General features: G+C 66.7%; 58 protein-coding genes and 2 pseudogenes (1 of these 60 cut by a window edge). 28 read left to right on the plus strand and 32 right to left on the minus strand.

Annotation, left to right across the window (positions count from 1 at the left end; genetic code table 11):
* Positions 1-252: 252 nt before the first annotated feature.
* The 4 genes from B5Y19_RS19950 to B5Y19_RS19965 form a co-directional block, all read right to left on the minus strand.
* On the minus strand, positions 253-1,305 hold the full coding sequence (locus B5Y19_RS19950; RefSeq protein ID WP_079590925.1) for an IS110 family RNA-guided transposase: 1,053 nt from the start codon (positions 1,303-1,305) through the stop codon (positions 253-255).
* A gap of 152 nt (positions 1,306-1,457) precedes the next feature.
* On the minus strand, positions 1,458-2,285 hold the full coding sequence (locus B5Y19_RS19955) for an RNA methyltransferase (RefSeq protein WP_055727965.1): 828 nt from the start codon (positions 2,283-2,285) through the stop codon (positions 1,458-1,460).
* Between the two features lie 180 nt (positions 2,286-2,465).
* Positions 2,466-3,605, minus strand: coding sequence for a dipeptidase (locus B5Y19_RS19960; RefSeq protein WP_055727964.1), 1,140 nt, complete (start codon positions 3,603-3,605; stop codon positions 2,466-2,468).
* Between the two features lie 260 nt (positions 3,606-3,865).
* Positions 3,866-5,116: an NAD(P)/FAD-dependent oxidoreductase gene (locus B5Y19_RS19965; RefSeq protein ID WP_079591988.1), complete on the minus strand. Its 1,251-nt coding sequence runs from the start codon at positions 5,114-5,116 to the stop codon at positions 3,866-3,868.
* A gap of 265 nt (positions 5,117-5,381) precedes the next feature.
* On the opposite strand from B5Y19_RS19965, the gene B5Y19_RS19970 reads away from it, so the two are divergent.
* The 8 genes from B5Y19_RS19970 to B5Y19_RS20005 all read left to right on the plus strand — a co-directional run bounded on the left by B5Y19_RS19970 (position 5,382) and on the right by B5Y19_RS20005 (position 12,418).
* Positions 5,382-6,353: a bile acid:sodium symporter family protein gene (locus B5Y19_RS19970; protein WP_055727962.1), complete on the plus strand. Its 972-nt coding sequence runs from the start codon at positions 5,382-5,384 to the stop codon at positions 6,351-6,353.
* A gap of 44 nt (positions 6,354-6,397) precedes the next feature.
* Entirely contained in the window at positions 6,398-7,081 is a 684-nt protein-coding gene (locus tag B5Y19_RS19975; RefSeq protein ID WP_244555658.1) for a glutathione S-transferase family protein, read from the plus strand.
* Positions 7,082-7,117: 36 nt separating this feature from the next.
* Positions 7,118-7,801, plus strand: a complete 684-nt coding sequence (gene rpe, locus B5Y19_RS19980; RefSeq protein ID WP_055727961.1) for a ribulose-phosphate 3-epimerase — start codon at positions 7,118-7,120, stop codon at positions 7,799-7,801.
* A gap of 141 nt (positions 7,802-7,942) precedes the next feature.
* Positions 7,943-9,250 (plus strand): adenylosuccinate lyase, encoded by a 1,308-nt coding sequence (gene purB, locus B5Y19_RS19985; RefSeq protein ID WP_055727960.1) that lies wholly within the window; start codon positions 7,943-7,945, stop codon positions 9,248-9,250.
* Positions 9,251-9,289: 39 nt separating this feature from the next.
* Complete coding sequence (locus B5Y19_RS19990; protein WP_055727959.1) at positions 9,290-9,868, plus strand: RBBP9/YdeN family alpha/beta hydrolase; 579 nt, start codon at positions 9,290-9,292, stop codon at positions 9,866-9,868.
* A 58-nt stretch (positions 9,869-9,926) separates the two neighbouring features.
* The gene (locus B5Y19_RS19995) at positions 9,927-10,598 is read left to right on the plus strand and encodes a class I SAM-dependent methyltransferase (RefSeq protein WP_139384497.1); all 672 of its coding nucleotides are present in this window, start codon (positions 9,927-9,929) and stop codon (positions 10,596-10,598) included.
* Positions 10,599-10,866: 268 nt separating this feature from the next.
* Complete coding sequence (gene mbfA / locus B5Y19_RS20000; protein ID WP_055727957.1) at positions 10,867-11,856, plus strand: iron exporter MbfA; 990 nt, start codon at positions 10,867-10,869, stop codon at positions 11,854-11,856.
* Positions 11,857-11,872: 16 nt separating this feature from the next.
* Positions 11,873-12,418: a cytochrome b gene (locus B5Y19_RS20005; RefSeq protein ID WP_055727956.1), complete on the plus strand. Its 546-nt coding sequence runs from the start codon at positions 11,873-11,875 to the stop codon at positions 12,416-12,418.
* A gap of 169 nt (positions 12,419-12,587) precedes the next feature.
* On the opposite strand, the gene B5Y19_RS20010 is transcribed toward B5Y19_RS20005, so the two are convergent.
* The 8 genes and pseudogenes from B5Y19_RS20010 to B5Y19_RS20045 all read right to left on the minus strand — a co-directional run bounded on the left by B5Y19_RS20010 (position 12,588) and on the right by B5Y19_RS20045 (position 20,931).
* Positions 12,588-13,703 carry a branched-chain amino acid ABC transporter substrate-binding protein gene (locus tag B5Y19_RS20010; RefSeq protein ID WP_055727955.1) on the minus strand — a complete coding sequence of 372 codons (1,116 nt, stop codon included), beginning with the start codon at positions 13,701-13,703 and terminating at the stop codon, positions 12,588-12,590.
* A gap of 129 nt (positions 13,704-13,832) precedes the next feature.
* The gene (locus B5Y19_RS20015; RefSeq protein WP_055727954.1) at positions 13,833-14,207 is read right to left on the minus strand and encodes a DUF6867 family protein; all 375 of its coding nucleotides are present in this window, start codon (positions 14,205-14,207) and stop codon (positions 13,833-13,835) included.
* A gap of 125 nt (positions 14,208-14,332) precedes the next feature.
* Positions 14,333-15,064 carry an ABC transporter ATP-binding protein gene (locus tag B5Y19_RS20020; protein WP_055727953.1) on the minus strand — a complete coding sequence of 244 codons (732 nt, stop codon included), beginning with the start codon at positions 15,062-15,064 and terminating at the stop codon, positions 14,333-14,335.
* Positions 15,065-15,084: 20 nt separating this feature from the next.
* Positions 15,085-15,915: pseudogene (locus tag B5Y19_RS20025) on the minus strand (ABC transporter ATP-binding protein); the annotation flags it as partial.
* Positions 15,915-17,291, minus strand: coding sequence for a high-affinity branched-chain amino acid ABC transporter permease LivM (gene livM, locus B5Y19_RS20030; protein ID WP_079591989.1), 1,377 nt, complete (start codon positions 17,289-17,291; stop codon positions 15,915-15,917). The pseudogene B5Y19_RS20025 and the gene livM, both read right to left, overlap by 1 nt.
* Positions 17,292-17,295: 4 nt before the next feature.
* A complete protein-coding gene (locus tag B5Y19_RS20035; RefSeq protein ID WP_055727950.1) occupies positions 17,296-18,219 on the minus strand; it encodes an ABC transporter permease subunit in 924 nt (307 codons plus the stop codon).
* 363 nt (positions 18,220-18,582) lie between these two features.
* The gene (locus B5Y19_RS20040) at positions 18,583-19,593 is read right to left on the minus strand and encodes a 4-hydroxyproline epimerase (protein WP_055727949.1); all 1,011 of its coding nucleotides are present in this window, start codon (positions 19,591-19,593) and stop codon (positions 18,583-18,585) included.
* Between the two features lie 105 nt (positions 19,594-19,698).
* Entirely contained in the window at positions 19,699-20,931 is a 1,233-nt protein-coding gene (locus tag B5Y19_RS20045) for an NAD(P)/FAD-dependent oxidoreductase (protein ID WP_055727948.1), read from the minus strand.
* Positions 20,932-21,244: 313 nt separating this feature from the next.
* Here B5Y19_RS20045 and B5Y19_RS20050 point away from each other — a divergent pair, with 313 nt between their 5' ends.
* On the plus strand, positions 21,245-21,958 hold the full coding sequence (locus tag B5Y19_RS20050) for a GntR family transcriptional regulator (RefSeq protein WP_079591990.1): 714 nt from the start codon (positions 21,245-21,247) through the stop codon (positions 21,956-21,958).
* Between the two features lie 118 nt (positions 21,959-22,076).
* Positions 22,077-22,595, plus strand: a complete 519-nt coding sequence (locus B5Y19_RS20055; RefSeq protein ID WP_055727947.1) for a flavin reductase — start codon at positions 22,077-22,079, stop codon at positions 22,593-22,595.
* 22 nt (positions 22,596-22,617) lie between these two features.
* Here B5Y19_RS20055 and B5Y19_RS20060 read toward each other — a convergent pair whose 3' ends face one another.
* Together B5Y19_RS20060 and B5Y19_RS20065 are read right to left on the minus strand one after the other, a co-directional pair.
* The gene (locus B5Y19_RS20060; RefSeq protein ID WP_055727946.1) at positions 22,618-23,028 is read right to left on the minus strand and encodes an aconitase X swivel domain-containing protein; all 411 of its coding nucleotides are present in this window, start codon (positions 23,026-23,028) and stop codon (positions 22,618-22,620) included.
* Positions 23,019-24,278, minus strand: a complete 1,260-nt coding sequence (locus B5Y19_RS20065; RefSeq protein WP_079591991.1) for an aconitase X — start codon at positions 24,276-24,278, stop codon at positions 23,019-23,021. Before B5Y19_RS20065 ends, B5Y19_RS20060 begins: the two co-directional genes overlap by 10 nt.
* A gap of 142 nt (positions 24,279-24,420) precedes the next feature.
* On the opposite strand from B5Y19_RS20065, the gene B5Y19_RS20070 reads away from it, so the two are divergent.
* Positions 24,421-24,873, plus strand: coding sequence for an SRPBCC family protein (locus tag B5Y19_RS20070; protein WP_055727945.1), 453 nt, complete (start codon positions 24,421-24,423; stop codon positions 24,871-24,873).
* A 3-nt stretch (positions 24,874-24,876) separates the two neighbouring features.
* Here B5Y19_RS20070 and B5Y19_RS26625 read toward each other — a convergent pair whose 3' ends face one another.
* The gene (locus B5Y19_RS26625) at positions 24,877-26,220 is read right to left on the minus strand and encodes a methyl-accepting chemotaxis protein (protein ID WP_055727944.1); all 1,344 of its coding nucleotides are present in this window, start codon (positions 26,218-26,220) and stop codon (positions 24,877-24,879) included.
* A gap of 317 nt (positions 26,221-26,537) precedes the next feature.
* Between B5Y19_RS26625 and B5Y19_RS20080 the strand changes: the two genes are divergently transcribed.
* The 3 genes from B5Y19_RS20080 to B5Y19_RS20090 all read left to right on the plus strand — a co-directional run bounded on the left by B5Y19_RS20080 (position 26,538) and on the right by B5Y19_RS20090 (position 30,322).
* Positions 26,538-27,038: a (2Fe-2S)-binding protein gene (locus B5Y19_RS20080; protein ID WP_055727943.1), complete on the plus strand. Its 501-nt coding sequence runs from the start codon at positions 26,538-26,540 to the stop codon at positions 27,036-27,038.
* Positions 27,039-27,131: 93 nt separating this feature from the next.
* Positions 27,132-29,495, plus strand: coding sequence for a xanthine dehydrogenase family protein molybdopterin-binding subunit (locus tag B5Y19_RS20085; protein ID WP_055727942.1), 2,364 nt, complete (start codon positions 27,132-27,134; stop codon positions 29,493-29,495).
* Between the two features lie 17 nt (positions 29,496-29,512).
* A complete protein-coding gene (locus B5Y19_RS20090; RefSeq protein ID WP_055727941.1) occupies positions 29,513-30,322 on the plus strand; it encodes an FAD binding domain-containing protein in 810 nt (269 codons plus the stop codon).
* A 181-nt stretch (positions 30,323-30,503) separates the two neighbouring features.
* Here the strand turns inward: B5Y19_RS20090 and B5Y19_RS20095 are convergent, their stop codons facing one another.
* Positions 30,504-30,857, minus strand: coding sequence for a nuclear transport factor 2 family protein (locus tag B5Y19_RS20095; protein ID WP_055727940.1), 354 nt, complete (start codon positions 30,855-30,857; stop codon positions 30,504-30,506).
* Between the two features lie 118 nt (positions 30,858-30,975).
* Between B5Y19_RS20095 and B5Y19_RS20100 the strand changes: the two genes are divergently transcribed.
* From B5Y19_RS20100 to B5Y19_RS20110, 3 genes are all read left to right on the plus strand, one after another.
* Positions 30,976-31,896 (plus strand): AAA family ATPase, encoded by a 921-nt coding sequence (locus B5Y19_RS20100; RefSeq protein WP_055727939.1) that lies wholly within the window; start codon positions 30,976-30,978, stop codon positions 31,894-31,896.
* A 49-nt stretch (positions 31,897-31,945) separates the two neighbouring features.
* Complete coding sequence (locus B5Y19_RS20105; protein ID WP_079591993.1) at positions 31,946-32,323, plus strand: nuclear transport factor 2 family protein; 378 nt, start codon at positions 31,946-31,948, stop codon at positions 32,321-32,323.
* 148 nt (positions 32,324-32,471) lie between these two features.
* Positions 32,472-33,689 (plus strand): vWA domain-containing protein, encoded by a 1,218-nt coding sequence (locus B5Y19_RS20110; RefSeq protein WP_055727937.1) that lies wholly within the window; start codon positions 32,472-32,474, stop codon positions 33,687-33,689.
* On the opposite strand, the gene B5Y19_RS20115 is transcribed toward B5Y19_RS20110, so the two are convergent.
* Positions 33,679-34,335, minus strand: coding sequence for an alpha/beta fold hydrolase (locus tag B5Y19_RS20115; protein WP_055727936.1), 657 nt, complete (start codon positions 34,333-34,335; stop codon positions 33,679-33,681). The genes B5Y19_RS20110 and B5Y19_RS20115 overlap by 11 nt on opposite strands.
* Positions 34,336-34,497: 162 nt before the next feature.
* On the opposite strand from B5Y19_RS20115, the gene B5Y19_RS20120 reads away from it, so the two are divergent.
* From B5Y19_RS20120 to B5Y19_RS20135, 4 genes are read left to right on the plus strand one after another with little or no spacing between them, the layout of a single operon-like run.
* Positions 34,498-34,821: an XdhC family protein gene (locus tag B5Y19_RS20120; protein ID WP_055727935.1), complete on the plus strand. Its 324-nt coding sequence runs from the start codon at positions 34,498-34,500 to the stop codon at positions 34,819-34,821.
* A 1-nt stretch (position 34,822) separates the two neighbouring features.
* A complete protein-coding gene (locus B5Y19_RS20125; protein WP_055727934.1) occupies positions 34,823-35,452 on the plus strand; it encodes a LysE family translocator in 630 nt (209 codons plus the stop codon).
* 3 nt (positions 35,453-35,455) lie between these two features.
* Positions 35,456-36,148, plus strand: a complete 693-nt coding sequence (locus B5Y19_RS20130; protein WP_055727933.1) for an XdhC family protein — start codon at positions 35,456-35,458, stop codon at positions 36,146-36,148.
* Between the two features lie 10 nt (positions 36,149-36,158).
* Positions 36,159-37,760, plus strand: a complete 1,602-nt coding sequence (locus B5Y19_RS20135; RefSeq protein ID WP_055727932.1) for an NTP transferase domain-containing protein — start codon at positions 36,159-36,161, stop codon at positions 37,758-37,760.
* A 3-nt stretch (positions 37,761-37,763) separates the two neighbouring features.
* Here B5Y19_RS20135 and bcsS read toward each other — a convergent pair whose 3' ends face one another.
* Positions 37,764-38,495: a cellulose biosynthesis protein BcsS gene (gene bcsS, locus B5Y19_RS20140; protein ID WP_055727931.1), complete on the minus strand. Its 732-nt coding sequence runs from the start codon at positions 38,493-38,495 to the stop codon at positions 37,764-37,766.
* A gap of 153 nt (positions 38,496-38,648) precedes the next feature.
* Between bcsS and B5Y19_RS20145 the strand changes: the two genes are divergently transcribed.
* Both B5Y19_RS20145 and B5Y19_RS20150 read left to right on the plus strand, forming a co-directional pair.
* Positions 38,649-38,918 (plus strand): usg protein, encoded by a 270-nt coding sequence (locus B5Y19_RS20145; RefSeq protein ID WP_055727930.1) that lies wholly within the window; start codon positions 38,649-38,651, stop codon positions 38,916-38,918.
* A 143-nt stretch (positions 38,919-39,061) separates the two neighbouring features.
* Positions 39,062-39,661, plus strand: coding sequence for an exopolysaccharide biosynthesis protein (locus B5Y19_RS20150; RefSeq protein ID WP_055727929.1), 600 nt, complete (start codon positions 39,062-39,064; stop codon positions 39,659-39,661).
* Positions 39,662-39,689: 28 nt separating this feature from the next.
* On the opposite strand, the gene B5Y19_RS20155 is transcribed toward B5Y19_RS20150, so the two are convergent.
* The 10 genes and pseudogenes from B5Y19_RS20155 to B5Y19_RS25845 all read right to left on the minus strand — a co-directional run bounded on the left by B5Y19_RS20155 (position 39,690) and on the right by B5Y19_RS25845 (position 49,286).
* Entirely contained in the window at positions 39,690-41,906 is a 2,217-nt protein-coding gene (locus B5Y19_RS20155; protein ID WP_079591994.1) for a putative bifunctional diguanylate cyclase/phosphodiesterase, read from the minus strand.
* 85 nt (positions 41,907-41,991) lie between these two features.
* Entirely contained in the window at positions 41,992-42,741 is a 750-nt protein-coding gene (locus B5Y19_RS20160; protein WP_055727927.1) for a proteasome-type protease, read from the minus strand.
* A 39-nt stretch (positions 42,742-42,780) separates the two neighbouring features.
* Positions 42,781-43,608, minus strand: coding sequence for a transglutaminase family protein (locus B5Y19_RS20165; protein WP_055727926.1), 828 nt, complete (start codon positions 43,606-43,608; stop codon positions 42,781-42,783).
* A 31-nt stretch (positions 43,609-43,639) separates the two neighbouring features.
* On the minus strand, positions 43,640-44,581 hold the full coding sequence (locus B5Y19_RS20170) for an alpha-E domain-containing protein (RefSeq protein WP_055727925.1): 942 nt from the start codon (positions 44,579-44,581) through the stop codon (positions 43,640-43,642).
* 73 nt (positions 44,582-44,654) lie between these two features.
* Positions 44,655-46,070, minus strand: coding sequence for a circularly permuted type 2 ATP-grasp protein (locus B5Y19_RS20175; protein ID WP_055727924.1), 1,416 nt, complete (start codon positions 46,068-46,070; stop codon positions 44,655-44,657).
* A 323-nt stretch (positions 46,071-46,393) separates the two neighbouring features.
* A complete protein-coding gene (locus B5Y19_RS20180; protein ID WP_055727923.1) occupies positions 46,394-46,759 on the minus strand; it encodes a DUF488 domain-containing protein in 366 nt (121 codons plus the stop codon).
* 29 nt (positions 46,760-46,788) lie between these two features.
* Positions 46,789-47,118, minus strand: a pseudogene (locus B5Y19_RS20185) (JAB domain-containing protein); the annotation flags it as partial.
* 50 nt (positions 47,119-47,168) lie between these two features.
* Positions 47,169-48,374, minus strand: coding sequence for a site-specific integrase (locus B5Y19_RS20190; RefSeq protein WP_139384479.1), 1,206 nt, complete (start codon positions 48,372-48,374; stop codon positions 47,169-47,171).
* Positions 48,365-48,616 (minus strand): hypothetical protein, encoded by a 252-nt coding sequence (locus B5Y19_RS20195; RefSeq protein ID WP_079591996.1) that lies wholly within the window; start codon positions 48,614-48,616, stop codon positions 48,365-48,367. The genes B5Y19_RS20190 and B5Y19_RS20195 overlap by 10 nt, the downstream gene beginning before the upstream one ends.
* Before the next feature lie 361 nt (positions 48,617-48,977).
* A complete protein-coding gene (locus tag B5Y19_RS25845; RefSeq protein ID WP_139384480.1) occupies positions 48,978-49,286 on the minus strand; it encodes a hypothetical protein in 309 nt (102 codons plus the stop codon).
* A 109-nt stretch (positions 49,287-49,395) separates the two neighbouring features.
* On the opposite strand from B5Y19_RS25845, the gene B5Y19_RS26630 reads away from it, so the two are divergent.
* The 5 genes from B5Y19_RS26630 to B5Y19_RS20215 all read left to right on the plus strand — a co-directional run bounded on the left by B5Y19_RS26630 (position 49,396) and on the right by B5Y19_RS20215 (position 51,400).
* Positions 49,396-49,602: a helix-turn-helix domain-containing protein gene (locus tag B5Y19_RS26630; protein ID WP_210190122.1), complete on the plus strand. Its 207-nt coding sequence runs from the start codon at positions 49,396-49,398 to the stop codon at positions 49,600-49,602.
* A 158-nt stretch (positions 49,603-49,760) separates the two neighbouring features.
* Positions 49,761-50,027, plus strand: coding sequence for a hypothetical protein (locus B5Y19_RS25850; RefSeq protein ID WP_139384481.1), 267 nt, complete (start codon positions 49,761-49,763; stop codon positions 50,025-50,027).
* Positions 50,024-50,338 (plus strand): helix-turn-helix domain-containing protein, encoded by a 315-nt coding sequence (locus tag B5Y19_RS20205; RefSeq protein WP_079591998.1) that lies wholly within the window; start codon positions 50,024-50,026, stop codon positions 50,336-50,338. Before B5Y19_RS25850 ends, B5Y19_RS20205 begins: the two co-directional genes overlap by 4 nt.
* Positions 50,325-50,705, plus strand: coding sequence for a hypothetical protein (locus B5Y19_RS20210; protein ID WP_139384482.1), 381 nt, complete (start codon positions 50,325-50,327; stop codon positions 50,703-50,705). Before B5Y19_RS20205 ends, B5Y19_RS20210 begins: the two co-directional genes overlap by 14 nt.
* Before the next feature lie 53 nt (positions 50,706-50,758).
* The gene (locus B5Y19_RS20215; protein WP_079592000.1) at positions 50,759-51,400 is read left to right on the plus strand and encodes a type VI secretion system-associated protein TagO; all 642 of its coding nucleotides are present in this window, start codon (positions 50,759-50,761) and stop codon (positions 51,398-51,400) included.
* Positions 51,401-51,406: 6 nt separating this feature from the next.
* Here B5Y19_RS20215 and B5Y19_RS20220 read toward each other — a convergent pair whose 3' ends face one another.
* The 4 genes from B5Y19_RS20220 to B5Y19_RS26635 form a co-directional block, all read right to left on the minus strand.
* On the minus strand, positions 51,407-51,598 hold the full coding sequence (locus B5Y19_RS20220) for a hypothetical protein (protein WP_139384483.1): 192 nt from the start codon (positions 51,596-51,598) through the stop codon (positions 51,407-51,409).
* Between the two features lie 488 nt (positions 51,599-52,086).
* Positions 52,087-52,248 carry a hypothetical protein gene (locus tag B5Y19_RS26190; protein ID WP_176168670.1) on the minus strand — a complete coding sequence of 54 codons (162 nt, stop codon included), beginning with the start codon at positions 52,246-52,248 and terminating at the stop codon, positions 52,087-52,089.
* Positions 52,249-52,405: 157 nt separating this feature from the next.
* A complete protein-coding gene (locus tag B5Y19_RS20230) occupies positions 52,406-52,825 on the minus strand; it encodes a hypothetical protein (RefSeq protein WP_079592003.1) in 420 nt (139 codons plus the stop codon).
* Positions 52,825-53,935: the 3' portion of a collagen-like protein gene (locus tag B5Y19_RS26635; protein WP_079592004.1), read on the minus strand. The gene runs 80 nt beyond the window's last position; only the last 1,111 of its 1,191 coding nucleotides appear in the window; its start codon lies beyond the right edge, outside the window; it ends in the stop codon at positions 52,825-52,827. The genes B5Y19_RS20230 and B5Y19_RS26635 overlap by 1 nt, the downstream gene beginning before the upstream one ends.

Raw genomic sequence — 53,935 nt, forward strand, 5'->3', positions numbered from 1 at the left:
CGAAATGTATGGTCCGCTCCGTCATTGCAAGGCGATTTGGAGGGCTGCTGACGATTGACAGTTTGCGTAAATGTATCCGGCCTCTCGCGAGTGGGCTGCTGTTGCAGCCAGGCCATGATGAGATGCGCGCATGCCGTTCCCACTAAGCTGGTTCGGGCGCGGAGCCCGCTTTCGACCGAAGGGCTTACGGCATGCCGATCGACTGTCTCGTCATCATTCTCCCGAGCCTCGCAATCTGCTTCCCGGGCGCTTCTACGGCATGAACGCAGGATCGCGTCGTTCGTAGAGCGCCCCCGGCTTCTGGATGATCACCCACGCAATGCGAGCGATCTTGTTGGCCAAGGCGACAGTCACCTTGTTGATGTGCATGCGCTGCTCCAGCGCATCGAGCCAGGCCCCGAGGGCGTGGCGTGTCCGATCCAGATGCATCAGACAGGATCGTGCGCCGTGGATCAGCAGGCGTCGGACATAGCCGTTGCCGCGCTTGCTGATCCCCAACAGGGTCTGCTTGCCGCCGGTTGAGTGTTCCCGCGGCACGAGTCCGAGCCAGGCTGCGAGGTCGCGCGCCCTCCTGAACTGGACGCCGCGGCCGACGGCCGCCAGGAGCGCGGAGGCGCCGAGGGGGCCGATGCCGGGAACCGTCATCAACCGCCGGGCGACGTCATCGCGCTGAACCAGCGCTTCGATCTCACGTGTGATCTGGGCGATCCGACCTTCGAGGCGCTCCAGGTCTTCGAACAAGCCTGTCACCAATCGGCGTATCGCCGGCGATAGATCATTCTCCTCATCGGCCACGACTCGCGGCAGATCCAGCTTGAAAACACCGGCGCCTTGCCTGATGGCGACACCATATTCGAGACAGAAGCCACGCATCTGGGTGATCAGGCGCGTGCGCTGCATCACCATCTGGTCCCGCACGCGATGCAAAGACTGGACGTCGATCTGCTCGATTGCCTTGACCTCGACGAACCGCATGGATGGGCGCGTCACCGCCTCCGCAATCGCTTCGGCATCCAGCGTGTCCGACTTGTTCGACTTCAGATATGGCTTCACGAATTGCGCAGGCATGATGCGCACGCGATGGCCGAGACCTTGGAGCTTGCGCGCGAGCCACTGCGAGCCAGGGCAGGCCTCCATGCCGACGAGAGCCGGCGCCGCGCGATCGAAGAACGCCAGCAAGGTCTCGCGCCGGAACTTCATCCGCCGCAGGAGCTGACCGCTCTGATCCACGCCGACGACGTGGAAGATGTTCTTGCCGAGATCCACACCGTAGACGGCGGCATCACAAGACTGATGCTGGCTCATGACTCTTCTCCTCCTGGATCGTCACAGCATGACGGTGGGAGACGGAGCGGACCATCCCATTAGCGGTGTTCAAGACGTGGATGCTCGCCACAGGGGCGAGCATGACGTCTCCGGGCCCCCGCGCGGCGGGGCTTCGCCGCCGGCGATGCCGGTCAGTCTTCGGATTGTTCCGGCTCCCCGGCCTGCCGCGCCAGCAGGCGGGCCTTCTTCGGCCCCTCGACCAGCGACTTGAAGACGCCGCGCAAGGTCCGCGCCTCCTGCTCGGTCATGTCGAGCCGGTGCAGGATGTCCCGCAGATTGGCGGTCATGACCGGCTTCTTGCCGGGCGGGAAGAAACCGCAGAGATCGAGCTCGCTCTCGAGATAGTCGAACATCGACAGGATCATCTCGCGCTTGGCCGGTGGGGAGGGGTTGTTCTCGCGGAAGGGCGGCTCGCCGCCAGTGGTCTTGAACCATTCATAGCCGTTGAGCAGCACGGCCTGGGCGAGGTTCAGCGAGGCGAAGGCAGGGTTGACCGGGAAGGTCAGGATCGCGTCGGCGAGGCTGATCTCCTCATTGGTGAGGCCGATGCGCTCGCGCCCGAACAGGATGCCGACGCGCTCGCCGCCACCGACGCGCCCCGCGACCTCGGGCATCGCCTCGGCCGGGGTGAGCACGCGCTTCATCTGGCCGCGCTCGCGGGCGGTCGTCGCCAGCACATGGTTGAGATCCGCGACGGCCTCGGCCGCGCTGGCAAAGAGGCGGGCGTTCTCGAGGATGTGCGTGGCGCCGGAGGCGGCCGCCGTCGCGCCCTTCTTCAGGCCGCCGCCGCTCGGCCAGCCGTCGCGCGGAGCGACGAGGCGCATCTCGGAGAGGCCGAAATTCGCCATGGCGCGGGCGCACATGCCGATATTCTCGGCCAGCTGCGGCTCGACCAGGATGACGATGGGGGCGGCGGCCTGGACGGCCGGGCGGGTGCGGTCGGTGCCGGAACCGGTCATGGGGAAATCAGGTCTTGTCTTTGCGATGAGGCTTGCGTCAGGCACGGGATGGCCGGGCGCGATGGGCAAGCTCATACGTCATGCTCGCCTTCGTGGCGAGCATCTACGTCTTGGATCCACGCTCGACAAGGAAGACGCGGATGGTCGGGACAAGCCCGACCATGACGAGGTGCGGAGCGTTCAGCCCGCGGCCTTCTCGACCGCGCGGAGCACGCGCAGCATGTTGCCGCCGGCGAGCTTGGCGAGGTTCTCTTCCGACCAGCCGCGGCGGATCAGCTCGGCGATCACCGACGGGAAGGTCGTGGTGTCCTCCAGCCCGTCCGGATTGACCCAGCCGAAGAAGTCCGAGCCGATGCCGACATGGTCGTGGCCGACACGCTTGGCGAGATATTCGACATGGTCGCAATATTCCGGAAGCGTCGCCTTCGGGCGCGGACCGGATTTGGCGGCGATCTCGGCCTCGACCTTCTCGTGGTCGATGCCTTCGGGGCTCTTGCCGTACTGGTCCTTGGCCGGGCGATGCCAGTCGCGCGAGGCCTGGCTGATGAAGTCCGGCACGAAGGTCGCCATGACGACGCCGCCATTGCCGGCGACGCGATCGAGCACGTCGTCGGGGACGTTGCGCGGATGGTCGCAGAGCGTGAAGGCGTTGGAATGCGACCAGACCACGGGCGCGCTGGAAACGTCGAGCGCGTCATGCATCACCTTGGGCGCGACATGGGCGAGATCGATCACCATGCCGAGCTTGTTCATCCGGCGCAGCACGTCCTTGCCGAAGCCGGTGAGGCCGTTATGGCGCGGGGCGTCGGTGGCGGAATCGCACCAGTCGGTGGTGTCGTTGTGGCAGAGCGTCATCAGGCGCACGCCGAGGTCGTAATAGGCGTCGAGCGCGTCGAGCTCGCCATCGACCGCAGAGCCGTTCTCGATGGTCATGAACAGGGCGATGCGCCCCTCGGCCTTGGCCGCCTCGACATCCGCGGCGGAGAGACCGGGACGGAAGGCGCTGGCATGGCGCTTGAGGATGTCGCGCATCAGCGCGATCTGGGCGAGCGCAAAGCCGGCGGGATTGGCCTGCTTCGGCGGGACATAGGCGGCGAAGAACTGCGCCGCCATCTTGCCGGCTTGCATGCGCGGGATGTCGGTGTCGCCCTCTTCATGGACCTTGTCGAGGCCGTAGACGGCGACATCGCCCCTGGCCTTGGCGTCCTTGCGGATGACGTAGGGCAGGTCGTTATGGCCGTCGATCAGCGGCACGCGATCGAGCAGGGCGAGAGCGGCGGCGTAGGCGTTGTCCTGGACGGGCGGTTTGGCGAGGGCCATGGCGGGGTCTCGGTCGGGAATCGGGAGCCGGATCGTGGCAGGGTGTGCGGCGGCAGGCGAGGGGGCGGGACGCAGGTCTGTCATCCCGCATGCGCTGCCGTGGTGTCATCCCGCTCGCGCCGCAGCGTTGCACGCTGCTGCGCAGATGCGGGACCGTCCGCAGAAAGAGGCGCCTTCTTGTCACGCGGTCCCGTGTCTGCGCAGCAGCGTTGCACGCTGCAGTGCGCACGGGATGACAGCGCCCTTCAGCAGGCGGCGCCTCAGACGAAGCGCGACGGCGCAAACGGCGCCGGGTCGACGAAGACCTTCTGGCCCGTGACCATCTCGGCGACCATGCGGCCGGTGACGGCGGCGAGCGTCAGGCCGTGATGGGCGTGGCCGAAGGAGAACCAGAGGCCCTTGTGCTTCGGCGCCGGGCCGATGATCGGCATCATGTCCGGGGTGCAGGGCCGGCGGCCAAGCCAGGGCTCGGCATCGAGGCGCTCGCCGAGCGGGAAGAGCGTCTTGGCGATGGGCTCGGCACGGGCGAGCTGGACCGGGGTCTTCGGCGCGTCGCGATCGGCGAATTCGGCGCCGGTGGTCAGGCGGATACCCTGCTGCATCGGCGCGAGGAAATAGCCGCGCTCGGTGTCGAGCACCGGATGGTTGAGCACCGCGTTGCCCTGCGCCTTGTAATGCATGTGGTAGCCGCGCTTGACCGCCAGCGGCAGGCGATAGCCAAGCTTGTTGGTCAGCACGTCGGCCCAGGGGCCGAGTGCGACGACGACGTCCTTGGCTTCGGCCTTGGTGCCGTCGGCGAGGGTGACGGTCCAGCCGGCGCCGCTCTGCACCAGCGTCGCGGCATCGCCGATGGCGAGCTTGCCGCCATGCTTCTCGAACAGCGCGACATAGGATTTCGACAGCCCGAGCGGATCGATGACGGTGACCGGGTCGGTCCAGTGCAGCCCGCCAATCAGGCTGGCATGGTCGAGATGCGGCTCCTCGGCCTTGAGGGTCGCCATGTCGAGGGCGCGGTAGTTCACGTCGAAATCGCGCTTCCAGCGGGCGGCCTCGGCCAGGCGCTCGTCGCGCTCCTTCTCGGTGCGGAACACCTTCATCCAGCCCTTGCGCCGCAGCAGCTCGGTCGCGCCGGCTTCCTGCGCGAGCACGTCGTGCTCGGTGACGCAGTGCTCGATCAGCTTCGCGTATTTGTGGGCGATGGCCTCGTGCTGCGAGGCGCGCGAATGCATCCAGTAGGAAAACAGGAAGGGCGCCAGCTTCGGGATCGCGCTCCAATGGTAGGAGGCGTCGATCGTGTTGTTCATCGCATAGCGAAAGAGCGCGCCGAAATCATGCGGGAAGCCGTAAGGGTAGACGCCCTCACGCTGGATCAGGCCGGCATTGCCGTAGCTCGTCTCCTCGCCGGGGCCACGCCGGTCGACGAGCAGCGTGGAGCGGCCGGCCTTCTGCAGATGGAGCGCGACCGAAATGCCGACGATGCCGGCGCCGAGAACGATCGTATCCACCTTCATGACCTGCTCCTGACAGCCCCTTTTCCCTGCAAAATAGCGGTTTGCGGCCGATTGTCAGCGCCGCGACCGGATTTTGCGCAGGATCGCCATATCTTTCGCAAGTTCTGCGCCAGGTTCCGCCGGATTGCCATTTTGGCCAGGGTCTCACGCATCCGCGCGCAATTTTATGCCGGCGCAGGACCGCCCCGCGCCAGGGGTAGGTGACGCTCGCTGCCCGATCAGCCAGTGTGCGGGCTGTTTCACGAATGATTCCAGAGCCGTGCCGATGCGTCCAGCCGCCTTCCTCGCCGCCGCGCTCGCATGGCTCGGGCGCTACGGTACGCAGGGCTTTGCGCTCTCGATCTTCCTCGGGCTGGCGCTTCCGCAGTTCTCGGCGGCGGCCCGACCGGTGCTGCCCATCACCATCTTCTGCTTCACCACCGTCGTGTTCATGCGCGTCGATCTCGGCATCACCGCCCGGCTGCTGCGCCGGCCGGCGAAGCTCGCGACGACCTGCCTGTGGCTCGTCGCCGCTCCGGTGCTGCTGATCGGTGGGGCATTGCTCCTCGTCGGCCGCGACAGTCTCGATCCGGGGATCGTGCTGGGCCTCGCGATCATGGGGGCGGCGCCGCCGATCATGTCGTCGCCGGCGGTGGCGATCCTCTACGGCTTCGAGCCGTCGCTGATCATCGCCAGCGTCATCGTCACCACCATCATCAGCCCGATCGTGGCGCCGCTGCTGGTCGAGTTGCTCGCGGGCGCGGCCGTGCCGCTCGATCGCTGGGCGCTGACGCTCAGGCTCCTGATCTTCATCGGCGGCGGCATGGCTGTGGCCTTCGCGCTGCGCGCCTGGCTCGGCATCGGGCGGATCCGGGCGATGAAGGCCAATCTCGACGGTTTCGGCGTGCTGATGTACTTCATCTTCGCCATCGCCGCGATGGACGGCGTCACCCGGGCGGCGCTCGACAATCCGCGGCTGGTGCTCTTCGTGCTGGCCTGTGTCTTCGCGGTTTCGGCGGGCGGGCTGGTCACCGCCTGGTTGGTGCTGCGGAGGCTGCCGGAATCGGAACGCTTCATGATCGGCTACGGCACGGGCCAGCGGAACATGGGGCTCCTCGTCGCGGCTCTCGGCGCCGGCGTCTCGCCGACCACCTTCCTGTTCTTCGCGCTGGCGCAGTTCCCGATCTATTTGCTGCCCTGGCTGCTTGGCGGCATCGCGGGCCGCATCCGGCGCCGGGAGGCTGCTGACGGGCGTTGACGCGGGCCCTTGCGAGGCTTTTCCCGTCGCAGGAGAGCCGCGCCATGATCACCCTCTATTCCGGGCCTCTGAGCCTGTTTTCGCGCAAGGTCGAGATCGCGCTGAACGAGAAGGGGCTCGCCTTCCAGCGCATCATGGTGCCGTTCAACCAGACGACGGGCTACGACCCCCGGCATCCCGAGGTGCTGGCGCTCAACCCGAAGCGGCAGGTGCCGGTGCTGACCGATTGCGGGCTCGTGCTCTACGATTCCACCGTGATCAACGAATATCTCGACGAGGCTTATCCCGAGCCGAAGCTGATGCCGGATACGCCGGTCGAGCGGGCGCGCTGCCGGCTCGACGAGCTCTATGGCGACGAGATCCTGTTCCAGGCCCTGAAGCCGCTGATGCATCGCACGGAGCCGCCCTCGCCGGATCGCGACCGCCGCATCGCGCAGGAAGCCGACGCGCTGATCGCCGAGGAAGGGCTGCTGCGCCATTACGATGTGCTGGAGCAGAAGCTGGCGGGGCGCGAGTTCTTCGGCGGCCGGCTCTCGCTGGCTGATATCGCGCTGTTCATGAGCATGCTCTTCATTCGGCGCCTCGGTGGCCCGTCGCTCGACGGCTATCCGGGGCTGGCGGAGTGGTATGCGCGCTTGAAGCTGCGCCCGGCCTTCGCGCAGGTGGTGGCGGAGATGGCGGAAGCCGACAGAAGGCTGTCCTTTCCGGTGAAATTGCGCTCCGCCTGATTGCGGTGGCCGCCCGGCGGGGATAAACCCGCCGCCATGACCCGCCCCATCCGTATCGCCCCTTCGATCCTCTCGGCCGATTTCGCCAAGCTCGGCGAGGAGGTGCGCGCGGTCGATGCGGCCGGTGCCGACTGGATCCACTGCGACGTGATGGACGGCCATTTCGTGCCGAACATCACCTTCGGCCCCGATGTGCTGAAGGCGATCCGCCCGCACACCCAGAAGTTCTTCGACGTGCATCTGATGATCGCGCCCGTCGATCCCTACATCGAAGCCTTCGCTAAGGCTGGCGCCGACCTGATCTCCTTCCATGTCGAGGCGGGCCCGCATCCGCACCGCACGCTGCAGGCGATCAAGGCCCAGGGGAAGCAGGCCGGCATCGTGCTCAACCCCGGCACGCCGGCGAGCGCCGCCGAGGCGTTGATCCAGGACGTCGACCTCATCCTGCTGATGACGGTCAATCCCGGCTTCGGCGGGCAGAGCTTCATCCATTCGGTGGTCGAGAAGGTCGCGCAGGTGAAGGCGCTGATCGGCGACCGGCCGATCGCGCTCGAGATCGATGGCGGCGTGACGCCGGAGACCGCGCCGCTGGTCGTGAAGGCCGGCGCCGACGCGCTGGTCGCGGGCTCGGCCGTGTTCAGGGGCGGGCCCTCCGCCTATGCCGGGAACATCGACGCAATCCGCAAGGCGGCGGAGGCCGCGCGCGGCGACTGGGTTTGAGATCATTGCCGTTTTCGGCGCCGGCCGTCATGGTCGGGCTTGTCCCGACCATCCGCGCGTTGGCAGATCGAGGGCGGCGTTCAAGTCGTGGATGCTCGCCACAAGGGCGAGCATGACGGCGGTGCAGAGGCTGAAACGAGCATGATCCCGCGCTATTCCCGCCCCGAGATGGTCGCCATCTGGGAGCCGCAGACCCGCTTCCGCATCTGGTTCGAGATCGAGGCCCATGCCACCGATCGCCTTGCCGAGCTCGGCGTGGTGCCGAAGGAGGCCGCCGCGACGATCTGGGCCAAGGCCAGGGATGCCGTCTTCGACGTCGAGCGCATCGACGAGATCGAGCGCGTCACCAAGCACGACGTCATCGCCTTCTTGACGCACCTCGCCGAGATCGTCGGACCTGAGGCGCGCTTCGTCCACCAGGGCATGACTTCGTCGGACATCCTCGACACCACGCTTTCGGTCCAGCTCGCCCGGGCTACCGATATCCTGATCGCCGATGTCGATGCGCTGCTGGCCGCGATCCGCCGTCGCGCCTTCGAGCACAAGCTCACCCCGACCATCGGCCGCTCGCATGGCATTCATGCCGAGCCGGTGACCTTCGGGCTCAAGCTCGCCCAGGCCTATGCCGAGTTCGACCGTTGCCGGGCGCGGCTCGTGGCGGCGCGGGCCGAGATCGCGACCTGCGCCATTTCGGGCGCGGTCGGCACCTTCGCCAACATCGATCCCAGCGTCGAGGAGTATGTCGCCGCGAAGATGGGTCTCAGCGTCGAGCCGGTCTCGACGCAGGTGATCCCGCGCGACCGCCATGCCATGTATTTTGCGACGCTCGGCGTCGTCGCCTCCTGTATCGAGCGGCTGGCGATCGAGATCCGGCACCTGCAGCGCACGGAAGTCTACGAGGCGGAGGAGTATTTCTCGCCGGGTCAGAAGGGCTCCTCGGCCATGCCGCACAAGCGCAACCCCGTGCTGACCGAGAACCTGACCGGCCTTGCCCGCCTGGTGCGCGGCATGGTCACGCCGGCGCTGGAGAACGTCGCGCTCTGGCACGAGCGGGACATCTCGCATTCCAGCGTCGAGCGCATGATCGGCCCGGATGCGACGGTGACGCTCGATTTCGCCTTGGCCCGGCTGACCGGCGTCGTCGACAAGCTGCTGGTCTACCCGCAGAACATGCGCAAGAATCTCGACCGGCTCGGCGGCCTGCACAATTCGCAGCGCGTCCTGTTGGCCTTGACCCAGGCCGGCGCCAGCCGCGAGGATGCCTATTCCATGGTCCAGCGCAACGCGATGCGCACTTGGGAGCATGGCGAGGACTTCCTCACCAACCTGCTCGCCGACAAGGACGTGGCGGAGAAGCTCTCGGCCTCCGAGCTCAAGGCGATGTTCGACGAGGGCTATCACTTCAAGCATGTCGACACGATCTTCCGCCGGGTCTTCGGCGAGGCCTGACGGTCTGGACTTCGGCCACGGCGGGGCTATCTAGGCCTGATGAAATCCTCCGACGTCGACATCCTCATCATCCCCGGCTGGTCGGGCTCCGGGCCCGAGCATTGGCAGAGCCGTTGGGAGGCGCGCCTCACGACGGCGCGCCGCGTGGTCCAGGACGACTGGTACAAGCCCTCGCGCCATGTCTGGGCCGAGCGGATCGTGCAGGCTGTGCGTAGCGCGACGCGGCCCGTCGTGCTGGTGGCGCATTCGGCCGGTTGCAGCGCCGTCGCCTTTGCCGCCGAGCATCTGCATCCCGGCGAGGTCGCCGGCGCCTTCCTGGTCGCGCCGGCTTCCGAGAAGGCGAAGGGCGCGGTTCCCGGAATGGGCCCCGACTTCATCGCGCATCGCCGCGAGAGGCTGCCTTTCCCTTCGGTGCTGATCGCCAGCGCGAGCGATCCCTATTGCACGCAGGACGAGGCGCGGGAGCTGGCGGAGGCCTGGGGCTCGGAATTCGTCGATGCCGGCGATAGCGGCCATCTCAACAGTGAGTCCGGGCATGGCCCCTGGCCGGACGGCCTGCTGCGTTTCGCCGGATTTCTCAAGAGCTTGAGTGCTGTGCCTCAGAGATTGAGTCAGTAGTCGCGCTCGTCTTCTCCCGAACCATGCGGGATGTCCCGCGGATGCGAGGCCGATGAGCATCGAACCATTCTCCGATCCGCAGGCCGTCGCCCGCTACGCCGAAGGGCCGCCACGCCAGGTGCCCGGCTTCGCCGATCTGCAGCGCATGGTCCTGCTCCTGCTGGCGGAGCGTGCGCCCGACGATGCGCGGGTGCTGGTGCTCGGCGCTGGCGGCGGGTTGGAGCTCAAGGCCTTCGCCGAGGCTCGACCGAGCTGGCGGTTCGACGGGGTCGACCCGTCGGCCGAGATGTTGGATCTCGCGCGGCGGACGCTGGGGCCGCTGGCCGCTCGCGCGATCTTGCATCATGGGCTGATCGACACCGCGCCGGCCGGGCCGTTCGACGCCGCGACATGCCTCCTGACCCTGCATTTCGTCGCGCGCGAGGAGCGGCTGGGCACGCTCCGGGAACTCCGCGGCCGCCTCAGGCCCGGTGCGCCCCTGGTTGTCGCCCATTTCAGCTTCCCGCAGGGGGAGGGCGAGCGCGACCTCTGGCTCTCGCGCTATGCCGCCTTCGCGGCCGCCTCCGGCATCGAGCCGTCGCAGGCGGAGAAGGCACGCGCAACGATCGCCGCGCGCCTGCCGATCCTCGCGCCCGAAGAGGATGAGCAGCTCCTGCGCGACGCCGGTTTCGGCACGGTCAGCCTGTTCTATGCCGGCTTCGCCTTCCGCGGCTGGGTGGCTTACGCGTAAACGACCGCGACAGGCGCTCGCCGCTGTAAGGGCCTCCGGCAGCGCGGCGACCGGCTGTGGTGCGCGCTCGGCCGTGAAGCGGCCGTCGCGCCGACCTTTCGGAGAGGTTTGCGACGCGGCGGGACAGTCAGGCCCGCGCTTGATCCGCGACATTCATCGACGTCCGACGACTGACCGGTGCAGGCTGAGGGGCGCGTCATCCAGTCGCTGGATTTCTAATTAGAATAATTCTAAAGACAGGGGCATTGCTTGTGCGCTGGATGACGTCATGCCCGCTCTGTTCTCCATGTTCCGGCCTGCCCGACGGCAGTTCGACGATCTGAGCGCGCAGGAAGTCCTGTCGCTCGCGATTCTCGCAGAGGAAGAGGACGGCCGCATCTATGCGGCCTACGCTGCCAACCTGGCCAAGGACTATCCCGCATCGGCGGCGATGTTCGATGCCATGGCTGCGGAGGAGAATGAGCATCGCAGCGCCTTGCTGGATCTCTACGTCCGTCGGTTCGGCCCCACGATCATCCCCATTCGCCGGGAACACGTCGAAGGGTTCTATGCGCGAAAGCCTCTGTGGCTGGTGAAATCTCTGCCTCTGGAGCGCGCCCGTGCGGATGCCGCCGACATGGAACGGCAGGCGGAAGCCTTCTACCGGCTGGCGGCGTCGCGCAGCACCGATGCGGAAACGCGCAAGCTGCTCGGAGACCTCGCGGCCGCCGAAGCGAAGCACGAGCGCAAGGCTCTGTCTCTCGAAGGCGAATTGACGACCGGCGACGAAGGCAAGGCCGAGCAGGACCAGGCCAAGCGCCAGTTCGTGCTGACCTGGGTCCAGCCCGGCCTTGCCGGGTTGATGGACGGCTCGGTTTCGACCCTGGCGCCGATCTTCGCGACGGCGTTCGCCACGCAGAACCCCTGGACGACCTTCCTGATCGGCCTGTCCGCCTCAATTGGCGCCGGCATTTCGATGGGGTTCACCGAGGCGGCGCATGACGACGGCAAGTTGTCAGGGCGCGGCTCGCCCTGGAAGCGCGGGCTGGCCTCCGGCGTCATGACGACGATCGGCGGCCTGGGACATGCGCTGCCTTACCTCATCCCGCACTTCTGGACGGCGACGGCCATCGCACTCTGCGTCGTGTTCGTCGAGCTCTGGGTGATTGTCTGGATCCAGAACCGGTTCATGGAGACCCCGATCGGCCGGGCGATGTTCCAGATCATCCTGGGAGGGCTCCTCGTCCTGGCCACTGGCATCCTCATCGGCGGCGCGTAAAGGACCGAGACCCACCATGCTGCACAACCCCGACCAAGCCCGGTACGACACGGCCAGCATCGCCTTCCACTGGCTGACCGCCATGCTCGTCCTGCTGCTCTGGCTCATGGCTCAGAGCGAAGCCCTGCTGCCGCGCGAATGGCGCCATGGCATGTGGTCGTTTCACATCACGGCCGGAGCAATTCTCGTCCTGGTCTACTGTGCCCGCCTGCTTTGGCTGACCTCGTCGGCAATACGCCCGGCATCCGTCAACGACGGCGCATTGCGGCTGGCTGAGCAAGCCGCACATGGGCTCCTGTATGCCCTGCTTGCGGCAACCCTCGTTCTCGGCATCGTCAATGTCGCGGTCAGGGGCTGGGACTTGTTCGGGCTGCTGCAGATACCGGGTTTTGCGCCGGAAGACCGGCCTCTGCGCCGTTCCATCAACGGCTGGCACGAGCTTGCCGCCAATGTGCTGCTCAGTCTCGCCGCGGGGCATGCCCTGGCGGCGCTGTACCATCAGTTCGTGCGCAGGGACGGTGCGCTCAAGCGGATGTGGTTCGCGCGGCGGCGGGCTCCCTGAGCCGGGCCGGTCCGGCAAGCGCCATGGTGCCTGCCGACCGGTTCTGCCGGGGGCTTCGTCTGGCCCGGCTGAGACATCCAGGGCGTTCGGCGGCTTGTCTCCCGCCAACAAGAAGCCCGCCCCGGATGGTCCGGGGCGGGCTCTGTCCTGTCGGGCCGATCAGCCGCGATCAGTTCTCGACATAGGTGATCTTGCCATCGGCACCCTTCTTCCAGGTGTAGACGGTGTAGTCCGGACGAGTGATGTCGCCCTTCTTGTCGAAGCCGATGTCGCCGATCACGGTCTTGACCGGCTCACCCTTGTGCAGCGCCTCAGCGATCTTCTTCGGATCGGTCGAGTTCGCGCGCTTGGCGCCCTCGGCCATGATCTGGACGGCGGCGTAGCTGTACAGGGTATAGGCTTCCGGCTTGAAGTTCTTGGCCTCGAACTTCTTGACGACGGCGGCCGCTTCCGGGCGCTTCTGCGGATCGGGCGGGAAGGTCATCAGCGTGCCTTCGACGCCGGGGCCGCCGATCGTGGCGAACTCGTCGGTGGTGATGCCGTCACCCGAGACGAGCACGGTCTTCAGGCCTTGATCGCGCATCTGGCGCACGATCAGGCCGCCTTCGGTGTGCAGGCCACCCCAGTAGAGGTAGTCGGCACCGGCCGCCTTGATCTTCGAGACGAGCGCCGAGAAGTCCTTCTCGCCGGCATTGACGCCTTCGTAGAGCACTTCCTTGACGCCGCCGGCGTTGAGGCCCTTCTTGGTCTCGTCGGCGAGGCCCTGGCCATAGGTCGTCTTGTCGTGGACGATGGCGATCTTCTTGTCCTTGAAGTTCTTCAGCAGATAGGCCGAGGCGACGCCGCCCTGCTGGTCGTCACGGCCGCAGGTGCGGAAGGTGTTCCACAGGCCGCGCTCGGTGATCTTCGGGTTCGTGGCCGAAGGCGAGATCATCAGGAGGCCGTTCTCGGCATAGACTTCCGACGCCGGCATGGTGACGCCGGAGTTGAAGTGGCCGAGGACCCATTTCACGCCGTCGCCGACGAACTTGTTGGCGACCGAGACGCCCTGCTTCGGATCGGAGACGTCGTCGCCGACGGTCACCGTGATCTTCTGGCCGAGGACGCCGCCGGCGGCGTTGATATCCTCGACGGCCTGCTCGGCGCCGTTCTTGAGCTGCGCGCCGAACGCGGCGTTGGGGCCGGTGATCGGGCCGCCGACGCCGAGCTTGATCTGCGCATTGGCCACGCCCGAGAAGGCGAGGACCGCGCCGAGCGCAATGCCGCCCAACAGCAGTTTCTTCATGTGATGCAACTCCCCTCTATTGATTGACAACGGGCTGGACGGACCGCCCGTCTCGGCGCGTTTTCGCCACCGTAAACCGCAGTCTTGCGCTTTTTCGGTGGACTGTCACGCGACAAGCTCGTGAGCCTTTCAGCGCAGTTCAGGCCGGATTTCGACGCCGGCGCGGGGCTTCCAGCCGAAGGGGCCGGTACGCTCGAAAAGCCAGTGATATTGCCGCGTCATCTGCTTGGCGCGGGTGTAGCGCCAGCCCGCGAAGCCGAAGGCGAGCAGCACGACGCAGTCGACGATGTAGTAGTGCAGCGTCAGCAACGTGGCCTGGAAGAGCGCGAAATGGATGAAGCGCACGAACAGGCCGAGGATCATCATGTAGACGACGAGCTGCCAGTTCGGCCGCCAGGTCAGGGCGATGGCGCGCCCGGCCATCCAGGCGAGCCAGCCGCCCATGATCACCGTGACCAGCAGGAAGAGCCAGATCGTCGGTTCTTCGTAGAGGATGCCCTGCATCTCTTGCTCCCGGCGTTATTCGGCGTTGGAAGCGGCTGACATCGCCACAGCGATGACATGGGCAGGATGCAGCCGTCTCTCATCAAAAAGTTGCAGCGGCAAGCGCATATCCTTGCCGCCGGGGCTCAATGCCGGCCGCCTTCGAGATAGGCGGCGCGGACCTGCGGGTTGGCGAGCAGATCCTTGCCAGAGCCGCTCATCGTGATGACGCCGTTGACCATGACGTAGCCGCGATGGGCGAGCTTGAGGGCGTGGAAGGCGTTCTGCTCGACGAGGAAGACGGTCAGCCCCTGCGTGCGGTTGAGCTCCCGGATCGCCTCGAAGATCTGCTTCACGATCAGCGGCGCCAGGCCGAGCGAAGGTTCGTCGAGCAGGAGCAGTTTCGGGCGCGCCATCAGGGCCCGCGCGATCGCGACCATCTGCTGCTCGCCGCCCGAGAGCGTGCCGCCGCGCTGCTGCAGGCGCTCCTTGATGCGCGGAAAGAGCACGCAGATCTTCTCGAGATCTTCGTCGAAATGCTCGAAATTGCGGACGGCGGCGCCCATCTGCAGGTTCTCGAACACCGTCATGCGCGGGAAGATGCGTCTTCCTTCCGGGGACTGAGCGATACCCAGCCTCGCGATCTCGTGGCTCGGCATCCGCGTGATGTCGCGGCCCTCGTAAGTGATCGAGCCTTCGCGCGCCTGAGGATTGCCGAAGATCGTCATCATCAGCGTGGATTTGCCGGCGCCGTTGGCGCCGATCATGGTGACGATCTCGCCGGCATTGACGTCGATGTCGACGCCCTTCAACGCGATGATCTTGCCGTAATAGGTCTTGACGCCGCGGACGGCGAGGAGAGGCTGGGCCACAGTCACGAGATGCCGACCTCCGCTTCGACCTCATCGACCTCCTCGTCGTCGACGCCGAGATAGGCGGCGATGACCTTCGGATCGGCCTGCACCTCCGCCGGCGTGCCGTCGGCGATCTTGGTGCCGTAGTCGAGGACCACGACATGGTCCGAGATTTCCATGACGACCGACATGTCGTGCTCGATCAGCAGCAGCGCCGTGCCCAGATCCGCGCGGATCGAGAGCAGCAGCGTATTGAGGTCGAGGCTCTCGCGCGGGTTGAGGCCCGCGGCCGGCTCGTCGAGGCAGAGCAGCACCGGATCGGTGCACATGGCGCGCGCGATCTCGAGCCGGCGCTGGTCGCCATAGGGCAGGTCGGCGGCCGGATCGTCGGCGCGATGGGTGAGGTTGATCTTGTCGAGCCAGAACTTGGCCTTCTCGATCGCCTCCTTCTCGCGGGCCTTGTAGCCGCCGATGCCGAGCACGCCCAGGAAGGTGAAGCCCGAGGCGATCATCAGCGGGTTGTGCTGGGCGATGAGCAGGTTCTCCAGCACCGTCATGCCGCCGAAGAGGCGAATGTTCTGGAAGGTGCGGGCGACCTTGGCCTTCCAGGAGATGCGGAAGTCCGGCATGCGCTCGAGCAGGAAGCTCGCGCCGTTGTCATGGTTGAGCGAAACCAGGCCCTGCGTCGGCTTGTAGAAGCCGGTGATGCAGTTGAAGACCGTGGTCTTGCCGGCGCCGTTGGGGCCGATCAGCGCCGTGATCTCCCCCTTGTGCGCCTGGAAGCTGAGGTCGTTGACGGCGGTGAGGCCGCCGAAGCGCATGGTGACGCGCTCGACTTCGAGCAGGGCGCGCCCTCTGGAATCGACGCTGGGCATCAGCCGTGGCCCTCCTGGACGAGGTCGGCCGAGATCGTCTTCTTTTCCTTGAGGAAGGCCGTCGGTTCGCGCACCGAGATCAGGCCGCGCGGCTTCCAGATCATGATCACGACCATGGCGAAGCCGAAGATCAGCATGCGGTACTTGGTCGGGTCGAAGTCGGGTCCGAAGACCTGCTTCAGGAAGTCGAGCTCGCGCAGCAACTCGGTGCCGCCGATCATCGCGATCGCCGCGATGGCGCAGCCCCAGAGCGAGCCCATGCCGCCGAGCACGACGATGGCGAGGATGACCGCAGACTCCATGAAGACGAAGGACTCGGGCGAAATGAAGCCCTGGCGCGCCGCGAAGAACGAGCCGGCGAAGCCGCCGAACATGGCGCCGAGCGAGAAGGCGGTGAGCTTGGTGTTGGTGGTGTTGATGCCGAGCGAGCGGCAGGCGATCTCGTCCTCGCGCAGCGCTTCCCAGGCGCGTCCGACCGGCAGCCTGCGCAGGCGCAGCGTGACGAAGGCCGTCAGCAGGGCCAGGCAGAGGATGAGATAGTAGAGGAAGATCGTTCGGTAGATCGGCGAGAATTCGAGCCCGAACACCGCCGCGAAGCCGTCATCCGCCGCCGTGAAGGGAATACCGAAGAAGGTCGGGCGCGGGATGCCGGAGATGCCGGCGTAGCCGTTGGAGAACTCCGTCCAGTTGACCAGCACGAGCCGGATGATCTCGCCGAAGGCGAGCGTCACGATGGCGAGATAGTCGCCGCGCAGGCGCAGCACCGGGAAGCCGAGCAGCATGCCCCAGAACGAGGCGAGGATGCCGGCGAGCGGCAGCAGGATCCAGAAGGACAGGCCGAAATTCTTGGCGAGCAGCGCGTAGGAATAGGCGCCGACCGCGTAGAAGGCGACATAGCCGAGGTCGAGCAGGCCGGCGAGGCCGACGACGATGTTCAGCCCCCAGCCGAGCATGACGTAGATCAGGATCTGGACGCCGAAATTGTCGATCCATTTCAGCGCGCCGCCCCAGCCGGCAAGCCCGATCGCGATCGCCGGGAAGCTGACCAGGAAACCGAGGCCGAACAGCGAGAACAGCCGCGAATGGCGCTGGAAGAAGGCGATGGTGCCGTGCGGCAGCAGGCGCACGGCCGCCTTCGCCTCGCGTCGGCCCTGCTGGCGCAGCGCCACCAGCAGGCGGCCGACGAAGACGATGCCGACCGCCCAGGCGACGGCGTCCCAGCGCGGATCGAGCACCAGGACATTATCCATGTTCTGGCGCGTGCCCCAGGCGATGATCGGGATGCACAGGCCGAGCGTGACGAGGGCGGCGAAGCCGGCCTCCTTGAAGGCGGCCTTGAGATCGCGGCCGGGCGCGGCGGTCGGTTTGCTCGCCATGGCGTCAGACCTTCTCGACTTCCGGGCGGCCGAGGATGCCCGAGGGCATGAAGACCAGCACGATCGCCAGGATCGCGAAAGCCGCGACATCCTTGTAGTCGATGGTGAAATAGGCCGACCACATCACCTCGATCAGGCCGATCAGCAGGCCGCCGAGGACGGCGCCGGGCAGCGAGCCGATGCCGCCGAGCACCGCCGCGGTGAAGGCCTTGACGCCCGGCGTGAAGCCGTCGGCGAAGTTCACCACACCGTAGAGCACAAGGTACATCACGCCGGCGACGGCTGCGAGGGCCGCGCCCATCACGAAGGTGATCGAGATGGTGCGGTCGACGTCGATGCCGAGGAGCGCCGCCATCTTGCGATCCTGCTCGCAGGCGCGCTGGGCCCGGCCGAGCGGGGTCTTCTGCACGACGTACCAGAACGCCGCGAGCAGCAGCGCCGTGGTCACGACGATGACGATCTGCTTGTAGGAGATCTGGACGGAGTATGTCGCGCTCTCGATCAGCGTGATCGACTTGTTGAGCAGCGGCGGGATCGACTTGTTGCGCGGACCCTGCACGACCTGCACGAAGTTCACCAGGAAGATCGACATGCCGATCGCCGAGATCAGCGGCGCCAGGCGAAAGGAGCCGCGCAGCGGCCGATAGGCGAGGCGCTCGATCGTCCAGTTCCAGAGCGAGGTGAAGAACATCGCCAGGGCCAGCACCAGGACCAGCGCCAGCATGACCATTCCGGCGCCCATCCCGAGGACGGAGGTGATCAGCATAAAGAAGATCAGGGCGATGAAGGCCGAGAGCATGAAAATGTCGCCGTGGGCGAAGTTCACCATGCCGATGATGCCGAAAACCATCGTGTAGCCGATGGCGATGAGACCGTAGATCGATCCCAGTGTCAGCCCGTTGATGAGCTGCTGCAGGAAGACTTCCATTGACGACGCCGACCCCTCGAACCAGCTCCCGTTCTCGTCATCGACATGACGTCGACGCATGCGGGATGCGATTTCATTGTAGAGCTACCAATGGCTTGCGCCAGCGACAATCGCTCCGAGCCAATTTTCTGTCAAAAGCAATTACGAACGAAACGCCTCGAAATTGTGCAGAATACTCTGCGTGCCCGCGCGCATTTCGCGCATGATGATTGCGTTGCTGCAGAGCGTCCTCGCGCCCCCAACGCCCGCCGGGAGCGTTCGATCCATGCATCGGAAGGGTGGCGGACGGCGGAAAACGCAGGGCGATCGCCCGCTCGAAACGGGCTGCGACGCCATGCCCCGGATGCCGGCCCGCGCCATCTCTCAGGCCTTGTCCGCGAGCTGGAAGCCGTGGGCGAGCGGGTCGCGGTCGTCGATGAAGATCGTGTTGTAGCCCGTCATCCGTGCCCAGCCTTCGATCGAGGGAATGATCGCGTCGTGATTCCCGACCTTGGCGGCGGCTTCGACCCGGCCGCGGAACAGGGTGCCGATGATGCTCTCATGGACGAAGTCGTCGCCGGGTCTGAGTCGGCCCTTCGCCGCCCATTGCGCCATGCGCGCCGAGGTGCCGGTGCCGCAGGGCGAGCGGTCGAGCGCCTTGTCGCCGTAGAAGACGGCGTTGCGGGCATGGGCGTCGGGTTTCGTCGGGGCGCCGGTCCAGAGGATGTGGCTGAGGCCGCGGATCGCCGGATTCTCGGGATGCACGAATTCGTAGCGCGCGTTGAGGGCGGCGCGCAGCTTCGGGCTCCAGCGCAGCAGGTCGGACGGGTTGACGTCGGCGATGTCGCGGATCGCGGGTTGCGGATCCACGATCGCGTAGAAATTGCCGCCATAGGCGACGTCGACGGTCAGGGGGGCGAGCCCCTCGATCTCGACGGCGAGATCCGTCGCATGGAGATAGGAGGCGATGTTGGTGATGCGGACGCTGTCGACATAGGGGCCGTTGCGGCTGTAGCGCGCCGTCACCAGCCCCGCGGGGGTGTCGATCTTCAGCACGCCTTCCTCGCGCGGCGTCACGAGGCCGCGTTCCAGCGCCATCGTCACCGTGCCGATCGTGCCGTGGCCGCACATCGGCAGGCAGCCCGAAGTCTCGATGAACAGGAAGGCGATGTCGGCGTCCGGCCGGGTCGGCGGGTAGAGGATGGCGCCCGACATCATGTCGTGGCCGCGCGGCTCGAACATCAGCCCGGTGCGGATCCAGTCGTATTCGGCGAGGAAATGGGCGCGCTTCTCGACCATGTCCGCGCCATTCAGCTGCGGCGCGCCGCCGGCGACGAGGCGCACGGGGTTCCCGCAGGTGTGGCCGTCCACGCAGAAAAAGGTGTGTGTGGTCATGCTGTTGGCTCTGGCGGCTTCGGGTTTGATTCAAGCGTGCGGGGGCTCGGAAAGTCTGCTGCCCGAGCGCTGATAGGGGTGACGGCTCCCGGCGACGCGGACATCTTAGAACCGCCTCGGGCTGAACGGGGAGAGGTCGATGGCAGGCTTGCGGCCGGCGACCAGCGCCGCGACGAGGCCGGCGGTCGCGTGCGACTGCGTCATGCCGTAATGGCCATGGCCGAAGGCATGGAACACGTGGGGGTTGCGGCTGGCGGTACCGATGACCGGCAGCGAATCCGGCAGAGAGGGGCGAAAACCCATCCAGAGCCGGCCGCTCTCGAAGGCCGGCAGCCCTTCGATCATCGTCGCCGCCTTGTCGTAGAGCCGCTTCGTGCGGGCGTGGTTGGGCGGTGCCTCCAGGCCGCCGAATTCGACGGCGCCGCCGATGCGGAAGCCCGAATCGAGCGGTGTCGCGACAAAGCCGTGGCCTTCGAAGGCGACGGGACGGGAGAGCAGGCCGCCGAGATCCGGAAAGCTGACATTGTAGCCGCGCTCGGTGTCGAGCGGCACCGCGTCTCCGAGCGCCGTGGCCAGCGGCTTGGCCCAGGCGCCGGCCGCGATCACGGCACGGTCGACGACGCGCTGCCAGCCATCGGGCCCGATGAGGGCAGGGCGCTCGCCGGTCGAGATGTTGTCGACCCGCGCCTTCTCGAAGACGGCGCCGCGGGCCAGGGCGGCCTCGAAGAGCAGGAGCGTCAGCTGATGCGGGTCGCTGATATGGGCGGCGTCGGGATGGAAGGCGGCGCCGGCGAAGCGCGGCTGCAGCGCCGGCTCCAACTGGCGCAACTCCTCCGGGCCGAGCATCTCCACCCTGATGCCGAATTCCGCCTGGCGCTTCGCCACGGTTTCGGCTGCGGCCATCGTGCCGGCATCGCCGAAGGCGTAGAGGCCGCCATTGCGGTGGATATGGCGCGTGAGGCCGGTGCTTTCGGTCCGCGCCAGCCAGGCCGGCAGCGCCAGCCCCTGAAGTGCGGCGAGCCCGGCGATCGAGCGTTCATAGGCTTCGGGCCGCGAGGCCAGGACGAAGCGGACGAGCCAGGGCAGCAGGCGTGGCAGATAGGCCGGGCGAATGCTGAGCGGGCCGAGCGGATCGGCGAGGAATTTCGGGACCTGCCGGAGGATCCGGGGGCTGGCGATCGGCAGGATGTCGGTATGGGCGATCCAGCCGGCATTGCCGCGGGACGGGCCGAAGGCTGGCTCCCGGCTCTCGACGAGCAGGACCTCGTGCCCCTCGTCGAGAAGCGCATGGGCGATGGCGACGCCGACGATGCCTGCCCCGACGACCGCGACCTTCATGGCAGGTTGCGTTCCTTCGGGGCGGAAGGCCGCTTCGCGGCAATCTCGACGCAGGCGGCCGAATGCGACGGGCCGTTCATGATGTCGTGGCGGATACGGAGCCGGGCGGGGATCGGACAGGCAAAGGCCATCGGGTCATCTTCCCCTCGCAAGGACCGGCTCGCGGCGGCTTCCGTCCGGACCGGTTCGCGCAACGGTCCCGGGCAGTCGCGGTGCATGCCTGAAGCCGGCATGACCACGAGCTTGATATATCTCGATTGATATATCAAGCTCGCGATGGCGATCGGCCGTTGGGGCGCGAAATGGAGAGGGCATGAATCGGCGGCAGCCTGCGGCAGGCGAGGGGCGGAACGATGCTGCTCCGGCGCCCGGCGAGAGTCTGGCGGAAGTCGCCTATCGCCGGCTCGAGGAGGCGATCGTCACCCTGTCGCTGCGGCCGGGCGCGGGGATGACCGAGGCGCAGTTGATCGATCTGGCCGGCCTGGGGCGTACGCCCGTGCGCGAGGCGCTGATCCGGCTGGCGCAGCACGGCCTGGTGGAGATCCTGCCGCGCAAGGGCATCCGCGTCGCCGACATCAACGCGATCGACATCATGGCGGCGCTCGACGCGCGCGAGGTGCTGGAGCGCCTCGTCGCGCGCGAGGCGGCGCGGCGCGCAAGCCCGGCGGAGCGGATCGCGATCATGGCGGCCGCCGCTGCGATGGGGCAGGCGGCGCAGGCCGGCGACGCCACCGCCTATATGCGGCTCGACAAGGAGCTCGACACCGCGATCGGCGAGGCGGCGCGCAGCCCCTATGCCTCCCGCTCGGTCGAGCCGCTGCAAACGCTGATCCGGCGGGCCTGGTATCATTTCGAGCGGCGGGCGGATCTGCTTCCGGCGGCCGGGCACCATGTCGCGCTGGCGCAAGCGATTGCCGCCGCCGACGATGCCGCCGCCGCGAGCGCTAGCGACGCCCTGATGGAGCATCTCCGCAGGCGGCTGCTGGCGACGCTGGCCGGCGCTGCGGCGACAGGTCAGTCAATCTGATATATCTGGAATCGTCCAGAATCCGCGCCGACGGAGGCGCGCGTCTGGCGTTCGCAGGCGCGAGCCTCTACATGGTCAGCCATGCCGCTGGAGCCGGAAAGCTGACCCGATCGAGCCGATGACGAAAACCGTCCACCCATTGCCGCCCGCCCTGGACCGCCCGGACGGTCAGGCCTTCCGCGATGCCATGGCGCAGGTGGTGAGCGCGGTCCATGTGATCACCACCGAGGGGCCGGCCGGCCGCCTGGGGCTCACCGCGACCGCGGTGGCCTCGGTCTCGGATACGCCGCCGACGGTGCTGGCCTGCGTCGCCAGGACCAGCCGCACGCTGGCTGCGATCGAGGCAAGCGGTGCCTTCTGCATCAACACCCTGCCCGCCCAGCTAGCGGAGCTCGCGGAGATATTCGCCAGCCGGCGCGGCATCGATGGCGAGGAGCGCTTCATGACGGCGCGCTGGGGCAGGCTGGCGACCGGCGCGCCCGTTTTGCTTGACGCCGTCTCGGCCTTCGATTGCCGCCTGATCGCGGCACACGACGTCGCCAGCCACCGCATCCTGATCGGCGAGGTCGTCGGCCTGGGCGGAGAGGGGCGCGGCGCCGGGCTGATCTACCGCCAGCGCCGCTTCGGCTCGGTCTGAGCGTCCTAACCGCGGAGCCGCGTCAGCCCGCCGCGATCATGCCCGCCACCGAGATGGCGAGCTTCAAGCCGTCGAGATCGGCCTGTTTCGCCGCCGGGAGGCGGAAGGCCGGTGGCGCCTGCCATCCCATTTCGCGGGCGACGACGAGGCCGAGCAGCAGGATGGCGTCCGGCGCGTCCAGCAGCAGGGCGGCTGGTGCCCTGCCGGCATGGACCAGCTCGAGCAGCACGGCAGAGGCCGAGGACGAGCCGATGGTGCCGGGCAGCGCCAGGATCGTGCCGGCGACATTGCGGCCGTGCTGCGGATGGCGCGCATCGATGATCGTCCCGGTGGCGGGGTCGACGCCGCCCCAGAAGCTGATCGGGGCGGTCAGCGCCAGGCATCGGCCGTTCGCAGGGCCGCCGGGCAGCAGGATCTCGGCCTTCAGCTCCATGACAGAGGCTCCCTGACGAGCCGGCCCGCTACCGCGCTCTCGACGCATTCGGAGAGCGAGCCATAGGTCACGGCATAGCCGGTATTGCCCGGAGCGTAATGGGCGAACTTGCCGGAATTGGTCATCAGCACGGCCCCGTCGAGCCTCGGCAGGATAGGCGCGACCACCACGCAGGTATCGACCACGAAGATGACGCCCGCCTGTTCGAGCGCCTTGCGCCGGCCCTGCGCCTCCAGCGGTGCGAGGACGTGCCGGCCGGTATTGGCGTAGAGCGGGATCTGCAGGCGGCGTCCCGCGATCAGCCTTTCGGTCTCGTCGATCTCGGCCAGCGAAAGATGCGGCGAGCCGATCGCCACCGCATCGACGCGCTCGGTCGGCCCGGCGGTCGACAGCCGGGCCAGCGCCGCGGCGAGGTCGTCCGATGTCAGGGCGATCCGTTCCCGCGGCGGCGCCCCGCCCAAGGCCGTTGCGGCATCGGGCGCTTCCGGCGTGACGCCGGCGACATGGAAGAGGCCGACGCCGCCCGCCGAAGCCGCGGCCGCCCCGAGCGCCTTGAGGCGGTCCTCGCTGGCGCAGCCCTGCAGGCCGTCGATGACGGCGACCGCCGTGCCGGCCGTCCGGCCCAGGATGGTGCCGAGGACGGGATAGAACACCTCGGAGTGGCGCAGCGCCGGCGACAGGCCGGAGACGTCGAGCTGGAGGGCAGCGATGCGGTTCTCGCGCCGATGCAGGCCGTAGTCGGGCGCCCGCCCGCTGATGGCGCAGGCGATGTCGAGGAAGTCGCCATAGCGGTTGGTGCGCGCGCCGAGCACCGAATTGCAGAACACGACCGCATTCGATTCGCCCCAGGCCACGTCGGTGCCCCGTGCCGGCCGGTGCCCGGCCTGATAGGGCGCACAGGTCCAGCTCGGCTCGCAGCCCATCGCCTCATAGGCCCGCATCATCCGCCGGGCCATCTCGCGCTCGTGCGGCGGGAGCCGCACCGGCGCGCAGCCGGCCGGTGCGAGCGCGCCGACGTTCAGCGTCGCGCGGACCGCCACGCGGGCGCCACCCTCGACCAGCTTCTCGGCGAAGAGCGTGCCGGAATCGCCGTGATAGAGCGCGCCGTCGATATGGGCGGAGGCGATCGGGATGAGCCGCGGCGCGCCCATGAGTCGCGCGGCCTCCGCGACGATGCGGATCGCCATGGCGGCGGCCTCTCCGGCCTGGCCGGCCGCGACGGCGCGCTCATCGGCCGTAAGCTCGAGCATCGATTCCCCTCCGCAACGCCGCGGCGCCCGGCGCCCTCTTGTGCCGAGGCGGGCTTTGCGCCCATGGATAGGAACTGGATAGCCTTCGAACCGCGCCGGCCGCAATCGTCCGAGCCGCGGCCAACTGCTCGGGAGATGCGCCATGGCGATGACGATGAACGGCGAGGCGACCTTGCCTGCCGCCAAGGAGGTGGTCTGGGCCAAGCTCAACGACGCCGAGGTGCTGAAGGCCTGCATCCCCGGCTGCGAGCAGCTCAACAAGGACGACGACACGCATTTCTCGGCGGTGGTGAAGGTCAAGCTCGGGCCGGTGAAGGCGACCTTCAAGGGCAAGGTCGAGCTCAGCGAGCTCGACCCGCCGAACGGCTACCGCATCGCCGGCGAGGGCGAGGGCGGCATCGCCGGCTTCGCCAAGGGTGGAGCGCGGGTCAATCTGAGCGATGCCGAGGGCGGCCAGACCCTGCTGCGCTACGAGGTCGAGGCCCAGGTCGGCGGCAAGCTGATGCAGCTCGGCTCGCGACTGATCGATTCGGTCTCGAAGAAGCTCGCCGACGAGTTCTTCGCCAATTTCGCCAAGGCGGTCAGCGAGGGCTGAGGTTCAGGAGGCCTTGCGCAGCGTGTCGAGCGCCTGTGCGACGGCGGTCTCGGCGGCACCGACCTGAAGGGCGATGCCGGCTGCGGCCGCATTGGCCCGCTCCAACGCCGTCTGTGCCGTGTCGAGGCTGTCATTGACGGCGTTGGCGCTTTCGATCGCCGCGTCCGAGCTGTCGGCCACCAGCGCCGCGTCATGCGCGATCGTGGCGGTGACATTGCTCTGCTGTGTGACCGCTTCCGAGATCGCCTCGGAATCGAGCCTGATCGCATCCACCGTGGCGGCGATCGCCGCCGCATGCGCGCCGCAGGCCTCGGCGCTGGCGGCAAGCTCGGCGATCTGGCCGGCGATGTCCTGGGTCGCGCTCGCCGTCTGCGTCGCCAGGGACTTCACCTCGGAGGCGACGACGGAGAAGCCGCGACCGGCCTCGCCGGCGCGCGCCGCCTCGATGGTGGCGTTGAGGGCGAGCAGATTGGTCTGCGCGGCGATGTCGGCGATCATGCCGACGACCTTGCCGATATTGCCGGTGACCTCGCGCAGGCGCAGGATCGCCTCGTTCATCTGGCTCGCGTCGAGCACGGCCTGATGGGTGATCGACAGGCTCTGCCGGGCGCGCTGGCCGATATCGGCGATGTTGGCCGACATCTCCTCGGTGGCCGCGGCGGTCTGCGCCGAGCGCTCCCGGACCACCATCGAGGCGCGGGCCACCTTGCCGACCGTCTCCTTGACGAACACGGTGGCGCGGCTGGTCTCGGCCGCGGTCGCGACGAACTGTTCGGCCGCACCGCTGATCGTGTCGTCGAGATTGCCGATCTGTCCGCGCAGCGTCAGCGCCGCCTCGTCGAGAGCCGCGGCGCGGCGTCGCGCTTCGGCTTCCTCGAGCTGCTGATTCACGGTCATCGCCGTGTTGACGTCATAGGTCAGGATCCGCTCGATGATGAACAGGTCCTGCGCGAACTGCCTGGGCGAAAACAGGGAGCGCCGCCGGCTTTCGAGGCAGAGCTCGCGGATCAGCGAGAACGCGATCGAGGCCCGGGCGCGGGCGCGGACATTGCCCTGCCTTTCCAGCAGGCAGAGCTGTTCCAGCGAGGCGACATAGGCCTCGTCGAGATCGCCTTCGAAGAGCAGGCGGAAATGCGCGGCGGAGGCTGGATAGAGGACCCCGGCGACGGGCTCGACCAGAGCGCGCAGCTCGGAATGGATCGTGAAGGCGCGCTCGAAATCTGCGATCACCAGCTTGTCGATCAGGCTGTCGACAAGGGGGCGGTAAAGGCGCAGCCGCTCGCGCTGCTTCGCGCCGTAGCCGATGGCATGCAGGCGCCGCTGGATGTGATCGATCGTCCGGAGCAAGCCATAAACCCCGTTCATGGCCGGGAAACGCGCCACGAACAGCGAAACTGCGTGGATCCCCTTAAGAAATCGCCAATGGCCGGTTTTGCGCCTCGGTGAGGCCCCTTGGTGAAAAACGGCTCTGATTCTGCGCCAAACGCCATGCGTTCGGAAAGCGCCTCCTGCTTGACCGCGCAAAATCGCGGGTCCACATTCGATTTTGAGCTGTTCCAAGGAAACGCCGCCCGCTGGGGCGAAGCTGCCGGAACGGCTCAGCCTGACCCAAACCCAGGGAGGGGGTGGGAGGGCGTCAGAGACGGGTCACAGGAGATGTGCTCATGGCCACTGTTTCGCTGACGGTGAACGGCAAAGCCGTCACCGCCAATATCGACCCGCGCACCCTTCTGGTGCAATTCCTGCGCGAAAACCTGCGACTGACCGGAACCCATGTCGGCTGCGACACCAGCCAGTGCGGCGCCTGCCTCGTGCATCTCGACGGCAAGGCGGTGAAATCCTGCACGACGCTCGCGGTCGCCGTGGACGGCGCCTCCGTGACGACGATCGAGGGGCTGGCGGCGGACGGTGCGCTGCACCCGATGCAGGAGGCCTTCCGCGAGCATCATGGGCTGCAATGCGGCTTCTGCACACCGGGCATGATCATGTCCGCCGTCGACATGGTGAACCGCCGCGGGCACCAGCTCGACGAGAAGACGATCCGCGAGGACCTCGACGGCAATATCTGCCGCTGCACGGGCTACCACAACATCGTCAAGGCGATCGCCGCCGGTGCCGAGGCGATGGGCAAGGGCACGGCGCCGGTGCGCCAGGCGGCCGAGTGAGCCTCGGCCCGCGCCGGAGCGCGGGCTTTTCGTCCTTCATGCGTTCCATGCAGTGAGGCGCCCGCCAGAGGCGCCGTGCGAGGAGGGAACATCATGTCCGTTACCGGAATCGGCGCCGCAGTCCGTCGCAAGGAAGATCACCGTTTCATCACCGGCCAGGGCCGCTACACCGACGACGTCAACCGTCCGGGCCAGGCCCATGCCTATTTCCTGCGCTCGCCGCATGCCCATGCGAAGATCAAGTCGATCGACACCAAGGCCGCTGCCGGCATGCCGGGCGTGCTCGGCATCTTCACCGGCGCCGATCTCGCCATCGACAAGATCGGCGGGCTGATCTGCGGCTGGATGATCCACAACAAGGACGGCTCGCCGATGCGCGCCGGTCCGCATCCGGCGCTGGCGCAGGGCAAGGTGCGCTATGTCGGCGACCATGTCGCCGTGGTGGTGGCCGAGACGCTGGCGCAGGCGAAGGACGCCGCCGAGGCGATCGCGGTCGATTACCAGGAGCTGCCGGCCGTGGTCGACACGGCCAAGGCAGCCGGCGCCAAGACCGTGGTCCATGACGAGGCGCCGGACAACACGGTGTTCAACTGGCATCTCGGCGACAAGGACGCGACCGAGAAGGCGTTCAAGGCGGCCAAGCACGTCACCAAGCTCGATCTCGTCAACAACCGTCTGGTGCCGAACGCGATGGAGCCGCGCGCGGCCGTCGGCGATTACGATGCCGGCGACGGCGTCTTCACGCTCTACACCACCAGCCAGAACCCGCATGTGGCGCGGCTCGTGCTCTCGGCCTTCATCGGCATCGCGCCGGAGAACAAGCTTCGGGTCATCGCGCCGGATGTCGGCGGCGGCTTCGGCTCCAAGATCTTCATCTATGCCGAGGAGACCGTCTGCGTCTGGGCGGCGAAGAAGGTCGGGCGGCCGGTGAAGTGGACGGCGGACCGCACCGAGGCCTTCCTCTCCGACGCGCATGGCCGCGACCACGTTACCCATGCCGAACTCGCGACCGATGCCGAGGGCAAGATCCTCGCCATGCGCGTGCATACCACCGCCAATCTCGGCGCCTATCTCTCGACCTTCTCGTCCTCGGTGCCGACCTATCTCTACGCGCCGCTGCTGTCCGGCCAGTACGACATCCCGGCGATCTATTGCGAGGTCGACGCGGTCTACACCAACACCGCCCCCGTCGACGCCTATCGCGGCGCCGGGCGGCCGGAGGCGACCTTCGTGGTCGAGCGACTGATCGAGGTCACGGCGCGCCAGCTCGGCAAGGACCCGGCCAAGTTCCGGATGCTGAACTACATCAAGAAGTTCCCGCACCAGACGCCGGTCATCATGATGTACGACACCGGCAATTACGGCGCCTCGATGAAGAAGGCGCTGGAGATGATCGACTACAAGGGGCTGGGCAAGCGCAAGCGCGACTCAAGCCGCGCCAGCAAGCTGCGCGGCATCGGCTTCTCCTCCTATATCGAGGCTTGCGGCATCGCGCCGTCGGCTGCGGTCGGTTCGCTTGGAGCCGGTGTGGGCCTGTGGGAATCGGCCGAGGTCCGGGTCAACCCGGTCGGGACGGTCGAGGTGCTGACCGGTTCGCACAGCCACGGCCAGGGCCATGAGACGACTTTCGCCCAGTTGGTCAGCGACCGGCTCGGCATTCCGATCGACAACGTCTCGATCATCCATGGCGACACCGACAAGGTGCAGATGGGCATGGGCACCTATGGTTCGCGCTCCGGCGCGGTCGGCATGTCGGCGATCTTCAAGGCGCTCGACAAGGTCATCGCCAAGGGCAAGAAGGTCGCTGCCCATGTGCTGGAGGCCGACGAGGCCGATATCGACTTCGCCGACGGGCACTTCACGGTGAAGGGCACCGACCGCAAGCTCGATTTCGGCTCCTGCGCGCTGCAGGCCTATGTCGCGCACAAGTTCAACGGGCAGGAGCTGGAGCCGGGCTTGAAGGAGGGCGCCTTCTACGACCCGACCAACTTCACCTTCCCGGCGGGTGTCCATATCTGCGAGGTCGAGATCGATCCCGATACCGGCGTGACCAGGATCGATCGCTGGGCGGCGGTCGACGATTTCGGCAACGTCATCAACCCGATGATCGTCGAGGGGCAGGTCCATGGCGGCATCGCCCAGGGCGTCGGCCAGGCGCTGCTGGAAGGCGCCCGCTACAACGCCGACGGCCAGCTCGTGACGGCGAGCTTCATGGACTACACCATGCCGCGGGCCGACGACCTGCCCTCCTTCGAGGTCGGCATGACCGTGACGCCGTGCCCGTCGAACCCGCTCGGGATCAAGGGCTGCGGCGAGGCCGGCGCCATCGCCTCGCCGCCCGCCGTGATCAACGCCATCACCGACGCGCTCGGCCATGAGGACATCGCGATGCCGGCCACGCCGCAGGCGGTGTGGCGCGCGGCGCAGAAGTCGATCAGCCGCCTGGCGGCCGAGTGAGCTGAAAGGACAAGCAGATGTACGCTTTCACCTATCACAAGCCCACCAGCGCCCGGCAGGCGGCGACGCTGCTCGCCAAGAAGGAGGACGCCAAGATCCTGGCCGGCGGCCACACCTTGCTGCCGACGATGAAGCAGCGGCTGGCCTCGCCCTCCGCGCTCGTCGACCTCGGCGCCTGCGCCGACCTCAAGGGCATCGCGCGCAAGGGCCGCAACATCGTCATCGGTGCGATGACGACCCATGCCGAGGTCGCGGATTCGGCCGAGGTGCGCGAGGCCATCCCGGCGCTTGCCCTCCTCGCCGGCCATATCGGCGACCCGCATGTGCGCCATCGCGGCACGATCGGCGGCTCGGTCGCGAACAACGATCCGGCGGCCGATTATCCGGCGGCGCTGCTGGCGCTGGGCGCAACCGTGGTCACCAACAAGCGCAAGCTGACCGCCGAGGAGTTCTTCACCGGGCTCTACGAGACCGCGCTGGAGGAAGGCGAGATCATCACCAAGGTCTCGTTCCCGCTGGCCTCGAAGGCGGGCTATGCCAAGTTCCGCAACCCCGCCTCGCGCTACGCGATGGTCGGCGTCTTCGTCGCCAAGCGCGGCAGCGAGATCCGCGTCGCGGTGACCGGGGCGGGCGAGGGCGGCGTGTTCCGCTGGCCTGAAGCGGAGGCGGCGCTCAAGGCCCGCTTCGCGCCGAAGTCCCTCGACGGGCTGAAGCACACCGCCAAGGGCATCAATGGCGACATCCACGCCGATCCGGAATATCGCGCCCATCTGATCGGCGTCATGGCCAAGCAGGCGGTGGCTCAGGCAACGGGGAAAGCCGGCTGACGCGCCGGCCCTGATGGGCCGTCATCCCGGGCACTCCCTCGGGCCCGATCTTCGATCGGCCCAAGGGCAGGCTCCGGGAGAGCCGAGATCCATGCCGGAACGGTTCAGGCAGGGATCCCGGACCGGCGCCGCTTGGTCGTTTGTCCGGGGCGACCATGAAGGGCGCCGGAAACGAAGCCGCTCAGTAGAAGAAGCGCTCCTCGACGACCTTGCCGTTCCTGACGGTATAGAGGCCGACTTCGTCCATCACCCGCCGCTCGCCGGTTTCCTTGACGGTGACGTCGAAATGGAAGCGCACGGCGTACTGGTCGCCGTTGAGATAGGGGCCTTCGCTGCTGAAGTCGTGGACCTCATGGCCGGCGACCCACCATTCGCCCTTCTGCCTGACGGCCTCCCGGCCGTGGCAGACGGCCATCGGGCCCGGCATGTTCTCGTAGCTGGCGATGTCGTCGGCGTTGAAGCGGTTGGCAGCCTCTTCGTGCTTGCCCTCCTTGAGCAGGGCGACGAAGTCCTTGGCGGTCTGCTCGGTGGTCATGGTTCGCGCTCCGTGTTCGGATGGCGAAGCCTAGGTTCGCCGCCGCCCTGCGGTGTCAGCAGCGTCGCCGTGCGCGCCGCTCCTTCCTTCATGCCGCCCGCCGCGATAGGAATCGGTCATGCTGAACGCCTCCCGTCTTCCCGCCTCGATCGATGCCACGCTCGCCCTGCTGCAAGGGCAGGGCTATGTCGCGGACCGCGCGCTGGCGACGGTGCTCTTCCTGGCGCTCAGGATGAAACGCCCGCTGCTGCTGGAGGGCGAGGCCGGCACGGGCAAAACCGAGATCGCCAAGGTGCTCGCGGCGGGGCTCGGCCGGCGGCTGATCCGGCTGCAATGCTATGAGGGGCTCGATCTCGCCTCCGCCGTCTATGAATGGAACTATGCCGGGCAGATGATGGCGATCCGCCTGGCCGAGGCCGGTGGCGTCGCCGAGGATCGCGAGCGGCTGGAAGGCGATATCTTTTCGGAGAAATACCTGGTCAAGCGGCCGCTGCTGCAGGCGCTCGAGCCGCAGGAGGGGGGCGCGCCGATCCTGCTGATCGACGAGCTCGACCGCACCGACGAGGCCTTCGAGGCCTTCCTGCTCGAGGTGCTGGCCGATGCGCAGGTGACGATTCCCGAGTTCGGCACGATCAAGGCGGCGGAGCCTCCGATCGTGATCCTGACCTCGAACCGCACGCGCGAGATCCACGACGCGCTGAAGCGCCGCTGCCTCTATCACTGGGTCGGCTATCCCGACGCGGCGCGCGAGCTCGCGATCCTGAAGGCGAAGGTGCCGGATGCGCCGGCCAAGCTCTCCAAGCAGCTCGTCGGCTTCGTCCAGGCGATCCGCAAGGAGGAGCTGTTCAAGGCGCCGGGCGTGGCCGAGACGCTGGACTGGGCGACGGCGCTGGTCGAGCTCGACGCGGTCGCGCTCGACCCGGCCATCGTCTCCGACACGTTGGGCGCGCTGCTGAAGTATCAGGACGACATCCAGGCGATACAGGGCTCCAGGGTCAAGGAGCTGCTGGATCAGGCCAGGGCCGAGGTGGGACGATAGCTCTCCGGCAGCGGTCGGCTGCAGTTCGATCAAGCGTGAGGGGGATGGCATGAACGCAGACATCAAGGCGGTCGAGGCGACGGTGCGGACCTATCTCGACGGGCTCTATGAGGGCGATGCCGAGAAGCTCGCCCATGTCTTCCATCCGACCAGCGCGCTCACCACCGCCCGCGAGGACGGCACCATCCAGATCACGCCGCGCGACCAATGGCTGGACGCCGACCGCAACCGGACCTCGCCGCAGGCGGCCGGGCTGCAGCGCGACGACCATATCCTCACCATCGATCTCGTCGGGCCGACGCTGGCGCTGGTCAAGGTCAAGTGCCAGATGCCACCGCGCTATTTCACCGATCTGCTGTCGCTCTTGAAGATCGAGAGCCGCTGGCAGGTGGTCCAGAAGGTGTTCATGACGGAGACGCAGGGGTGAACGCAGCCGCAGCCCTCATCCTGAGGAGGCCCGCAGGGCCGTCTCGAAGGATGGTCCAGCCGGCTCCGGAGGCTCCTGGATCATCCTTCGAGACGCCGCGTGCGGCGGCTCCTCAGGATGAGGGTTTCGACATGTCGGGCGGATCGCGGTGACCGGCAAGCTCCCGGAAAACGTCGCCTATTTCGCTCGTGCCCTGCGTGCGGCGGGGCTGCAGGTTGGCCCCGGCGCGGTGGTCGAGGCGGTCGACGCGCTGGCCGAGGGCGCGCTCGGTGGGCGCGACGATGTCTATTGGGCGCTGCACGCGATCTTCGTGAAGAAACACGAGCACAGTGCGATCTACGATCAGGCCTTCCGGCTGTTCTGGCGCCGGCGCAACCTGATCGAGAAGATCATGGCGCAGATGTCGCCGGTCTCGCCCGGCGCCGACCGCCAGCCGGAGAAGGCCGAGGCCGGGGCGCTGCGCGTGGCGGAAGCCTTCGCGCCGCCGGCGCGGGACGACGAGCCTCCAACCGAGCTGACCGAGCTGACGGCACGCCTCACCGTCTCCGACCGCGAGATGCTGAAGTCGCGCGACTTCGCCCAGATGACGGCGGCCGAGATCGCGCGCGCCAAGCAGCTCATCGCCGAACTGCGCCTGCCCGACGACAGCGTGGCGACCCGCCGCTTCGGCCCGACGCCGCGCGGTCGCGACGTCGACCTGCGCCGGACGTTGCGGCAGTCGCTCAAGGGCGGCGGCGGCTCGATCGACCTCGCCTTCCGTGCACGGCGCGAGGTGCATCCGCCGATCGTCGCGCTGGTCGACATCTCCGGCTCGATGGCGGAGTATTCGCGCATCTTCCTGCATTTCCTGCACGCGCTCACCGAGAAGCGCCGGCGCGTGCATTCCTTCGTCTTCGGCACCCGGCTGACCAATGTCACGCGGATGCTGAAGGCGCGCGATCCCGACGACGCGCTGGCGCTCGCCGGCAAGGCCGCGCCGGACTGGGAGGGTGGCACTCGGATCTCCGCCGCGCTGCACGAGTTCAACCGGGTCTGGTCGCGGCGGGTGCTTGCGGGCGGGGCGGTGGTACTGCTCTTCACCGACGGGCTGGAGCGGCATCTCGACGACAGCCTCGCCTTCGAGATGGACCGGCTGCATCGCTCCTGCCGGCAGCTGATCTGGCTCAACCCGCTCCTGCGCTACGATGCCTTCGCCGCGCGCGCCAGCGGCATCCGGGCGATGCTGCCGCATGTCGACTCGTTCCGGCCGATCCACAATCTCGCAGCGATGGCCGATCTCTGCGCCGCGCTTTCGCTGGAGACGGGGCGGGAGAGCGATCCGCGCCTGTGGCTGAAGCGCGCGCAGCAGCCGAAGCTCAGCGCCTGAAACGGCCGTGGCGCAGGAAGTGGATGGTCTGGGCCATCGCTTCCGGGTCGCGCATGATCAGCGGATGGCTGGTGTGCAGGACGATATGGTCGCTCATGCCGGCGACCCGCGTGCGCTCGACCGAGACGCGCCCGTCATTCGGGCCGGGCAGGACCAGCGAAGCGAAGACATAGAGCGAGCGGTCGCCGGCAATGACGCCGAGCGGATAATCGACGGCTCCGAGCAGGCTGCAGAGTTCGTCGCTGCGATGCGTCGCAAGCTGGCCGCCCGCCGGGCCGAAGGCGCTGCGATAGAGCCAGTTGCGCTGCAGCAGGTCGGCGATCTCGCTGCCTTCGTTCGGAGGCGCCAGCATGACGACGCGGCCGAGCCGCTGCGGGCGGTGGCGGTTGAGATAGGCGCGGGCGACGAGGCCGCCCATCGAATGGGTGACGAAATGGAGCTCTCCGGCCAGCTCGGCGGCAAAGGCCGAGATCGGTGCGTGAAGGCTCTCGACGATCTGCGCCAGATCCTGCTCGCGCGAGGGATAGTCGAGATTGAGGACGCGATAGCCTTCGGCCGTCAGTGCCTGTTCGAGCAGTTGCATGGATGCGGCGCGACGCAGGATTCCATGCAGCAGGACGACGCCGTCGCAGCCGGTCGCGGCCATAGGTTTCCTCGGATGGGGGCGGGGCAGGGGTTTTGAACTCGGCAGAGCGCTAGCACATATATCGCCTTCGCATAACGGTCGTGCCCGCTTCGCTCGACGCGGGCCGGACGTTGGCGCATAAGATCGCATCTCGTTTCCGCGTCATCCGCGAAAGGCCCGGCAATGATCAGCACCGAGACCGACATCCTGCGCGCTGCGGAGGATTGGAGCCACTCCGGCCGGCAGGTCGCGATCGCGACGGTGGTCGAGACCTGGGGCTCGGCGCCGCGCCCCGTGGGCTCGCATCTGGTGATCGACGGGGAGGGCAACTTCCTCGGCTCGGTCTCGGGCGGCTGCGTCGAGGGTGCCGTGGTGGCGGAAGCCGCGGAGGTGATCGCCGACGGCAAGGCGCGCATGCTGGAATTCGGCGTCGCCGACGAGACAGCCTGGCAGGTCGGCCTCTCCTGTGGCGGGCGTATCAAGGTCTATGTCGAGAAAGTGAACTGAAATGGCCTCCTGGGAAACGCTCTTCGCCTTCGCGACGGTGACGATCCTCGTCGCGTATTTTCCGGGGCCGGCGCTGCTCTATACCGCCGCCCAGACGATCAGCCACGGCCGCCGGGCCGGCCTGATGGCGATGCTCGGCATCCATCTCGGCTGCTATCTGCACGTCTTCGCCGCAGCCTTCGGCCTCTCGGCGGTGTTCAAGCATGTGCCCGAGCTCTATGTCGCCGTGAAGATCGCCGGCGCGCTCTACCTGATCTGGATCGGCATCGGCATGATCCGCTCTCGCCTCGGCGCGCCCGGCCAGCCGGCCACGCCGCCGAAGACGGTGAAGCGCGCCTTGCTCGATTCCTTCATCGTCGAGGTGCTGAACCCGAAGGTCGCGCTGTTCTTCATCGCGCTCTTGCCGCAGTTCGTCGATCCGGCCGGCTCGCTGCCGGTCTGGGCGCAGTTCCTGATCCTGGGGACGATCGTCAACTTCGCCTTCTCCTCGGCCGATCTCGTCACCGTCTTCGGCGCGTCCTTCGTCGTGGGCGCGATGAAGAAGACCAAGGCCGGCTTCGCCTTCGGGCGCTGGATCGGCGGCTCGCTGATGATCGGGCTCGGCCTGAAGCTCGCGGCGGACAAGGGCTGAACCGTGGAACTTTCGCTCCTGGCCGCGCTCAATGCGGAGCGTCAAGCGCGCCGCGCCGCCATCCTGGTGACCGAGATCGCGAGCGGCGCGCAGCGCCTGGTGAAGCCCGAGGCCATCGCTGCCGATCCGCTGGGGGAACTGCTGGAGCGGCAACTGCGCACCGGCAAGAGCGGCATGGTCGAGGTGGAGGGAAGCTCGTACTTCCTCACCGTGCAGGCGCCGCATCCGCGCGTCGTCGTCACCGGCGCCGTCCACATCTCGCAGGCGATGGCGCCGATGGCGCGGGCGCTCGACCTCGATCTCGTGATCATCGACCCGCGCACGGCCTTCGCCACGCCCGAGCGCTTTCCCGACACCGCGCTTCTGGCTGAATGGCCGGAGGAGGTGATCGGCCGGATCGGCCTCGACGGCTATACCGCCTTCGTCGCGCTGACCCATGATCCCAAGATCGACGACCCCGGTCTCACCGCCGCCCTGCGCTCCAACTGTTTCTATATCGGCGCGCTCGGCAGCCGGAAGACCCATGCCAGGCGGCTGGAACGCCTCGCTGAGGCCGGCTTCGACGCGGCGGCGACCGCTCGCATTCACGCGCCGATCGGCCTCGATATCGGCGCCGTCTCGCCGGCCGAGATCGCGCTCGCCATTCTCGCCGAGATCGTCAGCACCTTGCGCGGTCCGCGCCGTCAGCCGGGCTGAGGACAGGCTCATGCAGTTCGGACCCATCGCCATCGCGGAAGCGGTCGGTTGCATCGCAGCCCATACGATCCGCACCGCCACGACGATCGTGAAGAAGGGCGCCGCCATCACGCCCGACATGGCCGCGAAGCTGGCCGAAGCCGGCGTCACGGAGATCGTCGCCGTCCGGCTCGAGCCCGGCGATGTCGACGAGAACAGTGCCGCCGCCAGGCTCGCTGCCCGGATGGCGGGCGACGGCGTGGTCGCGGAAGCGCCCTTCACGGGGCGTGTCAATCTCTTCGCCAGCGCCGCCGGCGTGCTCAGGCTCGATGTCGGCGCCATCGACGCCTTCAACGCCGTCGACGAGGCCATCACCGTGGCGACGCTGCCCGCGCTCAAGGCGGTGGTCGCGGGAGAGTTGGTCGCGACCGTCAAGATCATCCCCTATGCGGTGCCGGAGACGCAGGTCGAGGCGGCGCTGGCGGCGCTGACGGGGGCGCCGGCCGTCAGCGTCGCGGCCTACCGGCCGTCCAAGGTCGCGGTGATCTCGACCCTGCTGCCGGGGTTGAAGCCGAGCGTGGTCGACAAGACGCTGAGAGTGCTGCGCGAGCGGCTCGAACCGGCGTCCGCCGCGCTCGCCGTCGACCGGCGCGTGCCGCACGAGACCGGCCCACTGGCGGCGGCCATCGCCGAGAACGCCGCCGGGGAGGCCGATATCCTCGTCGTGTTCGGCGCCTCGGCGATCACCGACCGACGCGACGTGATTCCCCAGGCGCTGGTCGATGCGGGCGGGCAGGTCGAGCATCTCGGCATGCCGGTCGACCCGGGCAACCTGCTGATGCTGGGCACGATCGGCGGCAAGCCGGTGATCGGTGCGCCGGGCTGCGCCCGCTCGCCGAAGGAGAACAGCTTCGACTGGGTGCTGCAGCGCCGGCTCGCCGGCATCCCGGTGGAGCGGGCGGATGTGCAGCGCATGGGCGTCGGCGGCCTGCTGATGGAGATCGTCTCGCGCCCGCAGCCACGTGCTCCCGGCCAGCACGAACCCGGATCCGTTGCCGGCATCGTGCTGGCGGCGGGGCAGTCGACGCGGATGGGCGCGCGCAACAAGCTGCTCCAGCCGCTGCGCGGCAAGCCGATCCTGCGCCATGCGGTGGAGGCGCAGCTCGAGGCGGGGCTGTCGCCGGTGCTCGTCGTCACGGGCCATGAGCGGGACGCGGTCGAGGCGGCGCTGGCGGAGCTGCCGGTGCGCCTCGTGCACAATCCCGATTATACGTCCGGCCTCGCAGGGTCGTTGAAATGCGGGGTTGCCGCCCTGCCGGCCGAGGCCGAGGGTGTCGTGATCTCGCTCGGGGACATGCCGAATGTGACGGTGCCGGTCATCGGCCGCCTCGTCGAGGCCCACCGCGCCCAGCCGGACATGCTCGCCGTGGTCCCGACGCTGTTCGGGCAACGCGGCAATCCCGTCCTGCTCACGCGCGCTTTGTTCCCGGCGGTCTCGCTGCTCGTGGGGGACCGCGGCGCGCGGCGCCTGCTCGAGGAGGCGGGCGAGCGTGTGGTCGAGGTGGCGTTCGAGGACCCCGCCATCGCCATCGACGTCGATACGCCGGAAGCGCTCCGGGCACTGCAGGGCTGAGCTTCAGCGCAGCCAGTGCAGCGCCAGCGTGCCGTAGATCTCGGACGGCCGGTCGCTCGTCTGCTGCCAGCCGCCGGAAAGGCGCCATTCCAGGCCGAGCAAGCGCAGCCCGGTGAGGTGCAGGCCGAGGCGCAGCTTGCGATAGTCGCGCTCGCGATAGGCCTCGACTTCGGGGCCGGCATAAAGGCCGAGCGGCGTCTGCCAGCCGGCCGCGAGACGGCCCCAGAGCCGCTGGTCGATCGACGAGGCATAGGCATTGGCCTGGAACATCATGCGATCGAGCGGGAGCGCCCAGAGATCGGCCTGGATGCGTGCCCCGTAGCGTGTGGCGCGTAGCGACGGGAGAAGCGTCTCGATGCGCTGCTCGGTCTCGATGTCGGAGCCGGCATAGACCGCGAGGAAGCTGTCGCCGATGCGCCATTCATAGCCGAGGAGCGCCTGGGATTCCGATTTGTAGGTGGTGCCGTGCGGCCGATGACGCCGGGTCTGCTCCTGCGAGCCACCGGCCTTCAGGAAGAGGCGGAAGCCGCTCTCCGCCAGCCCGCCGCCGATGGCGCGCTTCATGCCGATCGCGACGAAGGTCTTGGTCGGCCCGGCTTCCAGCGAGCCGAAGATGACCTGCGAGAGCGGCGAGCGCTCGGCCTCCGCCTCTTCGGCTGCTGTCGAGCCGATCGGAGCGGCGGCGAGCAGAATCGCCGACGCGGCCAGCCCGGCCTTGCCCCCTCGATACGCCACGCACGCCCCCCGCGCGCTGCCGGATGTCGACCGACGACACGCTTTGGGATTGCAGCAGTTTGGCAGTAAACTGGCAAGCCTTTGTTAACCAAGCGGGAGCAGCCTCGAAGCATCCGGCACAGCTTTCATTCCGTAACGGGAGAGGAGGTGGCGATGGTCTCGACGGACTTCATCAGGCAGCTGGAAGGTTACGGGCTGACGACGGCCACGATCCTCTACCGCATGCCGGATCACCTCAGCGTGTTGCAGACCTTCATCTGGCAGCAATACGACCTTGCGCCGCGCTTTCCCGTGCTGCAGGACTTCCTGGCGTTCTGGAAGCGGGAGCTCGACGGACCGCTCCATTCCGTCACCGTGACACATTCGCGGCTGATCCGGCCGGCCGAGATCCGCACCGTGAACGGCGTGCTGACGCTGCATTAGAGCCCGTCCCGCGGCGGTCGACCGGCTGCGGACGAGGCGGGCGGCCCTGAGCCGCGAGCATTGATCGCCTGCGCCTGGCGTGCTTGTTGCCGGGCTGCCGGCCATGTTAGGCGGACGCTTCCGCTCTGGCACGGCCCTTTCCCTTGTCCTCGTCTCTGCGCACCTCCGGACTATTGACGGCGCTGGCTGGCCTGCCCGGGGAGCGGATCGCCGTCCGCACCATCGTCGCCGCCCTGCAGGACCGGGCCTATGCGCTGCTCGTCGTCCTGCTCGGCCTGCCGAACTGCCTGCCGATGCCGCCGCCGATCCCGCTCGTCTGTGGGCTGGTGCTCGCCTTCGTCGGCCTGCAGATGCTGACGGGACGGCGGATGCCGTGGCTGCCGCAGGCGCTCCTGGCCCGCAGCATCGGCAAGCCTGAACTCAGCCGCGCCGTCGACCGGGCGTTGCCGGCCCTGACCCGCCTCGAGCGCTTCTCGAAGCCGCGCCTGACGATGCTGCACGGCGCCTATGCCGTCCCGGTGCTGGGGTTGGTGATCCTGATCCTGGCGCTCGGCCTCATCGTGGCGGCGCCGTTCATCGGGCAGATTCCGCTCGGGCTGGCGGTCTGCCTGGTGGGGCTCGGCCTGGTCGAGCGCGACGGGGTCTTCATCATCGTCGGCGCCGCCTTCGGCGCGCTGGGCCTGCTGCTCAGCGCCGGCTTCGCCTACGCTATCTTCAGCGGCATCCACGAGCTGTTCTTCTGAAGGTCCGCCGCGCGCCCGGCTCGTGGTATCAGGCGGCGGCGAGGATTTCGGCGAAGGGATTGTCGAGCCGCAGCAGGCGGTCGATCTCTGAGGCCGGGACCGCCCTGGAGAACAGGAAGCCCTGCAGCTCATGGCAGCCTATCGCCTGCAGGAAGCGATGCTGCTCGGCGGTCTCGACGCCTTCGGCGCAGACGCGCAGGCCGAGCGCCCGCCCGAGATGCGCCATCGAATGGACCAGAATCGCGGATTCCCCGGTCGCCTCCATGTATTCGAGGAAGGAGCGGTCGATCTTGATCTTGTCGAAGGCGAAGCGCCGCAGATAGATCAGGCTCGAATAGCCGGTGCCGAAATCGTCCAGCGCCAGGCCGACGCCATGGGCACGGATGTCCATCATCGCCGCTTCCGCCGCATCGGCGTCCTCGATCAGTACGCCTTCGGTGAGCTCGAGCTCCAGCTGGGCGGGATCGAAATCGGTCTCGTCGATGATGCGGATGACGTTGGCGACGAAATCCTTATGCCGGAACTGGATCGGCGAGACGTTGACCGCGAGGCGGATGCCCTTCCAGCGCTTCGCCTCCAGGCAGGCGCGCCGCAGCACCCATTCGCTCAACGGCATGATCAGGCCGCGTTCCTCGGCGATCGCGATGAAGTCCGACGGCGGGATCATGCCGTGGACGGGGTGCGGCCAGCGCACCAGCGCCTCGACGCCGACGATGGTCGAGCCGTCGACAGATACCTGCGGCTGGTAGTGCAGTGTCAGCTCGTCATTGTCGATCGCGCGGCGCAGATCGTCCTCGACCATCCGCTTGAGCTGCAGCGAGCGGTTCATCTGCGCCTCGAAGAAGGCATAGCGGTTGCGCCCGCTGTTCTTCGCCTCGTAGAGAGCGGTATCCGCCAGCCGCAGCAGGGCCTCGCGGCTGCAGCCGTCGCGCGGAGCCATGGTAACGCCGACCGAGCAGCCGATGCTGACCTCGATGCCGGTAATCGGGAAGGGCTCCGTCAGGCCCGCGAGAATCTTCTCCGCCAGGGCGGCGCAGCCGGCGGGCGTGGCGTTCACAGTCTGGATGATGCCGAACTCGTCGCCGCCTAGACGCGCGACGGTGCCGCCGGGATGCACCATGCCCGAGAGGCGCATCGCCACCTGGCGGATCAGTTCGTCGCCGGCAGTGTGCCCGTAGGTGTCGTTGACCGCCTTGAAGCGATCGAGGTCGATCAGCATCACGGCAAGGCCGGGGCCATCCTCACCCAGCCCGGCCAGGGTCTGGTCGAGCGTCAGATCGAAGCTGCGCCGGTTCGGCAGGAGGGACAGCTCGTCCTGGCCCGCCAGGCGCTGGATCTGCCGCTCGCGCAGCTCGATCTGCGTGGCGGAAGCGCGCAGGCGCAGGACGACGAAGACGAAAATCGCCGAGAACAGCAGGCCCACCGCGACCAGCGCCCAGACGAAGCGGTGCAGCATGACGTCGCCCGGCCGCGCCGGGGCCCAGGTCAGCCAGCTGGTCGCGGTGCCGTCGGGCGCCCGCAGAGCGAGGCCCGAGGCGGAATCGGCCGGTTGCGCGTCGACAAGGCGGATCTCGGCAACACGGTAGCGTTCGGACAGCTCCGCGAGCAGCTCCCGCGACAGGCGCCGATAGGCGATGAAGACCGGCATCTGCCCGGCTTCGGCGCGGTCGAAGGACGCGATCCGCGAGAGATCGGTCACCGTCAGCATCAATGTCTCGCCATTGTCCCTGAGGATCGCCGAGCGCGTCGCCGGCGCGCGCGGCCCGATATCGACGGCGGTGGTAGCGGCGAGGGAGGCGAGGCCGAAGCCGCGCAGCAGGGCGTGCAGCCGCGCGCCATCATGGCCGTTTTGAGCCCGCGTTTCGACACGTGCCAGTACGGTGCCCGCCGTGGAAACGACATAGGCTCCGTCGAAATCCGTGATCTGGCGGTGCAGCCGGCCCAACGCCGCCTGAACCGCCGCCTGCGGCTCGTCCTGCTGCAGCGCGCCCGGCAGATCGCTGGTGACGAGGAGGCCTTCCAGGCGCAGCTCGTTCAACCGAAGCTGGGCGTTGAACGTGGCCTCGATCCGCTCCGCCTGGCGCTGCGCCTCGAGCCGGTTGGCCTCGCGGGTAATGGCAACGATCACGCCGGTGCCCGCCGCCATCAGCAGCAGGAACGCGCAGCCCAGGGTCGCTACCGAGCTCGCGAACATGCGAGCGGAGGAACCCGCGTTCGTCATCTTCGCAGCAGGAGGCTGGGACATCCGTTATCCAAGGCAGGTCTAGGCGGCGGAGTAAACCCCGCAAATTGTTGACATCCCGTTGCCGTTTCTGCGGTTGCGGAGCGATTCAGCCCTCTGCTGGCGCGTAAGGCGGGCGCGGGATCGCCATATGGGCCGCGCGCAAAGCGGCCGACCAGCGCTCGCGCAGATCGTGGAAATAGGGTTCGCCCGCCTCGATCCGGTGGCTGAGCTCGATGACGTCCGCATCGCGCCTGATGACGACGAGATCGATCGGCAGGCCGACGCCGAGATTGGAACGCATCGTCGAATCCATCGAGATCAGCCCGACCTTGAGCGCATCGTAGAGATGGGTCTTGAAGGTCACCGCGCGGTCGAGGATCGGCTTGCCGTATTTGTGCTCGCCGATCTGGAGGAAGGGCGAGTCGATGCCGCATTCGATGAAGTTGCCGGCGTCGTAGACCATGAACAGCCGCATCGGCTGGCCCTTGATCTGGCCGCCGAACAACATCGAGACGTCGAACTTGACGCGGGCTTCCTCCAAAGCGGGGCCGTCGATGTCGCGGACATGGCGGATGCTGCGGCCGACGAGCTGCGCGGCCCGGAACATTGAGCTCGCATTCTGCAGCGTCTCGATCTCCCCGGTCTCGGGGTTCGGCATGCCCTCGTTCAGGCAGCTCACCACCGACTGGGTGATCGAGAGGTTGCCGGCGGTCATCAGGACGAAATGACGCTCGCCCGGCCAGGAGAAGACGTGCAGCTTGCGGAAGGTCGAGATGTCGTCGAGGCCGGCATTGGTGCGCGTGTCGGCGATCATGACGAGGCCGTCCTGCACGAGGATTCCGGCGCAGTAGGTCACGGGACTGGTCCTCGCTTCTGCGGCGCGGAGGCGCCGCCGTCACTGGTTGGCGAAGCGGCCCTCGGCCGCCACGGCACGGACGAGAACGTTCAGGGTCTCGCCTTCGCCGCCCTGCCGGGAGCCGCGAACCGGCGCAGCATCGGCATAGTCGAGCCCGACCGCAACCCGGACATGGGTGTCGATCGGGCACAGGCCGTTGGCGCAGTCGAAGCCGATCCAGCCATAGTCGTCGAGATGCACCTCCGCCCAGGCATGGGCGCCGTCGCCATGCGGCAGGCCGCCGGCCGCCGCGACATAGCCCGAGACGTAGCGGGCCGGCATGCCGAGATGGCGGGCGCCGGCCATGAAGACATGGGCGATGTCCTGCGCGATCGCCTCGCCGGCGGCGAAGGCCGCGGTCGCGCCGATGCCGCTGCGCCCGCTCGCCTCCACGCAGGTCATGTGCTCGCCGACGGCGGCCATCAGGGCGTGCATCTGCGACAGGGGCGTGCCGGCGCCGGCAGCGGCGTCGGCAGCGAAGCGGCATAGCGCATCGTCGCGCCCGGTCAGCAGCGTGTCGCGCCGATAGACCTCGCACGGCACCTGCTCGAGGCCGCCGCGGACGACGCCGGCGAGGTCGATGGTCTCGATCACCCCCTCGATGCGGATGGCGAGGGAGGAGATCGGTCCGTCGGCGTAGAAGCTGTGCACGATGTTGCCATGCGCGTCCCGGCTGGCGCGCAGGCGGCCATCGATGCTCGGCTCGATGCGCCAGGACATGACGTGCTGGCCGTCATGGTCACGCGGTGTCAGGCGCAGGACCTGCGTGATATGGCGCGCCGGCTCCGCGTAGTCGTAGCTGATCGCATGGGCAATCCTGATCCGCATGGTCAAGTCCGGCCGGGGGCGAGCGCCCGCGTCATTGCAGATACTGCTCGAAGATGGTGTTGCCGAGGCGATTGTTCTCGGTGATGAACTCCTCGATGAACTCGTGCAGCCCGCGCTCGAAGACGGCGTCGATCTTCGTGTTGCTGAGGCCGGTGAGGGTCTTGCGCGCCTGGCGCTGCGAGGGGCCGTGCCGGCCATAGGCATCGCCGAGATGATCGAGGAAGCGCGAGATGTTCTCGTAGCAGGAGGCGAGCGAGCGCGGCATCCGCCGGTTCAGGATCAGCAGGTCGGCGATCAGGATCGGCTTCACCGCCTCGCGATAGACCCAGTGATAGGCGGTCAGCGCCGAGACCTCGCGGAGCACCGTCGTCCACTGGAAGTAGTCGAGCGAGCCGCCGACCTGCTCGTTGGCCGGCAGCAGCACATGGTATTTGACGTCGAGGATGCGGGCGGTGTTGTCGGCCCGTTCGAGATAGACACCGAGCCGCGAGAACCAGTAGCCGTCGTCGCGCAGCATGGTGCGGTAGGCGGAGCCGTCGAAGACGAGCGAGACGTTCTTCACCCAGTCGAGGAAGCGGGCGAACTCCTCCCGGTCCATGCGCTTCTTCTCGAAGCGCTGCAGCTCCAGCCAGGCGGAGTTCAGCGCATCCCACATTTCGGAGGTCAGCGCGGTGCGCACGGCGCGTGCGTTGGAGCGGGCCTGCGCGAGGCAGTTGCGGATCGAGGACGGGTTGTCGGGGTGGAAAGTCAGGAACTCGCAGACATTGCGCTCGTTCGCCTCGCCGTAGGCCGCGGCGAATTCATCCTCGCAGCCGGCGGTCGAAACCGCGCTCTGCCATTCGGTGCCGGCGCCGCCATAGGTCGAGGGCAGGTTGGTCAGACGGGTCGTCGCGTCGAGGATGCGGGCGAGGTACTCGGCCCGCTCGACATAGCGGGAAACCCAGTAGAGGCTGTCTGCGGTGCGCGAAAGCATTGTCAGCGAGGGCCTTTCCGCGGCGTGGCAGGCGATGGGGTGCTGTCGGTTGCAAGACGGGGAACCGGTTCCGTCATGCGTCGAGCACCCAGGTGTCCTTGGTGCCGCCGCCCTGGCTGGAATTGACCACGAGCGAGCCTTCCTTGAGCGCGACGCGCGTCAGCCCGCCCGGCACGCAGGAGATGCCGTTGGCGCCGGAGAGCACATAGGGCCTCAGGTCGACATGGCGCGGCGCCACGCCCGAGGCGACGAAGGTCGGACAGGTCGAGAGCGCCAGTGTCGGCTGGGCGATGAAGCCGTCCGGCTGGGCCTTGAGCTTGTGGCGGAAGCTTTCGATCTGCGCCTTGTTGGCGTGCGGGCCGACGAGCATACCGTAGCCGCCCGAGCCGTTCACCTCCTTGACGACGAGGTTCTCGAGATTGTCGAGGACATAGGCGTTGGCCTCGGGCTCGCGGCAGCGCCAGGTCGGCACGTTCTTCAGGATCGGCTCCTCGCCGGTGAAGAACTTCACGATCTCCGGCATGTAGCTGTAGACCGCCTTGTCGTCGGAGACGCCGGTGCCGATGGCATTGGCCAGCGTGACATTGCCGGCCTTGTAGGCGCCGACAATGCCCGGCACGCCGAGCACGGAATCGCCGCGGAAGACGAGCGGGTCGAGGAAGTCGTCGTCGATGCGCCGGTAGATCACGTCGACGCGCTTCGGCCCCTGGGTCGTCCGCATGTAGACGACGTCATCCTTGACCAGCAGGTCCGAGCCCTCGACCAGCTCGACGCCGAGCTTGTCGGCGAGGAAGGAGTGCTCGTAGAAGGCGGAATTGTACTGGCCCGGCGTCAACAGGCAGATCGTCGGGTCCGAGGGAGCGCTGCGCGGCGCCACCGAACGCAGCGTCGCCAGCAACTGGTCCGGGTAGTTGTCGACAGGCGCGATCCGGTGTGTGGCGAAGAGCTCGGGGAAGAGCCTGAGCATCACCTCCCGGTTTTCCATCATGTAGGAGACGCCGGACGGCGTGCGCGCATTGTCTTCCAACACGTAGAAAGTGTCGGCGTCGACTCGCACCACGTCGATGCCGGCGATGTGGCAGTAGATGCCGTGCGGCACCTTGAAGTCGACCATTTCGAGCTGGTAGCAGGCGTTGCGATAGACCAGATCGGGCGGGATGATGCCGGCCTTGAGGCATTCCTTCGGCCCGTAGACATCGGCCAGGAACATGTTGAGCGCGGTGACGCGCTGGCGCAGCCCCGCCTCGAGCTTGATCCATTCCGGCTTGGTCAGGACGCGCGGGATGATGTCGAAGGGGATCAGCCGCTCGGTGGATTCGGCGTCGCCATAGACGGCGAAGGTGATGCCGATGCGGCGGAAGAACAGCTCCGCCTGGCTGCGCCGCAGCGCCAGGGTCTCCGCCGGCGTGTCCTTGAGCCAGCGGTCGAGAGCGCTGTAGGCCGATCTCAGCTCGGCGCCAGAGCCGGTCATTTCATCGAATGCGACCATGCAGCCCTCTTCCCTCTTGCGGCCAGCCTATGCGCATTCGCTGGCGTTCGGGAAGGGGGAGGGGTGCCGACCGAAGAGGCAGTGTCGCCCACCGCTTGGGCAGCGCCGAATTCGGCATAGGCGTGTGGTCCAAGGAGGTGCTCGTCCGCAGCCTTCATCCTGAGAAAGCGAGAAAGCGGCGTCTCGAAGGATGCCTCGGATCGCTTTCGAGCCTCCTCCCGCCCCCTTCGAGACGTCATCCCCATGGGAATGGCTCCCCAGGACGAGGGCTTTCGGCATTTCGAGGGACGTGCCCGGGTCTCCCCCGGGGGGCATCATCGCGTTCAACGCTTCGGCAGGCCGCGCTCGTTCAGCCAGAGCAAAAGGGCCTCGGCGTTGTTGTGGTCCTCGTCCCTGGCGGCGTAGAGCAGCGTCACCGGACCTTCCTTGAGCTTCTCTTCCAGGGTGGCCAGGGCGGCCTGGGCCGGTGGGCTGCCGAGTTCCGCGGCATAGGCGGCGCGAAATTCCGCCCAGCGATCGGGATGGCCGTGGAATTCGTGGCGGAGCGTATCGCTCGGGGCGATGTCCTTGAGCCAGAGCCCGATCTTCTCCCGCGCGATGCCGCGCGGCCAGAGCCGGTCGACGAGGATGCGGGTGCCGTCCGTGGGGGCAGCCGGGTCGTAGACGCGCTTGACGGCCAGTCTTGTCATGTCCCTGTCTCCCGGTGGGCAGCCGCCGGTCAGATCAGCCCGAGGCTGCGGAAACTCGCATGGCCGTCGCGGCCGACGACGATGTGGTCGTGGATGGCGATGCCGAGCGGCTTGGCGATGTCGACGAGCTCGCGCGTCATCCGCATGTCGGCACCGGACGGCGTCGGGTCGCCCGAGGGATGGTTGTGGACGAGGATGACGGCCGAAGCCGAGAGCTCGAGCGCCCGGCGCACGACCTCGCGCGGATAGACCGGCGTGTGGTCGACCGTGCCGGTCTGCTGCACCTCGTCGGCGATCAGGGCGTTCTTCTTGTCGAGGAAGAGGATGCGGATGTGTTCCTCCCTTCCGGATTTCGACATGAATTCAAACGCTTGTAGTCCGCGTCCCCCAAACGTCCCTGCCGCGTCCCTCATGGCTTGTTCTCGCTCCGTTTTGCGAGCCGAAGCAGGGCGACGCGGCTGGTCTGCTCGATCGTGCCGCGGTTGTAGCGAGCGCTGGTCTGGCGGTTCTTGTGACCGGCGGATTTCATGACGTCTGTCTCGGCTGCCCCAAGATCATAGGCCTCTGTGATAGCGCCGGCTCGAGCGTCCATGTTCCAGACAGTCTTCGGGACTTCCGCCTTGTTAGCAATGGCGCGCCAACGGTCGGTGAAGTTCCGATGCTTATACGGCTCGCCGGTCGTCTCGGCGATAATCATCGGGCCAATGCGCTTCCCCATCGGCACGCGAGCGATCTCTTCCAGCACCGCTGGGTGAAGCTTTAAGTCGTGCTCGACGGGAAAGCCCGTTTTCGTGTGCACCTTGCGCAAGACCATGTTGGCGTCGATGTCAGACCATAGCAGGCCGTTCACCCAGCGACGCCCGCGATAGTAGATGCCGCCCTCCGTTTCGGCGGGCTCCCACTCGCCGATAACGTCCTTCTGGCGCATGGCGAGTTCGAACTGTAGAGCGGTAGCCAAGGCGACCGATGGCCAGCCCTCGGCGTGGGCGGTCGTGCGCACCGCATTGACGTGGTCGATCGTCATCACGGCTGTTCGTGCCGGTGGCGTCGGGAATCGGATCTTGCCGAGGATGGTATCGGCGCGAAAGCAGTCGTCGTAGCCCAGCGTCACGCCATAGCTGATCAGCTGCCTTACTGCGTCCATAGCGTGCTTGGCGCGCCAAGGGCGGGCAGGAGCTTCCGGCTTCTTCGGCGCGCCGAAGCGTGTGTGCCAGCGCTTGAAGTCCGGCCCGAGCAGTTTGGCTATCTGCCTGTCGCCAACGCTCTTCTCGATGATGGTGAGCGACTTCAGCACGTTGGCTCGGCTATTCCACTTCATCGTGCGGAACGGCGAGTCCTCATTCGTCTGAAACAGCCGGGACAGGCTCAGCATCGAGCCGTCGTAGCCGGGGGCTGCGTGCCGGCCGAGTGACGCCCATGCAAGCATCTCGGCCTGCAGGCGATTGCAGTGTGAAGAGAGGGATGCGCGGCCTTCCGGTGTCTCCGGATAATGTAGGCGGACGGACGACGGGCGATATCCGCGCTTGGCTAGGTCGCCGCGAGCTTCCCAATACTCGCGAACCGAGCCGTCCTTGTTTCGCTTCCGCTTTAGGCCGGGGAATTCGATCACTGCCAAACCTCGACGCCATCAGCCGCAGAGGGCAGGGCACTTTGCCGGATGCCGTGGCGGCGGTCGAGGAATTCCCGAACCGCCGGCCAGTACCGGCATCCGGTGAGAGGATCGACACGGGGCAAGCCTTCGCGCTCCAGAACGAGCGCAAGGGAGTCCCACCGGACCTTTGCCTTGGGACCAAGGATGCGCTGCGCGATTGCCTGCTCAGGCAAATACAGCGGCGAGTTGTCATTTGCTGGCTGCATTCAGGGCTCCGTGGCGGGCGAATGCCCTCTAATTGCCGGATTCCTAATTTGAAAAGTCAAGACAATTCGCTACGCCGTAGCATTGTCTGCTCGGTTTGTTGGGGCGGTGTTACGTTCGGGATACTCAATAGCCGAGTGGTTACATGGCAGAGTCAAGCGGCGCGGTCGGCTTCTCCGCCGGCCGAGGCAAATAAGCGGCTGCTCCCCGGGGTCGAGTTTTCAACAACTCACTCCCAACAGTCCCAGAGCCCGCCTCTGTTCAGCCCGAATCGGAAAGACTCGCTGGCTTGCTGCCAAGAGATGCGGCGGCGGACGCCGGGCGATCTGCACACGCCCCCCCAAGCCCCGGATCGCCCGGCGTCTAGGCCGCCCCCCGAGGTTCGATGCTGAAGGGGAATCGGAACTCCTTCCAATGCAGTTCCTCGCTGTCTTCGGGATCCAGAACGCCAACGGCGCGACGCAGCGCCGCAAAGGCGCGCTGGCCGCGCTCCTGAATCCGCTGATCCGCGTGCTCGAGCGTGAAGTCGAGCTTGGCCAGCCGGCCGGCGTCAGGGCCGCCGATCTCCTGCGTTAGGCAGCGCAGGATCATGCCCTTGCCGCAGGGAGTGGGCACGTAAGTGCTCTCGACGATTTCGAGGGTACGGTTGGCCGTCGTGGTATTAGTCGGCATGCTTTGCTCCGTGTGGTGATAATTTCACCATTAACGGTAATCCCATCGCCAATTTGATGTCAACCACATATGGTGATAATTTCACCATATGAAGGGATTTCAATGCCGTATGGCCCGCGCCGCGTTGGGCTGGAGTACTGCCGACTTGGCCCAGCGCGCCGAGGTTGGAATAAACACGGTCAACCGTTTCGAAGCTGGCCAAGATGCCAGGATGAGCAGCGTAGATAAGCTCAAGCTTGTCTTCCGAGCTGCCGGCGTCGAGTTCATCGACGACGCCCGCGGCGAAGGCGTGGTGAAGCTGCGCTCTGATGTCTGACGTCAAATAAGTATAGCGAAATCTAATTAGGATTGTTAGGTCGCACTTGGTTGGCAACCGAATGTTTGCAATGGTTGTCAACCAATAGTTTTTTGAATCACCCTATGGACTCTCAGTAAGATTCGAGTCACGACTCTGCCTCCACTTGAGGCGAGCGCATGGCATCAGAAGAAGCCCTTCGTCCGGTCTTCGTGACTCGGAAGACGGCAGCCAAGCTGATGGAAATCAGTACAGACACGTTTGACCTGTGGCTCCAACAGGGCTTCGTACCGCGGGCGCACATCAACCGCGGCCAGATCATGCGCTGGCACTGGCCCAGCGTTGAACAGAAACTGGCACCGCCCCCAGAAATGGAAAAGCCGGCCTGGGTGATGCCAGAAGGCCCCTATGTGCGGCCACCCCGTGGGCGGAGGCCGAAGCCATGACCGGCCCGCTCGGAACGATCTATAGCCTGCAGGAGGCTGCCGACTACCTAAAGGCCAGCAAGCAGGCCGTTGCCAGAGCCGCCAGGCGGCACGGTCTCGGCGCGGTATTCGGGAGGCACATCCGCTTCACAGAGGACGACGTCAAAGCCGTTTACGAGGCTTTGCGGATCCGGGGACGGGAGTTGCCCGTGCCGCCGGTCGGTCGCGTGACCGAGAGCTATCTGAGCCTGCGCAAATTGGCTCGGGCACAGCGCGAAGAACGCGTGCGTCAACGAGCCACGCAAAAAGGGGGGAGTAATGAAAAACGTTGAAGCGATCGCAGTTCCGCCGATGCAAATCCGCATCGGAAAGGTGATGCCAGACGGCGAGGTCGTCGGCTCCGATGTCTACACCATGGACCATTTCGGCGGCATTCTGCCGAATGTCGGGGATCAGTTCATTCTGATCCGCACGACTGACGACTACGAGACGGCCTCGGTCCAGCGGCGCTACTTTGTCACCGAGGCTGCGACCCGAAGCATCTACTGGCTGCTTATCGTCAAAGCCGCGGAAGCGTGCTCGCAGTTCACGCAAGTTGCGACGAATGCCTTGGCAGTGTCGGATTATCTGGAGGCGGCTCGAGAAGGTCGGCCGATACAGGAGGTCGCAGCGAAGCGTAGGAAGGCTAACCGCGGCTAGTCTACCCCTTGACCACACGCAGCGCGTGCGTGACCCTAGGAAGAGGGGCGTCAATGAAAACAACTATCGCTTTTGCCGCATTGCTGTTGGCTGGACCGCATGCATTCGCTCAAGAACCAGCCAAAGATATCAAGAGCGAGCTGGAGCGATGCGCTTCATACGATGGCGATGGGGACAGGCTGGCGTGTTTCGATTTCATCTCCGGCCGAAAGCAAAAGGCAGTGTCTTCAACCAAAGAACCGTCCGAGCGGGAATACGGTAGGTGGAAAGTTAGCTCTTCTTCGTCCAGGCTAGACAAATCAAAATCGACGGTTGCTTTTCTGGTCTCCGAAGAAGCCAAAACAGGACAGCGTGGTAGCGGAGTGCTCGCCGGCCTGGTCGTTCGGTGTGATGAGGGACGAACGTCGGTTTACGTCAGTTTCGGTAGCGAGCTTGTCGCGAACGAGGTAGTAGAAATTCAATACCGAGTTGGAGATGCAAAGCCTCAGAATACGAAGTGGGGCGCGTCTGAAAATAGTAGAGCTTATGGGCCGTTTGGCGGAAAGGCCGCAATCCCATTGGCTAAATCTCTTATTGGCCAGAAAGATTTTTACCTTCGCGGTGAGACGCGTATTTTTCAGTCTAGTGAAGCCTATTTCTTGCTTGATGGAGTAGACGCTGCCCTCAAGGAGGTCAGGGAGAACTGCGGCTGGTAGCAGCCCTCACTCAAAATCATCGATCCCCATGCGCCCGGTGCTCTGCCGCCGGCCGTCCACGACTGCCTGAAGGCAGCGTGCGGTAATTTCAGCAACGTCGTTCAGCGCTTCCAGCGCGACCATCGACGGCGTGTTGATTGGGATCGAGCCAGCCCACGTGCGGACACGCTGCTGGAACTTTAACGTTTCGGCCCGCATCTCCGCCGCCTCGGCAGGATGCAAGCTCCGAACTGAGCGACGAGCCATTACGGCCTCCATTCCTATGGTGAGAACAAAATAGGAACAAGGGCAGCGGCAGAGTCAAGATTGGCGATGCGATCTTATCCCTTAGTCGAATCGACGAGGGGTAAAAAAGGCGATCCGATGACGCAGCGACAGATAGTCAAAAGCGTCGCATTTTGGGGATGGGGAAAAATGGCAAGCTATTACGTCAATAAAATTGCGCAACCCAATGGCGATCATGAGGTTCATGACAACAGTTGCGCGAAGATGACGGCGCCGCACAATCGAGATTATCTAGGGGAGTACACAAGCTGCGCCCCCGCGGTCGCAAAGGCTAAGACGATGTATCGGCTGGCAAACGGCTGTTACTGGTGTTCGCGCGCCTGCCACACGTCGTAGAGCTGCCTACCGCCAGATACCTGAACGCGCCGGCTCATCCGCGGTCGCGTTCAGGTTGTTTGTGGCTACTGCACGGACAATTCGATCGTCACGCTTTCCTCGTCCTCCGCAACGATGCGCTTGTGCTCGGGCACACCGTCGTCCTCGTCGCGGATGATAGTAAGCCGATTAAATCCCTCGGCCTTCGGCGCGCGGATGGTGACGGTGACGGGTGTTTGATTTTCCATGTGTTCCTCATTGCGCCGACTGCGCGGCGGGTTGGCGGGTTGCCAAAGTGCAATTGGTTGACGTAACGTAAACTTACCCCATAACAAGAAACGCAACGATCGGGGCTACTGCCGTCCGCCGGCCAACAGACCCCCCGGCCGGCGGACGGCAGACTGATCAGGCGGGCCAAGCCATCCCCGGCAGTTCCAAGATGATGGCATCGACAGTCGGCTGAGGCCGCTGCCCGCCCTCCACCTTCGCAAGCTCGTCATGCGCGAAGGTCCAGACGGTATCCCGCCAAGCCGTGAAGGCTGCTGCCTCGGCGGCCCAGGTCGGGTTCGTCGAGCCGACATACGAGGCACATGTGATGCCGCTGTCATAGCTCCGCTGGCTCGCGGTCGCGTCGATATGAGCCTGGATTGCGCGGCGGAAGTCGTCGAGCGTGACCGGGACAGGTTCGGGGACAGGCTCAAAAGGCAAGTCCTGGCCAGCCTGCTCAGCCTCGGCATAAAGCGGGTCGCCTTCGATGATGTGGTACGGCAGGCCGTTGACGATCGCGACGAAGGAGCCATCCGGGCGCCTGAACTGCAATTCCATCACGCGATCCTCCAGCAGGCACCGTAAAAGATGACGCCCGCGCTACCGGTCGAAATTGTCGTACCACCCGCAGCCACCCCGGCTGTGATCCCGCCGGCAAAACCATTCGTCGCAACGTCGCGCGGGATGCGCCACCAAGCCCAAGTCCCGCCGGCGGGAAGAACAAGGCTGCTCCCGGCGGAAGCCGCAATGCTCGTGTACTCACCAACACCACTCGTTCCTTGTGGCTGTGCTGGCGCGTTGATCGCAGTTCGCCCCGCGGCCGTGCTCGCAGCAGTCCCTAGGGCTTTGCCAATACTGGTCGCCCCGGTGAAAATATCGGAGCCATCGGAATTCGCCCCGAGGGTTCCGCGCGCCGCAGCAGCGTCCGTGTCGTCGAGCAAAGAACGCGCGAAAGCCGTCAGAACTGCGAGAGCTGCCGTCCCGCTCCCGGTGAAATACGGCAGACGATCAGCGGCACTGATCAGCCCGGCGAGGGCCTTGAGCTCCGCGTCGCCGATCTTTGCAGGCGTAATAGCATCGTTAGCAACTTTGGCCGTGCTGACGGCGTCGGCATTGATCGTCCACGTGTCGCCGCTATCGGCGGTGGTAATGTCGCCCTTGTTGCCGTCGACGATCGTTGCGGTTCCGGGATCGCCCTTGTCGCCCTTCGGACCCTGCTCACCCTGAATACCTTGCTCGCCCTGCGGGCCGACGTCTCCTGTGTCGCCTTTCGGGCCGGGGTTGCCTTGAATACCTTGCTCGCCCTGCTCTCCTATCTCACCCTGCGGGCCAGGCGGACCCATCGGACCAATGGCTCCGGTGGCCGTCACAACCGCCTGGTTCGGGCTCCACTGCACAAAGGCCTTGCGGTTCTGAACGCCCTGAACAAGGCGACCGGGCAGGTCCAGAACAAACCGCACGGCCATAATGCGGGCATGCGTGCCGCCGGTGACGTCGACCACGTCAGCCGAATACTCCCCCCGCGGCCAACTAGCCATGCCGGCTAGACCATATGCGACTTCCAGAACGTGGGCCCCGGTAATCGTTAGACCGGATCCGTTTGTTAGCGTAGCCCGAGTCGTATTGGAGGCGCGGTCCTTGATTTTGACTTCAAAGCTCCGGCCCGCC

It is taken from the genome of Allobosea thiooxidans, from assembly GCF_900168195.1.
Taxonomy (GTDB): Bacteria; Pseudomonadota; Alphaproteobacteria; order Rhizobiales; family Beijerinckiaceae; genus Allobosea; species Allobosea thiooxidans.

What these genes read in the sequence shown, in the direction of transcription:
- B5Y19_RS25850 (WP_139384481.1), top strand. Translation starts at nt 49,761, where the DNA reads ATGGCATCAGAAGAAGCCCTTCGTCCGGTCTTCGTGACTCGGAAGACG.
- B5Y19_RS20205 (WP_079591998.1), top strand. Translation starts at nt 50,024, where the DNA reads ATGACCGGCCCGCTCGGAACGATCTATAGCCTGCAGGAGGCTGCCGAC.
- B5Y19_RS20045 (WP_055727948.1), bottom strand. Translation starts at nt 20,931, where the DNA reads ATGAAGGTCGCGGTCGTCGGGGCAGGCATCGTCGGCGTCGCCATCGCC.
- B5Y19_RS19960 (WP_055727964.1), bottom strand. Translation starts at nt 3,605, where the DNA reads ATGGCCCTCGCCAAACCGCCCGTCCAGGACAACGCCTACGCCGCCGCT.
- B5Y19_RS20120 (WP_055727935.1), top strand. Translation starts at nt 34,498, where the DNA reads ATGATCAGCACCGAGACCGACATCCTGCGCGCTGCGGAGGATTGGAGC.
- purB (WP_055727960.1), top strand. Translation starts at nt 7,943, where the DNA reads ATGATCCCGCGCTATTCCCGCCCCGAGATGGTCGCCATCTGGGAGCCG.
- B5Y19_RS20135 (WP_055727932.1), top strand. Translation starts at nt 36,159, where the DNA reads ATGCAGTTCGGACCCATCGCCATCGCGGAAGCGGTCGGTTGCATCGCA.
- B5Y19_RS20210 (WP_139384482.1), top strand. Translation starts at nt 50,325, where the DNA reads ATGAAAAACGTTGAAGCGATCGCAGTTCCGCCGATGCAAATCCGCATC.
- B5Y19_RS25845 (WP_139384480.1), bottom strand. Translation starts at nt 49,286, where the DNA reads ATGCCGACTAATACCACGACGGCCAACCGTACCCTCGAAATCGTCGAG.
- B5Y19_RS19950 (WP_079590925.1), bottom strand. Translation starts at nt 1,305, where the DNA reads ATGAGCCAGCATCAGTCTTGTGATGCCGCCGTCTACGGTGTGGATCTC.
- B5Y19_RS20090 (WP_055727941.1), top strand. Translation starts at nt 29,513, where the DNA reads ATGTACGCTTTCACCTATCACAAGCCCACCAGCGCCCGGCAGGCGGCG.
- B5Y19_RS19955 (WP_055727965.1), bottom strand. Translation starts at nt 2,285, where the DNA reads ATGACCGGTTCCGGCACCGACCGCACCCGCCCGGCCGTCCAGGCCGCC.
- mbfA (WP_055727957.1), top strand. Translation starts at nt 10,867, where the DNA reads ATGCCCGCTCTGTTCTCCATGTTCCGGCCTGCCCGACGGCAGTTCGAC.
- B5Y19_RS20070 (WP_055727945.1), top strand. Translation starts at nt 24,421, where the DNA reads ATGGCGATGACGATGAACGGCGAGGCGACCTTGCCTGCCGCCAAGGAG.
- B5Y19_RS20085 (WP_055727942.1), top strand. Translation starts at nt 27,132, where the DNA reads ATGTCCGTTACCGGAATCGGCGCCGCAGTCCGTCGCAAGGAAGATCAC.
- B5Y19_RS20005 (WP_055727956.1), top strand. Translation starts at nt 11,873, where the DNA reads ATGCTGCACAACCCCGACCAAGCCCGGTACGACACGGCCAGCATCGCC.
- B5Y19_RS20175 (WP_055727924.1), bottom strand. Translation starts at nt 46,070, where the DNA reads ATGGTCGCATTCGATGAAATGACCGGCTCTGGCGCCGAGCTGAGATCG.
- B5Y19_RS20220 (WP_139384483.1), bottom strand. Translation starts at nt 51,598, where the DNA reads ATGCGGGCCGAAACGTTAAAGTTCCAGCAGCGTGTCCGCACGTGGGCT.
- B5Y19_RS20080 (WP_055727943.1), top strand. Translation starts at nt 26,538, where the DNA reads ATGGCCACTGTTTCGCTGACGGTGAACGGCAAAGCCGTCACCGCCAAT.
- B5Y19_RS20100 (WP_055727939.1), top strand. Translation starts at nt 30,976, where the DNA reads ATGCTGAACGCCTCCCGTCTTCCCGCCTCGATCGATGCCACGCTCGCC.
- B5Y19_RS26630 (WP_210190122.1), top strand. Translation starts at nt 49,396, where the DNA reads ATGGCCCGCGCCGCGTTGGGCTGGAGTACTGCCGACTTGGCCCAGCGC.
- rpe (WP_055727961.1), top strand. Translation starts at nt 7,118, where the DNA reads ATGACCCGCCCCATCCGTATCGCCCCTTCGATCCTCTCGGCCGATTTC.
- B5Y19_RS20105 (WP_079591993.1), top strand. Translation starts at nt 31,946, where the DNA reads ATGAACGCAGACATCAAGGCGGTCGAGGCGACGGTGCGGACCTATCTC.
- B5Y19_RS20125 (WP_055727934.1), top strand. Translation starts at nt 34,823, where the DNA reads ATGGCCTCCTGGGAAACGCTCTTCGCCTTCGCGACGGTGACGATCCTC.
- livM (WP_079591989.1), bottom strand. Translation starts at nt 17,291, where the DNA reads ATGGCGAGCAAACCGACCGCCGCGCCCGGCCGCGATCTCAAGGCCGCC.
- B5Y19_RS20095 (WP_055727940.1), bottom strand. Translation starts at nt 30,857, where the DNA reads ATGACCACCGAGCAGACCGCCAAGGACTTCGTCGCCCTGCTCAAGGAG.
- B5Y19_RS19975 (WP_244555658.1), top strand. Translation starts at nt 6,398, where the DNA reads ATGATCACCCTCTATTCCGGGCCTCTGAGCCTGTTTTCGCGCAAGGTC.
- B5Y19_RS20015 (WP_055727954.1), bottom strand. Translation starts at nt 14,207, where the DNA reads ATGCAGGGCATCCTCTACGAAGAACCGACGATCTGGCTCTTCCTGCTG.
- B5Y19_RS20215 (WP_079592000.1), top strand. Translation starts at nt 50,759, where the DNA reads ATGAAAACAACTATCGCTTTTGCCGCATTGCTGTTGGCTGGACCGCAT.
- B5Y19_RS20065 (WP_079591991.1), bottom strand. Translation starts at nt 24,278, where the DNA reads ATGCTCGAGCTTACGGCCGATGAGCGCGCCGTCGCGGCCGGCCAGGCC.
- B5Y19_RS20145 (WP_055727930.1), top strand. Translation starts at nt 38,649, where the DNA reads ATGGTCTCGACGGACTTCATCAGGCAGCTGGAAGGTTACGGGCTGACG.
- B5Y19_RS20170 (WP_055727925.1), bottom strand. Translation starts at nt 44,581, where the DNA reads ATGCTTTCGCGCACCGCAGACAGCCTCTACTGGGTTTCCCGCTATGTC.
- B5Y19_RS20040 (WP_055727949.1), bottom strand. Translation starts at nt 19,593, where the DNA reads ATGACCACACACACCTTTTTCTGCGTGGACGGCCACACCTGCGGGAAC.
- B5Y19_RS20055 (WP_055727947.1), top strand. Translation starts at nt 22,077, where the DNA reads ATGACGAAAACCGTCCACCCATTGCCGCCCGCCCTGGACCGCCCGGAC.
- B5Y19_RS20050 (WP_079591990.1), top strand. Translation starts at nt 21,245, where the DNA reads ATGAATCGGCGGCAGCCTGCGGCAGGCGAGGGGCGGAACGATGCTGCT.
- B5Y19_RS20155 (WP_079591994.1), bottom strand. Translation starts at nt 41,906, where the DNA reads ATGTCCCAGCCTCCTGCTGCGAAGATGACGAACGCGGGTTCCTCCGCT.
- B5Y19_RS19965 (WP_079591988.1), bottom strand. Translation starts at nt 5,116, where the DNA reads ATGAAGGTGGATACGATCGTTCTCGGCGCCGGCATCGTCGGCATTTCG.
- B5Y19_RS26190 (WP_176168670.1), bottom strand. Translation starts at nt 52,248, where the DNA reads ATGGAAAATCAAACACCCGTCACCGTCACCATCCGCGCGCCGAAGGCC.
- B5Y19_RS20230 (WP_079592003.1), bottom strand. Translation starts at nt 52,825, where the DNA reads ATGGAATTGCAGTTCAGGCGCCCGGATGGCTCCTTCGTCGCGATCGTC.
- B5Y19_RS19970 (WP_055727962.1), top strand. Translation starts at nt 5,382, where the DNA reads ATGCGTCCAGCCGCCTTCCTCGCCGCCGCGCTCGCATGGCTCGGGCGC.
- B5Y19_RS20035 (WP_055727950.1), bottom strand. Translation starts at nt 18,219, where the DNA reads ATGGAAGTCTTCCTGCAGCAGCTCATCAACGGGCTGACACTGGGATCG.
- B5Y19_RS20060 (WP_055727946.1), bottom strand. Translation starts at nt 23,028, where the DNA reads ATGGAGCTGAAGGCCGAGATCCTGCTGCCCGGCGGCCCTGCGAACGGC.
- B5Y19_RS20195 (WP_079591996.1), bottom strand. Translation starts at nt 48,616, where the DNA reads ATGCAGCCAGCAAATGACAACTCGCCGCTGTATTTGCCTGAGCAGGCA.
- B5Y19_RS20165 (WP_055727926.1), bottom strand. Translation starts at nt 43,608, where the DNA reads ATGCGGATCAGGATTGCCCATGCGATCAGCTACGACTACGCGGAGCCG.
- B5Y19_RS20180 (WP_055727923.1), bottom strand. Translation starts at nt 46,759, where the DNA reads ATGACAAGACTGGCCGTCAAGCGCGTCTACGACCCGGCTGCCCCCACG.
- B5Y19_RS20115 (WP_055727936.1), bottom strand. Translation starts at nt 34,335, where the DNA reads ATGGCCGCGACCGGCTGCGACGGCGTCGTCCTGCTGCATGGAATCCTG.
- B5Y19_RS20010 (WP_055727955.1), bottom strand. Translation starts at nt 13,703, where the DNA reads ATGAAGAAACTGCTGTTGGGCGGCATTGCGCTCGGCGCGGTCCTCGCC.
- B5Y19_RS19990 (WP_055727959.1), top strand. Translation starts at nt 9,290, where the DNA reads ATGAAATCCTCCGACGTCGACATCCTCATCATCCCCGGCTGGTCGGGC.